Genomic DNA, 57,513 nt, shown 5'->3' with positions numbered 1-57,513 from the left:
GCCCGGTGACACGGCGGTGGTCGTGCTCGGCGAGCACGCGACCGACGAGCAGATCGCGGTGCTACGCGAGCAGTTGCAGCTGGACCGACCGGTGTGGGAGCGGTTCCTGGACTGGCTGGGTGGCGCGGTGCGCGGCGACCTGGGGACCTCGCTGCTGACCGGCGTCCCGGTCACCGACGAGATCGCCCGCGGGTTCGCCACCACCGCGGTGCTGGCGCTGCTCGCGCTGGCGGTGGTGGTCCCGCTGGCCGTGGCGGTCGGCGTCACGACCGGGATGCGCCGGGGGTCCCGCCTGGACCGGGCGCTCAACAGCGCGATCGTCCTGCTCAACTCGGTGCCCGAGTTCGCCCTCGCGCTGCTGCTCGTCGCCCTGTTCTCGGTCCACCTCGGCTGGCTGCCCGCCACCGCGGCCGGTACCTCCGGGTGGGCGCTCCTCGAACAGCCCGCGGTGCTCGTCCTGCCGGTCGGGGTGCTGGTGTGCAAGCAGCTCTGCGCCCTGGCGCGCCAGATCCGCATCGGGGTGGCCGAAGCGGACGGCGCCGAGTACGCGTTGCACGTCCGCCTGCACGGCCTGCCCGAACGCACCGTGCTGTTCCGGCACGTGCTGCCCAACGGGCTGGCCCCGGCGGTGCAGCAGCTGGCCCGGGCGGTCGACGGGCTGCTCGGCGGCGTCGTGGTCGTGGAAGCCGTCTTCGCCCTGCCCGGCATGGGCTCCGGCTTCATCAACGCGGTCATGGCCCGCGACCTGCCCGCGGTGCAGGGCTACGCGCTGGTGTTCGCCGCCACCACGATCACCCTGAACCTGGCCGCCGACCTCGCATCCCACCGGCTCGTCCCGCAACGCGAGGTGGTCACGTGAAACGCCCTTCGGTCGTCCTCGGGTCGGTGCTGCTCGGTGTTCCCGTGCTGATCGCGCTGGCCGGGCCGCTGCTGGCCGGTTCCGTGCAGTCCGCGGCCGCACCGCTGCAGCCGCCCGGCGCGGACTTCCCGCTGGGCACCGACGTTCTCGGCCGCGACGTCCTGGCGCTCGCGCTCAGCGGTGGTGCCTCGATCGTGGCGCTGACCGGGGCCTCGCTGCTGCTGTCCTACCTGGTCGGAGTGCCGTTGGCGCTGCTCGTCGCGAACCGCTGGGCCGACGGGGTCCTGGTGCGGGTGCTCGACTTCCTGCTCGCGCTCCCCGGGCTCCTGGTGCTGATGGTGCTGGCCGCTGCCGGGTGGCGCGGCGCGGTGACGCTGGCGCTGGCCATCGCCCTGCTCCAGCTGCCCGCCGTGGTGCGGCTCGTCCGCAGCGCCGCCCTGGCGCCCGGCTGCCGCGCGGCGGTGGAGGCGATGACGATGCAGGGCGAGCCGTGGTGGCGGATCCACCTCGGCTACGTCGGGCGGTGCGCGCTGGGCCCGGTCCTGGTCGACGCCGGGACCCGGTTGAGCCTGGTGCTCTACCTGCTGGCGTCGGCGAACTTCCTGGGCCTCGGGCTCGCGCCCTCGGCCAGCGACTGGGCCGTTCTGGTCGAGCGCAACAAGGAGGCCCTCTTCCTGCAACCGCTGGCGGTCCTGGTCCCGGCCGGGCTGCTCGTCTCGCTGTGCACGGGCATCAACCTGCTGCTGGACCACGCGCTCGCGCGCAGGGACGAGGTCTGAATGCAGGCCGCTGGCACCCCGGCGCGCGGCAACGGTGCCGGGCGGGACCCCGATGAGCTCCGTTTCCGCTGCTCAGGTCCCGTGAGTACTTCGTGGGGCTATGGCCCCGGAAAGCGCTCACGGGCCACCACCGGCGAAAACGGCGTGCTGGAAGGCTGTTTCGCGCGGAAGGGCCACGTCTCTGGAGGCGGGAGCCGATGAACGCACCTCTCCTCAGCGCACGAGGTCTGCGCGCCTTCGTCGGCACGCGCAGCCTGCTGGCCGAGGTCGACGTGGAGCTTCGGCCGGGCGAGGTCACCGCGGTGCTCGGCGAGTCCGGCAGCGGCAAGACGACGTTGGGCCTGGCTCTGCAGGGCGAGAGCCGTCGCGGCGTCGCGCTGGCCGGGACCGTCGAGCTGCGCGGCACCGATCTGATCGGGGTTCCCGCAGCTCAGCGCAGAGCCGCCCGCGCAGGCGTCATCGGCTATCTCCCGCAGCACCCCGCCGCAGCGCTCAACCCGCTCCGCAAGGTCGGTCGCGTGATGGCCGAGCTGGCGCGCGCCCCCGAGGCGATACCCGAGGCGTTGGAAGCCGCCAGGTTCGACGCAGCGCTCCTCGACCGCTACCCGCACCAGCTCTCCGGCGGGCAGCAGCAGCGGGCGGTGCTGGCGCAGGCCGTGCTCAACCGCCCGGACGTGCTCGTGCTCGACGAACCGGCGACCGGGCTCGACGCCATCACCAAGTCCGAAGCCGTCGAGGCGCTGTCCAGGATGTCCGGCCGGGGCACCGCGATCCTGCTGCTCACCCACGACCTCGGCCTGGTGCGCCGGACCGCCGACACCGTCCTGGTGCTGCACGACGGCCGGATCGTCGAGCGCGGCCAGCACGTGCTGACGGCTCCCACCCACGAACACACCCGAGCCCTGCTCGCCGCCGAACCCCGCCCACCCGCAGCCGCGGACACCGAACCCGCGGAGGGCGGGCTGCGGGCGAGCGGGCTCAGCAAGGTCGCGAAGAACGGCGACCGCCTGCTGGACGGGATCGACCTCGCGGTCCCGCCCGGCCGGTGCGTCGCGGTCGTCGGGCGGTCCGGTTCGGGCAAGACGACGCTCGCCCGCTGCCTCGCCGGGCTGACCCGGCCGAGCGCCGGTCGGGTGCTGCTCGACGGCGTCGCCCTGGCCGCCGACGTCCGGCACCGGGGCAGGCGGACGCAGGTGCAGTACATCCACCAGGACGCCAGGGCGTCCTTCGACGAGTTCCGCCCGGTCCTCGCCCAGATCGCCCGGACGGCGCGGCTGACGCGCGGCGTCTCCACCGCGCAGGCCCGCACCGAGGCCGAACAGGTACTCGCATCGGTCGGCCTGGAACGGGCGCAGGCGGACCGCCGCCCGGCCGCCCTCTCCGGCGGTCAGCTGCAACGCGCGGCGGTGGCCCGCGCGCTGCTCGCGGAACCCGCGGTGATCATCTGCGACGAGATCACCACCGGCCAGGACCTGATCCACCGCGCCGAGCTGCTCGACCTGCTCGCCGCGACGCTGCGCACCACGTCCGCGGGAATGGTGCTGATCAGCCACGACCTGGGCGCGGTCGCCGCGCTCGCCGACGAGGTCCACGTGCTCGACGCGGGCCGCTGCGTCGAACACGCCCCCACCGCAGCGCTTCTCGCCCGACCGCGGACTGCGGTAGCACGCTCCCTGGTGGACAGTGCTGACCTGGCACGCGGAAGAACGGAGGAACCCGGATGACCGACCCCCGCGCCCTGGCCGCCGTCCGCGACAACTGGCAGCAGCGAGCACCCGCCTACGACCGCTTCTACCAGAACTACCCCGAGCACAAGCGCGACGAGTGGCGGGCGGCCTACCGGCGGATCATCGACGACCTGTGCGGCGACCGGCCGCTGCGGGTGCTCGACGTCGGCACCGGGACCGGGTTCCTGTCCACCCTGCTGGCCGAGCTCGGCCACCACGTCACCGGGGTCGACCCCGCCACCGCGATGCTCGACCGCGCCCGCGCGGCCACCCGCGGGATGGACGTGCGTCTGGTGGCCTGCGGCGCGCACGACGTCGGCACCCTCGGCGAGGAGTTCGACCTGGTGACCGCGCGATACGTGCTGTGGACGCTGCCCGCCCCCGTCGCCGCCCTGCGCGCGTGGCGGGAGGTCCTGGCACCGGACGGCGCGGTGCTGCTCGCCGACGGCCGCTGGCACTCCTGGCAGCACGACCTGCGCCGCGCGGTCGACTCGCTGCGCCCGGGCGCCGACCACGGCTTCCTGTGGCGGCTGGCGCGCGACTACGCCCGCATCGGCCATGCCACGCCGCACTGGGCGGGCCTCACCGCTCAGCGCACCCGCGCCCTGCTGGCCACGAGCGGCTTCCGCAGCGGCACCCGGTACGACCACCTCCTGCCCGCGCACGCGCACCCGGTGAGCACGGACTTCTTCATCCTGGGGAGCAAGCCGGAACGGCGGACCCGGGGCTCCGCTGGGTAGGCTTTCCCACGATCGTGGACGGCGAGGTCTTCGGCCAAAGCCTGCTCCGACATCCAGGAGGTTCTCGTGCCCGAATGGCGTCCCCGGTCGCTGCGCAAGCCCCGGCGAACCGAGCCCGAAGCGCCCGAGCACTCGATGGACCCGCGTTCGGAGGACGAGCGACCGCTGGCCGACCGGCCGCTGATCGACACCGCGATCTACCGCGACGGCGTCCGGATCGCCACCCCGGCGAGCCTGGCCGAGACCTACCGGCAGCTGCGCCGCGAGCCCGGCACGATGGCGTGGATCGGGCTGTACCGACCGGCCGAGGAGGAGCTGCAGGCCGCGGCCGAGGAGTTCGACCTGCACAAGCTGGCCGTCGAGGACGCGATCGTCGCGCACCAGCGGCCGAAGATCGAGCGCTACGGCGACACGCTGTTCGTGGTGCTGCGCGCCGCGACCTACGTGGACGAGGCCGAGGAGGTCAGCTTCGGCGAGCTGCACCTGTTCATCGGCACCAACTTCGTGCTCACCGTCCGCCACGGCCAGTCCCCCGACATGTCGGCGGTCCGCCGGCGCATGGAGGAGGACCCCGACCTGCTGCGCCGCGGCCCCGAGGCGGTGCTGTACGCGGTCCTGGACAACGTCGTGGACGGCTACGCCCCGGTGATCGCCGGGCTGCAGAACGACATCGACGAGATCGAGACCGAGGTCTTCCAGACCGAGCCGCACGTGTCGCGGCGCATCTACGAGCTGACCCGCGAGGTCATCGAGTTCCAGCGCGCCACGCAGCCGCTGCTGGGCATCCTGCGCAACCTGGAAGCGGGGTTCAACAAGTACGGCATCGACGAGGAGCTGCAGCGCTACCTGCGCGACGTGGCCGACCACGCCACCACGGTCGGCGAGCGCGCGGAGGGCTTCCGGCAGCTGCTGGACAAGATCCTGACCGTCAACGCCACGCTGGTCACCCAGGCGCAGAACGAGGAGATGCAGAAGATGACCGAGGCCAGCCTCGCCCAGAACGAGGAGGTGAAGAAGATCTCGGCCTGGGCGGCGATCCTGTTCGCCCCCACCCTGATCGGCACGGTCTACGGCATGAACTTCGACCTGATGCCGGAACTGCACTGGAACCTCGGCTACCCGTTCGCGGTAGTCCTGATGCTGGCGGTCTGCCTGAGCCTCTACACGATCTTCAAACGCCGAAACTGGCTCTGATAGCGCCGCAGTACCGCCTCTCCGCGATTCACAGTGGTGGTCGCGTTCTGCATTGATCTCGCGTTGCGTGGTTTCCGTGGCTGGGTTGCGTCACGTTCCCCTTAGGTGCGGTTGGGCACCGGGTTGGCACAGGTCGTGGCGAGCGCGTCCATCCCCAGGGCCACCACGGTCGCCCGCGCCACCCGGGCCACTACCACGGCCGTGCGCGAAGCGGCGAACCTCACGCGATTTCGATTGAAATTGCCTGCTGCGCCACCGCAGGCTCCGTCGACAACGACGCAATTTCGATTGAAATCGCTGCACCGCGCAAAGCAGCCACCCACCGCTTTGAACCCAAACCCAACCCCCTCCCCAACCGGACCTCTCCGCCCCGACCTCACCCGCTATCACCACCGATCCCCAGGTCACCGCACCATCACCGCCGTCCTTCCGGTGGATTGCGCGGGGTCCACCGGTGCAGCACCCTTGCCGAGGAATCGCCCCTGTTGCCCGGCAGCAGGCGGGATGCCGCGGCGACCGGGAGGCCGGATGCAGAGCACACGCCCGACGCTGATCGGCGCACGCGTGCCCCGGATCGAGGACGACCGCCTCCTGACCGGCCGCGGCCGGTACATCGCCGACGTGGTGCGACCTGGCATGGTCGAGGCCGCGTTCGTCCGCAGCGAGCTGCCGCACGCCGAAGTGCGCGCCGTCGACACCTCCGCAGCGCTGGGATCACCAGGTGTGCACGCCGCGTTCAGCGGCGCGGACCTGCCCATCGGCCCCCTCCCCGACCTGGTCGAGTGGGTGCGCCCGGTCCGGCAGTCCCTGCTGGCGCACGAGCGGGTCCGCTACGTCGGATGTCCGCTGGCGGTGGTGGTCGCCGACGACCGCTACCTCGCCGAGGACGCCGCCGAGCTCGTTGACGTCGAGCTCGAACCACTGCCCACCGTTGCCACCGCTGATGCGGCGCTGGCCGCCGACGCGCCGCTGCTCTACCCGGAGTGGGGCGACAACCTGCTGCTCTCGATGGCACCGGAGAACCCGGCCGTGGACGCGGCGTTCGAGCGCTTCCGCACGATCAGCGGCACCTACACCACGCAGCGCCACGCGGCCGCTCCGCTGGAAACGCGCGGGGTGGTGGCCGAGCACGACGGCGACCGGCTCACCGTGTGGATCTCCACCCAGGCCGCGCACCTGGTGCGCACGATGCTGGCCGGCGTGCTCGGCCTGGCCGAGCGGGACGTCCGGGTGATCACGCCCGACGTCGGGGGCGGCTTCGGCCAGAAGAACCAGCTGTACCCCGAGGACTACCTGGTGCCGTGGCTGGCGATGCGGCTGCGCCGCCCGGTCCGCTGGATCGAGGACCGCCACGAGCACCTGCTGACCTCCTGCCACGCCCGGGACACGCGCATCGAGCTGTCCGCGGCGGTCCGCGAGGACGGCACCATCGCGGCGCTGCGCGGACGGGTGCGCACCGACCTCGGCTCCGGGGAGGCGTTCCCGGGCGGCTTCGGCCCGAGCCTGGTGGCGGTCGGGTCGCTGTGCGGGCCGTACCGGATCCCGCACCAGTGCGTGGCGGTCGAGGGCGTGGTCACCAACAAGACCCCGCTCGGCGGCTACCGCGGTTACGGCATGCCGGAGGGCACCTTCGCGATCGAGCGGTTGGTGGACAAGATCGGCCGCGAGCTGGGCATCGATCCGCTCGACCTGCGCCGCCGGATGATCCTCGACCCGGACGACCTGCCGTACGAGACCGCCGCGGGCGCGCGGCTGGATTCCGGCAGCCACCGCGCGGCTTTCGAACGGGCGGTGGAGATCGGCGAGCGGATGCTGGCGGAGGAGCGCGAGCGCGCCGAGCCGGGCGCGCACCTGGGCGTCGGGTACGCCACCTACATCGAGGGGGTGGCCGCCAGCGCCTTCTCCGTCACCGGAATCCGCAGCGGCCAGGACTCGGCGGACCTGCGCTTCGACCCCGACGGCGGGGTCACCGTCGCGGTGGGCATCTCGGCGATGGGCCAGGGCGCGCACACCTCGGTGGCGACCCTCGTCGCCGAGGCGCTGGCCCTGCCGATCGACCAGGTTCGGGTGGTGATGGGCGACACCGACACCGCCCCGTTCGGCCTGGGCAGCTACGCCAGCCGCAGCGCGGTGGTGGCCGGTGGCGCCATCGCGCAGGCCGCGGAAGTGCTGCGGCGCAAGGGAACCGAGATCGCCGCGCACCTGCTGGAGGCCGCGCCGGAGGACCTGGAGCTGGCCGACGGCGGGTTCCAGGTGCGCGGCAGCCCCGGCAGCGCGGTGCCCTGGGCGCAGATCGCCCGGGTGGCGCTGACCCGCACCTTCGAGCTGCCGCCGGGAACCGCCCCGGGCCTGGACGCGCGGGCCAGCTACGAGCCGCCCGGCATCGACCACGGGCCGCGCCCGGACGGCAAGATGAACGCGGCGGCGAACTACACCAACTCCACGCACGCCGCGGTCGTCGAGGTCGATCCCGGCACCGGCGTGGTGCGGGTGCGGCGGTACGCGGCGGTGCACGACTGCGGGCGCGTCATCAACCCGCTCACCGTGGCCGGGCAGATCCACGGCGGGGTCGCGCAGGGCATCGGCGGGGCGCTGCACGAGCAGCTGCCCTACGAGGACGGGCAACCGCTGGCCACCACGTTCGCCGACTACGCGCTGCCCACGGCCGGCGAGATCCCCGACATCACCACCGAGGAGCTGTGCAGCCCGGCGCCCGAGATCCCGTTCGGCATCAAGGGGGCCGGTGAGGCGGGCATCATCGGCCCACCGGCCGCGATCGCGAGCGCCGTCGAGCACGCGCTGGGCGTGACCGGCGTCGACACCACCCCGCTGACCCCGTCGGCGGTGCGTCGGCTGATCGAGGAGGCCCGGTCGTGAAGCCACCGCCGTTCCACTACGCCCGCCCGGACGACCTCGGCGAAGCGGTCCGGCTGCTCGCAGCCGACGAGGACGCGAAAGCGCTGGCGGGCGGCCAGAGCCTGCTGCCGATGATGAACTTCCGCCTGGCCCGGCCGAGCGTCCTGGTCGACATCGCCCGCCTGCCGGAGCTGTCCGGGCTGCGCCGCGAGGACGACGTCCTGGTCATCGGCGCGGGCGTGCCCCAGCGCACCGCCGAGACCGCCCAGCTGGTCCGGGAGACCTGTCCCCTGCTCGGGCTGGCGCTGCGCCACGTCGGGCACCACCAGATCCGCTCCCGGGGCACCGTCGGCGGTTCCCTCGCCCACGCCGACCCGGCGGCCGAGCTGGGCGCGGCGGCCGTCGCGCTGGACGCCGAAGTGGTGGTGACCGGCACCAGCGGCCGCCGCACCGTCCCGGCGGCCGACCTGTTCGTGGCCCCGTTCCAGACCTCGCTGTCCGCCGAGGAGGTCCTCACCGAAGTGCGCCTGCCGATCCGCGACGTGCGCTGCGGATTCGCCGAAATCGGCACGCGTTCGGGCGATTTCGCCATCGCGGGCGTCGCCGCCGTGCTGCACCTCGCCGACGGTGAGGTGACCGAAGCGCGCCTGGTCGGCCTCGGCATCGGCGGCACGGTCCAGCGCCTCCCCAAAGCAGAAGCGGAGCTGCGCGGACATGCGCTCGAAGACGGGGTGATCGACGCCGCGGCCCGAGCCGCCGCCGACGCCACCTCCCCGCCCGACGACCTCCGCGCCGACCCGCGAACCCGACGCGCCGCACTGCGCTCAGCCGTGCAGCGAGCCTTGAAGCAGGTGTCGAATGCCTGAAACCCCGTCCACGAGCAGGGAAATCACGTTGACCGTGAACGGCCGCGAGGTCCGCTGCGCGGTCCCGGTGCGCCGCCTGCTGGTGGACTTCCTCCGCGACGACCTCGGCCACACCGGCACCCACGCGGGCTGCGAGCACGGCGTCTGCGGGGCCTGCACGGTCCTGATCGACGGCGAACCGGCGCGCTCCTGCATCACCCTCGCGGTGCAAGCGGACGGAACCGAGGTGACCACGGTCGAAGGCCTCACCCCGCAGGAGGGCCTGAGCCCCCTGCAGCAGGCCTTCAAGGACTGCCACGGCCTCCAGTGCGGATTCTGCACCCCGGGTTTCCTCACCACCCTCGCCGCGGCCGACCCCGAGGACCACCCCGACGACGAAGCGATCCGAGAACTCCTGTCCGGGAACCTCTGCCGCTGCACGGGCTACCACCACATCGTCGACGCGGTCAACGAGGCCTGGGGCCGGACCCCGGGGTAGGTCAGGCGATCTCCTGGCGGCGGATCCGGGCTTGCTTGGCCATGTTCCAGCCGAGGACTCCGACGGTCCTGCCATCGCGCCGGTACTGGGCCACGAAGCGGCCTTCGGCGAGCGAGCCGTCCACCACCGCGGCTTCCGCGTCCGGCGGGACGGTGCCGTGGACGTGGAGCTTGGCGTCGTACTGGTCGGTCCAGAAGTACGGGACCGGCGTGTACGGGAGGTTCTCGCCCAGGACGTTCGCCGCGACCGCGGTGGCTTGTTCCGTCGCGTTCGTCCGGTTCTCCAGGCGCAGCAACGAGTTCAGCCGTTCGTGCCACCAGCGGGCGACGTCGCCCACCGCGTACACACCCGGCGCTGCGCGGCAGTGCGCGTCGCAGACCACACCGTCGTCGATCTTCAGGCCGCTGTCGGCGAGCCAGGCGGTCTGCGGGGCGGCGCCGATCGCGACCACCACCACGTCGGCGGGCAGCACCTCGCCGCCGCTGAGGTGCACGCCGGTGACCCGGCCGCCTTCGGAGGTGAATCCGTCCACGCCGGTTCCCAGGCGGAGCTCGACGCCGCGCTCCGCGTGCAGGTCGGCGAGGCGCTGCGCGACCAGCGGGCCGAGCTGGGCGGCCATCGGCAGCGGCTGCGGGCCGACCATCGTGACGTCCAGGCCCATCGTGCGGGCCGTGGCGGCGATCTCCGCGCCCAGCACGCCTTCGCCGACGACGACCAGACGGGACGCGGCGAGCAGGCTTTCGCGCAGCGCCGAGGAGTCTTCGAGGGTGCGGAGGACGTGGACGCCGTCCAGGCCGTCCTGCCCGGGCAGCGTCCGGGGCTTCGCTCCGGTGGCGATGACGACGGCGTCGGCGGTCAGGGCCCGGCCGGAGGCGGTCCGCACCGTCCGCGTCGCCGGGTCCAGGCCGACCGCGGCGTCGGCGAGGACGAACTCGGCGTCCAGCGCCGTCAGCGCCGCCTCCGGCCGGAGGTTGGCGCGGTCGGGCTGCCACTCCCCGGAGAGCACCTTCTTCGACAGCGGCGGCCGGTCGTAGGGCAGGTGCCGCTCGGCGCCGAGCACGGTCACCGCACCGTCGTAGCCCCTCCGCCGAAGCGCTTCCACTGTGGACAGACCGGCGGCGGATGCGCCGACCACCAGGACTTCACGCAGCTCGCTCAAGACACCTCGCTCAGCTCGACGGGTCCACCGTGCAGGACCACAATGCCACCCCCGGCTCCCGCAGCGCTGCTCAACGATTCGCGGCGTGATCGGTCACGGGCGCCGTCCACAGCCCCACGATTCCGTCGATCAGACCGTTCGCCGCGTCCTCCCACGACGCTCGCGGGGTCGACTCCCCCTCGGCCAGCGCGCGCTCCCGCTCGGCGATCATGTGCACCATCAGCTGGCGCACCATGTCCCGGCGCTCCAACCGCACCTCCAGCGGCAGGTCCGGCAGGCAGCTGTTGAGCCCGTCGGTCGCCCGCAGCAGCGAGGGCGAGCTGAGCGACTCCGCCACCATGATCTCGCGGTAGGCCGGGTCGGTCATGACCTGCGCGCCGAAGCGGCCGAACCAGGTCGGGGCGCCGAGCTCGGCGAGGTAGCGGGTGGACGGGCGGACCATGCAGGCCACCCAGTCGCGCACGTCCGCGGAGTCGCCGACCTCGGCGACCATCTCGGCGCGCAGCTGCTCGATCGGCCTGCTGTGCTTGCGCATGATCGCGCGGATCAGGTCGACCTTCGACCCGAAGTGGTAGCCGACCGCGGTGTTGTTGCCCTGCCCGGCCGCCTCGCTGACCTGGCGGTTGGACACCGCGACCACGCCGTGCTCGGCGAAGAGCCGCTCCGCGGCCGAGAGGATCAGCTCCCGCGTCGCCGCCGCCCGCGTCGACCCCGTCGTTCGCCCCATCTTGATCACCACCGCACTGGAACCCCGCGCGGCCCCGGCGGGCCGCTCCGACCGGCGCCGCTGGGCGGCCGGTTCCGAGCTCGCGCAGCAGCTCCTCCAGTGTGACCTGCAGATCGCCGCGCCCCGGCGGCCGCCCCGCCTCGGCCGGTGGCCCCAGTCAACCGGCGACTGCTATCGTCAGTCAAGCAGCTGACTTAAAAGTGTGCTCGTCCGGGCGCCCCGACCACCCGGACGTGCGCGCAGTCCGCAGCGGGCGCGCTGATCTGCACGCACGATGCTTCGTTGGGACCAGCGGACTTCGAGCCGCCCGACCGCGCAGACGATGGGAGCCCTTCCACCCATGACCCGTGCCCCCAGCACGCCGCCCGTCGCGGCCGCACCCGCGCAGGCGCGCTCCAGCACCGTCGTCCCGGTGCTGGCGTTCAGCGGCATCGTCGTCTCCCTCACGCAGACCTTGATGATCCCGCTGGTGCCCAAGCTCCCCGAGCTGCTGAGCGCGAGCGCGGCGGACGCCGCGTGGGCGATCACCGCCACCCTGCTGGCCGCAGCCGTGGCCACGCCCACCGTCGGTCGGCTCGGCGACATGTACGGCAAGCGGCGAATGCTGCTGTTCAGCCTCGGGATGCTGGTGCTGGGCTCGACCGTGTGCGCGCTGTCGAGCGGGCTCGCGCCGATGGTGGTCGGGCGGGTCCTGCAGGGCCTGTCCTCCGGCGTCATCCCGCTGGGCATCAGCATCATGCGCGACGAGCTGCCGCCGGAACGGCTCGGCAGCGCGACGGCGCTGATGAGCGCTTCTCTCGGCGTCGGCGGGGCGCTGGGGTTGCCCGCGGCCGCGTTCATCGCCGAGAACGCCGACTGGCACACCCTGTTCTGGGTCGCCGCGGCCCTCGGCGCCGCCGGGGCGGCGCTGGTGACCGCGCTCGTGCCGGAGTCGCGGGTCCGCACCGGTGGGCGGTTCGACCTGCCGGGCGCGGTGGGCCTGTCGATCGCGCTGCTGTGCCTGCTGCTGGTGATCTCCAAGGGCGCCGACTGGGGCTGGAGCGGTGGGCTGACCCCGGGGCTGCTCGTCGCCGGGCTGGTGGTGCTGGCGGTGTGGGGCTGGTGGGAGCTGCGCGCACCGCACCCGCTGGTCGACCTGCGCACCACCGCGCGCCGCCAGGTGCTGCTGACCAACATCGCCTCCGTGGTGTTCGGGTTCGCGATGTTCGCCACGTCCCTGGTCATCCCGCAGCTGCTGCAGCTGCCCGAGGCCACCGGCTACGGGCTCGGGCAGTCGATCCTGGCCGCGGGCCTGGTGATGGCGCCGAACGGGCTGATCATGATGGCGATGTCGCCGGTGTCGGCGCGGATCTCGCGGTCCAGGGGCCCGAAGGTCACGCTGATGGTCGGCGCGCTCGTGGTCGCCGCCGGGTACGGGCTGAGCCTGGTGATGATGTCGACCATCTGGCAGCTCATGATCGCCTCCAGCATCATCGGCGCCGGCGTCGGGCTCGCCTACGGCGCGATGCCCGCTCTCATCATGGCCGCCGTGCCGGTGTCGGAGACCGCCGCGGCCAACAGCCTCAACACGCTGATGCGCTCCATCGGCACCTCGCTGTCCAGCTCCATCGCGGGGGCCGTGCTGGCGCACCTGACGATCGACCTGGCCGGTGCGGCGGTCCCCTCGCTCGACGGGTTCCGCGTCGTGCTGGCCATCGGCGCCGTCACCGCGCTGTTCGCGCTGGTGATCGCCGCCTTCCTGCCGGGCCGCGCGCGCCGGTAGCCCACCCGTCCACCGAACCCGGGAGCCCGCATGGACCAGTCCCCCGCCGCCGAGCGGCACGGCAACCTCCGCACCGGATTCAGCCCGGCGCCCGACGTGGCGGCGCTGCGCGACCAGCCCGGGATCATCCGGGTGCCCACCCCGTTCGGCCCGTCGGCGTGGCTGCTCACCCGCCACGCCGACGTGCGGCGGATGCTCGGCGACGCGGAGACCTTCCGCAACGGCTGGGGCCCCGAGGACCTCGACGGGCTGGCGCTGGACCCGCGCCAGCTGTCCGGCGACCGCAGCGGGAACCTGCTCTCGCTGGACCCGCCGGACCACACCAGGCTGCGCCGGATGCTCACCCCGGAGTTCACCGTGCGGCGGATGCGCCGCCTCGAACCGCGCATCGTGGAGATCGTCGACCAGCACCTCGACGCGATGGAGCGCAGCGGTGCCCCCGCCGACCTGGTGGCCGAGTTCGCGCTGCCGATCCCGTCGCTGGTCATCTGCGAGCTGCTCGGGGTGCCCACCGGCGACCAGGCCGAGTTCCAGGAGCGCACCAGCCGCCAGCTCGACACCACGCTGCCCGAGGCCGAGAAGGTCGAGCTCGCCGCGCAATCGCTGGCCTACATGAACGAACTCGTCGCACGGGCCCGCCGCGACCCCGGCGAGGACCTGATCGGCATGCTGATCCGCGACCACGACGACCAGCTCAGCAACGCCGAACTGGTCGGCATCGCCAACCTGCTGCTGGTGGCGGGCCACGAGACGACCTCGAACATGCTCGGCCTGGGCACCCTCGCGCTGCTGCGCCACCCCGACCAGCTGGCGCTCGTCCGCGACGACCCGGAGAGCGTGCCCAAGGCCGTCGAGGAGCTGCTGCGCTGGCTCAGCGTGGTCAACGGCGGATCGCCGCGCATGGCCACCCGCGACGTCGAGCTGGCGGGCACCACGATCCGCCGCGGTGATCTCGTGATGTTCAACCTCCCGGCGGCGAACCGGGATCCGGAGCTGACCGATGATCCGGACCGCCTCGACATCACCCGCCCGACGCCCCCGCACGTCGGCTTCGGCCACGGCATCCACCACTGCCTCGGCGCGCCGCTGGCGCGCATGGAGATGCGCATCGCCTTCCCCGCCCTGCTGCGGAGGTTCCCGGAGCTGCGCCTGGCGATCCCGGACGAGGAGGTCGCCTTCGCCACCCACCAGGCGATCTACGGGCTGAAGGAGCTCCCCGTCGCCTGGTGAGGTGTCGTGAGTGCGAACCGCTGCTCGGACCCGGGTTCGCACTCACGACCGGCTCACTGCACCGACCAGGCGCCGTCCGACGGCAGGATCGCGCCGGAGACGTTCACGCCGTCGTCGCTGAGCAGGAAGGTGATGGACGCCGCGAGGTGCTCGGCGGCGGCGATCGGCGGGATCAGCGCGAGGAAGTCGCGGATCCGGCCGCCGCCGAACTCCGAGGTGGTCCCGGCGCTGGCGATCCCGGTGGCCACCCCGCCGGGGGCGACCGCGTTGACCCGGATGCCCTGCGGGCCGTACATGAACGCCGTGCTGCGCGTGATGCCGACGACGGCGTGCTTGGACGCGGTGTAGGCGACGCCCGCGGCGGATCCGCGCAGCGCCGCCTCGGACGCGACGTTGACGATCGATCCCCGCCCGGCCGCCAGCATCACCGGGACGACCGCGCGGGTGAGCCGGAACAGGCCGTCGACGTTGATCGCGAAGACCCGCTGCCAGACCTCGTCGGTCACCTCGTGGATCGGGGAGAAGTCGTCGCTGATACCGGCCACGTTGGCCAGCCCGTCGATGCGCGGCCCGGCCGCGTCGAGGATCCGCTGCAGGTGGTCGGCGTCGGTGAGGTCGGCGACGACGGTGACGACCTCGGTCTCCGGCAGGTCCGCGGCCAGCGACCCCAGCCGCTCGGCGGAGAGGTCCACCGCCACCACCCGACCGCCTTCCCGCGCGATGCGGGAGGCGGTGGCCCGGCCGATCCCGGAGGCGGCGCCGGTGACGATCACGGTCTTGCCGTCGAAGCGGCCCGGCGTGATGCGCTCCCGCCACGCGGTGTCCTCGGTGGGCTCGTCCGGGATCACGCCGCCGTTGGCGCGCCGGACCAGGTCGTCGACGACGTCCTGCGACAGCGATCCCCCGCTCAGGTCGACCAGCTGCTGCAGCGGGAGCTGGCGCACAGGTGCGAGGGCCTCCGCGTCGGAGCCGGTCCGCGCCAGCAGTTCGCGCAGCAGCGGCGCGCCCTCGGGGTGCGCGAGCCACTCGCCCACCGGGCTGTTCGCGGTCAACGGCTTGGATTCGGCTGCCATGTCACTCTCCTCGACTTCCACCGGTCCGGACGCGGACCGGCACTCCTCGTCCCGCCCCCCATCAGTCCCGGGCGCGGTCCGAGCGCGCGTGGCCGAGCGCGTCGAGGCAGGTCTCGACGATGCGCGGACGCCACGACGTCTTGTCGCCCCGGTAGTTGGCGGCCAGGCTCAGCACCGCCAGCGCGCTCAGCGCTCCGGTCACGCGGATCAGCCGCTCCACGTCCGACGGGTCGATCGCGAACAGGTCGGACAGCAGTTCGTCGTGGTCGGCGTTGTGCGCCTCCGGCGTGGTCACCGGGCGGAACAGCAGCGCCACCAGCCCCGGCCGGTCCAGCGCGGTGTCGGTCAGCAGCTCCAGCACGCGGCGGTCCCGGTCCGGGCCGGGCGGCAGCGACGCGACCTGGTCGCGCACCTGCCCGCTCCGCACCGCGGAGAACTCCAGCGCGGCCGCGTGCAGCGCCTCCTTGCTCGGGTAGTGGTGCAGCAGTCCCGCCTTGGACAACCCGACCGCGTCCGCCAGCGCCTTCAGCGAGGTCTGCTCGAAGCCGTGCTGGGCGAACAGCGCAGCCGCGCGGTCGAGGATCTCCTCGTCCACCTGCTCCCGCAGCGCTCGTGCCATGCCCCGACCCTACCCGACCGATTCGGTCGGTCCACCGACCACATCGGTCGGTAGCCCCGCCGGGGCTGGGTGCGCGACACTGGGGGCGGCGGCTCCACCCGACGAGGGGAGAGCACCGTGGAACTCGAAATGGTCGTCGAGGTCCCGCGGGGATCGCGCAACAAGTACGAGATGGACCACGAGCGCGGACGCATCCGGCTGGACCGCACCCTGTTCACCGCGGCCCGCTACCCGGCCGACTACGGGTACTTCCCCGGCACCCTCGCCGAGGACGGCGACCCGCTCGACGCGCTGGTGCAGGTGGTCCACCCGACCTTCCCGGGCTGCGCCATCCGCGTCCGACCTGTCGCGGTGTTCTGGATGCACGACGAGCAGGGCCCGGACGCCAAGGTCCTGTGCGTGCAGGCCGACGACCCGCGCGCGGACCACATCCGCGACCTGCCCGACATCCCGCGGCACGACCGCGACGAGATCGGCCACTTCTTCGCCACCTACAAGGACCTGGAACCGCGCAAGAACGGCGAGATCCGCGGCTGGCAGGCCCGGGCCGAGGCGGAGGCGGTCATCGAAGGCGCGTTCGCCCGCGCCCGCACCGCACACCTGGCCGGAGCCCCGGCACCCCGGATCTGCCAGCTGCGCTGGCCGAGCCGCCGCTCCCGCAGGCCCCGGTCGAGGGCCCCAGCCAGCTAGGAAGCGGCACCGCGGAAGAACCCGAGGTCTCCGGCTGGAATCGCCTCAATCTTGTGCCCACGCGGCGACCGGGAGCGAGAGGTAGACGCCGAAATCGCTCTGCCCGATCGCCTTCGCGATGCTCTCGTGCAGCAGATCCACCCGCTCCTGCCGGTTGGCGGCCCGGCTCTCGAACCACTTCGACCTCACCTCGACCACGAAGTCCAACCCGCCGCTGCGGTCGAAGGGCCCCAGCTGCCGGAAGCGAACCTCCACATCGCCCGGCTGGAGATCCCCGTCGTAGGGCTCCTCAGGGCACTCCACCGCCACGGAAACCAGGTGCGGCAGGACGTCCCCGAGCTTGCGAAGGGTCTCCTCGGTCACGTGGGGCGCGTAGGTGATCTCGATGATCGGCACCACGCCAGCCTAGTGGCCGCCCGAGAGCCTTCGCCGCAGAACGGCCAGGATGCGGCGTTGATCGCGTGAGCCACCACGCCCCGAACAGTCCACTTCGGACGTCGAGTCGGGCAGTCGCATTGACCGGGCGCGGCGGAATCGAATCCCGCGCGTCAAGCGGTGCAGGTGATCTCCAGGTGGCGGGGGCCGCGGAGGACCGGGCTGGGGCGGTACGGCGGCGGGTCCTCGGGCAACCGGGGGTCGGGCAGCCTGCGGGCGAGTTCGGTCAGCGCCACCTGGGTTTCCAGGCGGGCCAGCGGCGCCCCGAAGCAGGCGTGCACGCCGAAGCCGAAGCCGAGGTGCTGGTTGTCCTCGCGGGACGGGTCGAAGCGGTCCGGCTCGGCGAAGCGCTGCGGATCGCGGTTGCCCGAGGCGAGCAGCAGCCACACCGGCGCACCCTTCGGGATCACCGTGCCCGCGACCTCCAGGTCAGTCAGCGTGGTTCGCTGCGGGAGCAGCTGCACCGGCGGCTCGTAGCGCAGCAGCTCCTCCACCAGCACCGGCGCCAGCGACGGGTCTTCGCGCAGGCGCTGCAGCTGGTCCGGGTTGCGCAGCAGGGTGAGGACTCCGTTGGTGATCAGGTTGACCGTCGTCTCGTGGCCCGCGATCAGCAGCAGGACCGCGGTGGTGATCAGCTCCGCCAGGGACATCCGGCCCTCCGGGCCCTCGTCGGTGACCCACGCGGAGAGCATGTCGTCACCGGGGTGGCTGCGGTGCTCCTCGACCAGCCCGGCCAGGTACTGCCCGAGCTCGAAGCGGCTGCGCTGGGCGGCGCGCCGCTCGGCCACCGGCTGGGCCGGGTTCAGGCCCGCGACCACGCCGTCGACCAGCACCCGGAAGCGCGGCTCGTCCTCCTGCGGCACGCCCAGGAGCTGGCAGATCACCGCCACCGGCAGCGGGTAGGCGAAGTCGTCGACCACGTCGAACCGCTCGTCGCCCGCGAGCCCGTCGAGCAGGTCGGTGACGATCGCGGTGAGCTCGCCGTGCATGTCGTGGATGCGGCGCGGGCTGTGCGGCGGCCCGAACGGGCGCATCGCCAGGCGGCGCAGCCGGTCGTGCTCGGGCGGGTCCAGGCGGATGAAGCTGGGCGGCAGCGCCGTCTCGTCCTCCTCGGCCAGCAGCGGGTTGGCGCCCGGCGCCAGGTTCCGCGCGTCGGAGCTGATCCGCGGGTCCTGCAGCAGGTCGCGGATCTCCCAGTAGGTGGTGACCAGGTGGACGCCGCTCTCGTCGCGGACCACCGGGTTCCGGCGGAGCTCGGCGTAGACCGGGTAGGGGTCGGGGCGCGCGGCCGGGTCGGCGATCCGCTGCACCGGGCTGGTCGAGGACATGCGGCGGCTCCTGTCGATCAGGCGCGGGACGGGGTGAACACGACCCGCTTCTCGTTCGGCGAGTGGCCGGTCAGGGTGACGGTGGGCCCGTGGCTGGGCAGCGCCGGGTCCGGGAACCGGGCAGGCCCGGGGCGCTGCCCGTTCCCGCCGGGCAGGTCCGGCGGGAACGGTGCTGCCTGCTCGATCAGCCGCCGGTAGCCGCCCATCCACTTCCCGTGGTCGAAGCCGACCGCGGCGATCACCCGTCCCCGATACCCGTAGGCGGCGGCGAAGCGGTGGTCGGCGAGCGAGCCCTGGGTCACCACGATCTCCTCGCCCATCGACGGCGCGCCGACGGACTTGATGTTCACGCCGAACTGCGCGGACCAGAACGACGGCGTCCACAGGTGCGGCCGCCGCCGGGCGTCGGCGCTGATCATGTTGTGCGCGGCGATCTCGGCCTGCGCCACGGCGTTCCCCCAGTGCTCCAGCGAGAGGAACTGGTAGCCGAACAGCGGGTGCGGGGTCCGGGCGACGTCCCCCGCGGCGAACACGTCGTCGGTGACGATGCCGTGGACGTCGAAGGCCCGGCACCCGGCGTCGCAGGCGACACCGCGAGGCCCCGCCGCCAGCCCCGAGCCCTCCAACCACCCGGTGTTGCGCACCGCGCCGAGCGCCACCACGGCGACCTCCGCGTCCAGCGCGGAGCCGTCGGACAGGTGGGCGCGCCTGAGCCGCCCGGCGGAGTCGCCCTCCAGCGAGGTCACCATGACACCGCAGCGCAGGTCGACCCCGTGCTCCCGCTGCAGCCGAGCCGCCACCTCGCCGACCATCCCGCCCAGCGCGCCCACCAGCGGTGCTTCGCCGCGCTCGGCGACGGTGACGGCGCACCCGCGCTCCCGGCACGCCGAGGCGATCTCGGAACCGGTGAACCCCGCACCGATGATCAGCACCCGGTTCGGGCGCCGGGCCAGCAACCGACCGAGGTGTGCGGCATCGTCCCTGGTCCGCAGCACGCACACCCCGTCCAGAGCAGCTTCGGACTCGTTGGGCCACGGACGCGAGCGGACCCCGGTCGCGATCAGCAGCCGGTCGTACTCGACCTCCGAACCGTCCGCCAGCTGCACCCGCCTGCGCTCCCGGTCCAACCCGGCGGCGGCAACACCGAGCCGCCACTCCGCGTCGATCTCGCGCGTGCGGGGCAACGCGGTGCCCTCGGGCCGCACCATCCCCAGCAGAACCTGCTTGGACAGCGGAGGCCGGTCGTAGGGCCCGTGCGGCTCGTCCCCGACCAGCGTGAGCGCCCCGCCGAAACCGCCCGCCCGCAGGTGCTCGGCGGCCCGCAACCCGGCCAGGGAAGCACCGACGATCACGATCCGCCCTGGACCGCTGGTCATCGCGCTTCGCCCCTCGGTGCCTCGACCAGGATCGCTTGAACCGGGCAAGCGGCTGCCGCCCGAAGCACATCGCCGCGGCGCGACTCCTCGACGTCCGGCTGGTAGAGCAGCGCCTCCTCCCCGTGCAACCGGAAGACGTCCGGAGCCAGGAAAGCGCACTGCGCGTACGCCTGGCAGCGGTTGAGATCAACGTTGACCCGCATCCGACCTCGCCCCCTCGAAGTCAACCCCCGTCCATCGTGACCGACCCGCACGAACACCGCAGCGCCGACGTTCTCGGTGGGAGGCAAGGGAATTTCCCACTATCTCGACCGTTGGTCGGTGCATCGATCCACAGCGGACGAGGGGTGGCCCGGGGCGGCTCCGGCCGGATGCCCGGGACCGGTGGTGATATCGGGGTGGGTTCGGGTTCAAAGCGGTGGGTGGTTGCTTCGCGAGCGTTGCAACTTCAATCGAAATTGCCTCGTTCTCGACGGACCCTGCGGTGGCGACGTGGGCAATTTCAATGAGCCTTGTTCATCCTGCCCGTGGACCGCAGCTGCGAAGGGAGACCGGCACCGGTCGGCAGGTGCCGCATGCGCCGCAGGCGCATAACCCACCCTCGCAACTCGCACCGCCGCGGGTTCTCAGCGTTCGCCTGGCGAGGACGGCCCTGACGCCGTGTATTGGCATACATAAGTCAGGGCACCCGGAGTCCAGGCGGGCGCTGAGGTTCCGCACCGGCACCGCCACGCAGAACGAGGTTGGAAAAACCTCAATCGAAATCGCAATCGTCACCACCCCTCGGACGGCCGTGGTAGCGGTTCGGTCGTGTGCCCGCCGTCCTGGCCGAGCTCGTGGTGGCGGCGTCAGGTTTCCGCCGAAACTGCTGCGGTGCCGTCGGCCGGTCACCACCGCTGTTGTGGGCGGTTGTCCCTAGCATGTGCACATGTTCAAGGTTCTCGGCGCAGTGCGCAGGCGGGTCTCCGGCGTTGATCGTCTTCTCGTGCACCGCAGCGCCGGAATTCCGCGCAGCGTCGTCGACCCCGCGATGCGCGGGCTCAGCTGGTCGGCGAACCACAGCAAGTTGTGGTTCGCGCTGGCCGGTGGGCTGGTCCTGCGCAAGGGGCCTTCCCGGCGGGCCGCGCTGCGCGGCGTCGCGGCCATCGGGGCCACCAGCGCCGTGACGAACCTGCTGGCCAAGCGGCTGCTGCCGCGGCGACGTCCGGCCACCGACCTGCTGCCGAGGCACCGGCGGCTCATCTCGCCGCCGGTGTCCTCGTCGTTCCCGTCCGGGCACGCCGCCTCCGCCGCGGCGTTCACCACCGCGGTGGCCCTGGAGTCGCCGCTGCTGGGCGCGGCGGTGCTGCCGGTCGCGGCGGCGGTGGCGTACTCCCGCGTCCACACCGGGGTGCACTGGCCCACCGACGTCGCCTTCGGGGCCGCGATCGGCTGCGGGCTCGGGCTGGCGACCCGCTGGTGGTGGCCGGTGCGCCCGGCCGCGCCCGGGTTGGCCCGGCCGAGCGAGCACGTCGCCGCGCTGACCGACGGCCACGGGCTCGCGCTGCTGGTCAACCCGTCGTCCGGGGACGCCGACCACGACCCGTCCGCCGCGCTGACCGACCTGTGGCCCGCCGCCAAGGTCCTGCACCCGGACCCCGAAGCCGATCTCGTCGAACAGCTGCACCGCGAGCTGGACGCGGCCGGTGAGCCCATCCGCGCGCTGGCCGTCGCGGGCGGTGACGGCACGGTGGCAGCCGCGGCGTCCGCCGCCGCGGTCCGCGGGCTGCCGCTGGCCGTGGTCCCCGCGGGCACGTTGAACCACTTCGCCCGCGACCTGGGCGTGACGAGCGCCCAGGACTCGGCGCGGGCGCTGGCCGCCGGGTCGGCGGTGCACGTCGACCTGGGTTCGGTCACCGTCGACGACCGGCCGGAGCGGTGGTTCGTCAACACCGCCAGCCTGGGCGGTTACCCCGACCTGGTCCGGCTGCGGGAGAAGTGGGAGCCGCGCTGGGGCAGGTGGCCCGCGGCCGCTGCGGCGCTGGTGCGCGTGCTCGCCGAGGCCGAGCCGATCGAGGTCCGCATCGACGGCACGCACCGCAAGATCTGGCTGCTGTTCGTCGGCGCCAGCGGCTACCAGCCGAAGGGCTTCGCCCCCACCTGGCGCCCGCGGCTGGACGACGGGGTGCTCGACATCCGCTACATCCGCGCCGACCTCCCGCTGTCCCGCGTCCGGTGCACGTTCGCGGCGCTGACCGGTGCGCTGTTCAACAGCCGCACCTACGTCCAGCAGGAGCAGGAGTCCGCGCACGTCGAGGTGCTCAGCGAACCGCTGGCGCTGGCCTGCGACGGCGAGGTCGTCGAGCCGGGGCGGAACTTCAGGTTCACCTCGCGCGACGAGGCGCTTCGCGTCTACCGCCCGGAGAACTCCGTCACGAGCTGATCGCTGGCGCGTCGCACCGGTGCAGACCCGAAGCGCTCAAGGAGGGATGCCGTGACCTCCCACCCCGACGCGGATCACGTCCTGCGCGCTCTGCGCGCGCAACTCCGGAGCACCATTCCCGCGCTCATCGTCAGACCGGACAGCATCGAGGTGCAGGCCCTGCTCGTCGACCTCGCCAAGGCCACCGACCACGCCGCCGACCTGCTCGCCGAGGCGGCGCCGGAGGCGCTGTCCGCCCTGCGCCGCGCACTCGACCACGCCGCCGCGGAACAACCCGAGGAGTGCGCCGCCGAACTGGTCGCCGCGCACTACCACCTGAGCACGTGACCGGCGCTCACGGGTCCTGGCAGTTCAGCCCGGCGTCGAGCAGCCGCCGAACAGAACCTCGACGCATGCGCCAGGGCCAACCGCCACCGCCGGGGGCAGTGGCCGTACTCCTGTTGCGCGATGGCGGAACGGCCTGGGAGCTGGTGCACTCCGATACCGGGGGCCCGAGATCTCGGCCGGTGGCAGCAGATCCCACCGGGACCACCAGGAGGACGACGCGATGAGCTCAGCCGGAACGTCGTGGGGACGCCCGGAGCTGACCACCAACGCCCGGTTCCGCGAGCACCGCGCGCACCTGGCCGAGCAGGACACCGGCGGGGTGTTCCGCTACATCTACGAGCAGAACCTGTGGGGCAGCCCGGAATCGGTGTCCGGGCAGGGCTCGGAGAGCGCCGCCACCGAGCACATCCGCGCCGAGATCCCCGCACTGCTGCGCCGGTGGCGCGTGCGGTCGATCGCGGACGTGCCCTGCGGCGACTTCGGCTGGCTGTCGACCACCGACCTGGGCGTGACGAGCTACTTCGGCGCCGACATCGTGCCGGAGCTGGTCGAGCGCAACCGGCAGCGCTACGCGGCGGACGACCGGCGCTTCGAGGTCCTGGACCTGACCCGCGACCGGCTCCCCGCCGCGGACCTGCTCCTGTGCCGGGACTGCCTGGTGCACCTCAGCTTCGAGCAGATCCGCGCGGCGCTGCGCAACATCCGGGACAGCGGCGTCGGCCACCTGCTGACCACCACGTTCCCTGAGCTGGAGGTGAACGTCGACGTCGAAACCGGCGACTGGCGCCCGCTGAACCTCCAACTCGCCCCGTTCACCTTCCCCGAACCCCTCGAACTGATCACCGAGGGCTGCGAAGAGGGCGACGGCCACTACGCGGACAAAGCACTAGGCCTCTGGCGAGTCGCCGACCTGCCCGACGTTGACTGAGTGCTCGGTGTACTCGCCGCAGGCGCGGAAGCCGAGGCGGCGGTAGACCGGTTCGCCTTCGGTCGATGCTTGGAGGACCGCTGTGCGGTGGTTCTGGGCTCGGGCCGCGTGGAGGACCTCCAGGGTCATGGCTCCGCCGTAGCCGCGGCGGCGGTGGGTGGTCCGGGTGCAGATGTTGTAGATCCCGGCGACTCCCGCGTGCAGGAAGACCTCGGCCGAGCAGACCGGTTCGCCGTCCGCGTAGCCGACCAGGTAGCGGGACGGGCTGTCGGCGGCCAGCGCGCGCTCCGCGGTCCGGGCGAAGAAGCTGCGGACCGTCTCGGCGGGCGGGTCCCAGTTCGCCACGAGGACCCGGGCGTAGTCGGCGAGTTCCTCGGGCGTGGTCGCCGTGCGGATCTCGAGCCCGGACACCGCGGGGCGCGGCAGGTCGTCGTCGAGCTCCGCCCACATCGCCGTTTCGCGTTCCGCTTCGGGCAGTCCGGCCGCCGACAGGCGGGCCCGCAGGTCCGCCGGGGCCGACGCCGGGCCCACCCACCAGGAGAACCGGCGCCCGGTGGCGGTCAGCGTCCGGGCCGTCTCGTCGATGCGGGCCGCGGCCGCCTGCGGGGTGAAGCGGGCCATCGCGACGATGTTGAACGTGTCGTCGTCGAGCCCGCTGTCCGCCACCAGCAGATCATCGGTCTCCACGACCGTCGCGCCCGCCAGCCCGCGGTGCAGGTGGCAGGCGTGCTCGGCCAGGTTCCGCTCCATGCGCTCCAGGAGATCCTCAGGGGGCGATGCGCTCACGAGCCGATCCCACCACAGCTCCCCCATGCACCGCACGCGAATTTCGCCGCGTCCACTGTGGTCTGTCATCCGGAAGCGGTCTCCGCAGTCGTGCTCACCCAGCGGCCGCGGATCTCCCAGGTGCCACCATCGGCCGTTGCGCCGCGCAATCCGTCGAGGACTTCGCCACCGGTGAGCGCGGGGAGCCTGGAGTCCTGCAGGGCCGCGAAGGCGATCGTGCGGGACGGCTCCCACTCCGTGCTGTGCCGCAGCCGCCGCGCCAGCTGGGCGAAGCCGAGCGGGGCGGCGGCCACCACCCACGCGTCCGGGAGCTCGGCGGTCATCCGCTTCGCCGGGCGCAGCCACGACGCGGCCACCTCCGGCCAGTCCACTGTGGCCAGAACAGTGCCGCCGACAGCCCGCCACGCGGCCGCGAACGCCTCCGCCGCAGCTCGGGACGCGTCGTCACGGCTGTGCCCGACGGTGATCGCCTCAAACCGCGACGACGTCAGCAGACCGAGCACCGCGGAGAGCTCGGCGGCGGTGTGCGGCACCGGATCGGGGAGCTCGCCGATCCACGCCAGCTCCGCCGCGTCGATCAGCGGTGATCCGTTACTCCGCCAAGCCAGGTTGCGCACGCTCCAACTCTGGCACCCGGCCGCCGCGACCGCTGGCGGCATTCCGCCCTGGAACACCCCTTGCCTTATTTTCCAAAATCGGCATACTTGCTGCATGTCGGTCTTCGGAGCACTCGCACAGCCGGTCCGGCGGCAGATCCTGGACCTGCTGCTGGAGCGCCCCCGGCTGGCCGGGGAGGTGGCCGAGCAGCTCGACCTGCCCCAGCCCGCCGCGTCCAAGCACCTCCGGGTGTTGCGCGAAACCGGGCTCGTCCGGGTGCGCGTGGACGCCCAGCGCCGCTGGTACGAGCTGCGCCCTGAAGCGCTCAGCGAGGTCGACGACTGGCTGGCGCCGTACCGGGCACTGTGGACGGAACGGCTCGACCTCCTCGAACGACACCTGGATTCAGCAACCACCCCGACCGAGAAGGACGCCGACCAGTGACGCACTCGCTCAACACCGAGAACGGCCGCCAGGTGCTGCGCTTGGAGCGCAAGCTCGCGCACCCGCCGGAGAAGGTCTGGCGCGCGATCACCGAGCCCGCCCAGCTGAGCCAGTGGTACCCGCTGACGTGCACCGGGGTCGACCTCCGGGTCGGCGGCGGGATCAGCTTCGACGACGGCGAGGGCACCACCTACTCGGGCACCGTCACCGAGCTCGTCCCGAATCGCGTGTTCGCGTTCAGCGAGGAGAGCGACCTCCTGCGCATCGAGCTGCACCCCGAGGGGACGGCACCCTGCTGGTCTTCACGCACACCTTCGACGACCGCTTCATGGGACCGGCCACCGCGATGGGCTGGCACGGCTGCCTGGCCGCGCTGGCCGACGTGGTCGCGGAGCACCCGGTCGAGCACCCCGGCGGGTCGCAGGAGCTGCACGAGCGGCTCGTCCGGGACTTCGGGCTCGACCGCGGAACCTCGGAGTCCACATCGGACGGATGGCGGGTGCGGTTCGACCGACCGCTGTTCCGGCAGCCGGTGGACGCGGTGTGGCGCACCCTCACCGAGTCCGGCGAACCCGGAGCGGGCGGGGCGGTCCCGACGGCGTTCGACGCGAAGCACGTGCCAGCGGGCCAGGTCATCTCCGCGGAACCGCCCCGGCGGCTGGAGTACGACTGGACCGCCGACGGGATCAGCGTCGGCCGGGTCCGCTGGGAGCTCGCGGACGGAGCCGGTGGGGCCCGGATCGTGCTCACCCAGACCGGCCCCGCCGAGCTGTCCGACCAGCGCGAGGCCGCGCTCGACGCCTGGCAGCAGCACCTCGAAGCGCTGGTCGTCCGGCTCCACGGCTGAACGCCGCGCTACCTCGTCAGGGCGGCGGCCAGGTCGGCCAGGCCGTCGAAGTGCCGGTCGAAGGTGTCGGCGCTCGTCGGCGGGTCGCCGACCGGGCGGTGGACGTAGGCGGTGCGCATGCCCTGCTCCTGAGCTCCGCGGAGGTCCCAGGCGTGGGCCGCCACCATGAGGACTCGCTCCGGTGGGCAGTTGGCGCTGTCGATGGCCAGCCGGTAGACCTCCGGTGCCGGTTTGTAGGCGGAGGCGGCTTCAGCGGACACGGCCTGGTGCCAGCGCAGTCCGGCGTGCGCGTTCAGCCGCAGCAGAGCGGCGCGGCTGGCGTTGGAGAGCCCCAGGACCGGGAAGTGCCGCGCGAGCCGCTCGAGACCGGCCGCGGAGTCCGGCCAGGCGGGCAGGCGTTGGCTCGCGGTGGACAGCCGGGCGATCGCCGCCGGGTCGGCGAGCCCGGTGCGGTCGGCCACCCGCCGGGCCGCTTCCGCGTCGATGACGTCGGAGTTGACGTACGCGCGATGCCCTCGCGCAATGCTCTGCTGCTCACCCTCGACGTGCTGCTGCCACAACGCGACCAGCTCGTCGACGTCGGATTCCGGGGCTGCTCCGCGGATTTCCGCTCGCAGCCCGCTGGTCTCGTCCACCAGCGTGCCCAGGACGTCGAACATGACGACCTCGATCTCGTCCACACCCGCTCCTCCGCGTCACCGGTTCAACTGGTGACGAGATTGCCATCCGGGTGCGTCACCGGTCAAGATGGTGACGTGGATTTCGCGTTCGTGAGCGGCAACCCGGCCCTGGACCTGGCCGGGACCGTGGGATCCCGCCGGGACCGGCCCAGCGATGCCCTGACCTGCCCCGCCGACCTGGAGCGCTGGGTGGCCGAGTGCGCCGAGCTCCCCGACCGCGTCACCGCCGACGCCACGACGTTCGAAGCCGCGCTGTCCCTGCGGGAAGCGGTGTACCGGCTCGCGCTCGACCGCGTGCTCGGCAGGCCCTTCGACCCGGACAGCCTCGAAATCGTCAACCGCGCGGCCGCCGGGCCGATGCCCGCGATCCGGCTCAGCGACTCGGGGGTGAGCACGTCGGGAGACCTGCCCGCCGTGCTCACCCAGCTCGCCCGCAGCGCCATCGCACTGCTCGCCGACCCCGACGCCTGCCTCAAGGAGTGCGGGCGCACCGACTGCACCCGGATCTACCTCGACCGCTCCCGCGGCGCCCGCCGCAACTGGTGCGGCATGGAGGAGTGCGGCAACCGCGTCAAAGCCGCCGCCTACCGAGCCCGCAAGCGCGCCCGCTCTTCGTGAGCGGCGATGGCCGCAAGAACGACCACCGCCGCGCACGACCCGTCAGGACCCGCCGCGCAGGTTGCGCCGAACCCAGGTGACCGCGCCCGCTGCCAGCACGAACGCTATGGCAGCTTCCACCAGCAACCACGTCCACATCGTCGTCTCCTCATCACGTCGTCGTTCTCACCTGACGATCGTGCTGCCGCGACGACCCGGCGAACAGTGGCCCGATGGACAACAATCGCAAGGATCGGGCCAGTCCTTCAGTGGTCGTCGCCGATGGTTCCGATGTGCCGCAGCACGGTGGCCGACACCAGGGCCAGGACCAGGACGCCGATGCCGGTGACCAGGGTCGTCACGTTCAGGCCCGCGGTGAACGCGTCCTGCGCCCGGCGGAGCAGGTCGGCCGGGGCGAGCGCGGTCGCGGCGGCCAGGCCGTCCTCGACGGCGGCGGGCAGGTCGTCGCCGAGCCGGGCGCGGTAGACGACCGAGGTCAGGCTGCCGAGCAGCGCGATGCCGACGGCGATGCCCAGCTCCTGCACGGTTTCCGACATCGCCGCGGCCGAACCGGACCTCTCCGGCGGCGCCGCGCCCACCACCAGGTCGGTCCCCAGCGCAGCGATCGCGCCCAATCCCAGGTACACCAGGCCGAAACCGGTCACCACCAGCCAGATGTCCCCTCGGTCCACAACGGACAGCAGCAGGTAGCCCGCTGTGGAAAGGACGAGGGTCACCGCGACGATCACCCCGGGCCGCACCCGGCGCGCGAGCAGCGGGGACGCCAGCGAGGCCAGGAGCATCATCAGCGCGGGCGGCCCCATCCACAGGCCCGCGGCGAACGGGGAGAGCCCTTCGACCAGCTGGAGGTACTGGGTGACCAGGAACATCACCCCGCCGACGCCGACCAGCCCGAACAGCAGGACACCCAGCGCAGCGCTGAACGTGCGGCTGCTGAACAGGGACATGTCCAGCAGCGGATCGGCCAGCTCGCGCTGCCGCCGCACGAACACCACCGCGAAGGCGATCCCGGCCAGCGACGACACCACGACGGTCAGGTCGAAGCCCGCCTTGGCGGCGTGCTTCACCGCGTAGATCAGGGGCAGGATGGCGGCCAGCGACAGCGCCACGCTCCGCAGGTCCAAGCGGCCGCCGCGCGGGGCGCGGTACTCCGGCAGCAGCAGCGGGGCGGTCACCAGCAGGACCCCGACCGGCGGGAGCGCGACCAGGAACGCCGAACCCCACCAGAAGTGGTCGATCAGCACCCCGCCCACCAGCGGGCCGCCCGCCATGCCCAGCGCGAACGTCATGGCCCAGATGCCGATCGCCACCGCCCGCTGCCGGGCGTCGGTGAACATGGTGCTGATCAGCGACAGCGTGGAGGGCATCAGGGTGGCCCCGGCGATGCCGAGCGCCGCCCGCGCGGCGATGAGCACCTCGGCGCTGGGGGCGAACGCGGCCACCACCGAGACGGCCCCGAAACCGGCGGCGCCGATCATCAGCAGCTTGCGGCGGCCGATCCGGTCCCCCAGCGTGCCCATGGTGATCAGCAGACCGGCGATCAGGAAGCCGTAGGCATCCATGATCCACAACAGCTGGGTGGCGCTCGGTTGCAGGTCCGCCGACAGGGCGGGCAGCGCCAGGTACAGCACGCTGACGTCCAGGCCGAGCAGAGCGGTGGGCAGCGCGAGGATCGCGAGCCCGGCCCATTCCCTCGGCCCGGCGCGGTGCGCTACGGGGGTGCGCATGGGTCTCCCATTCACTTCGACGAGCGGAACGGTCACCACGCTGTCGCGCCTCGCGTGCGGTCGGCTGATGGTTCGCTGGCGATATCCTTTCGGGCATGCGATACGGGGTTCTCGGCCCGCTGACCGCCTGGAACACCGACGGCCGAGCGGTGCGGGTGCCCGAGGCGAAGGTGCGCGCGCTGCTCGCGATCCTGCTGGCCCACGGCGGTGGGCCGGTTTCGGCGGATCGGCTCGTCGAGGACCTGTGGGCCGACGCTCCCCCGGCCACGCCGCTGAACACCCTGCAGAGCAAGGTCTCCCAGCTGCGTCGCGCGCTGGGGCGCGACCAGGTGCTCCACCAGCCCGCGGGCTACCGGCTGGTGCTGGACCAGATCGACGCCCACCAGTTCCAGGAGCTCGTCGAGCGCGCACGGGCGGCGGATTCACCGCAGGTCAGGGCCGAACTGCTCGGCGAAGCGCTGGCGCTGTGGCGCGGCCCGGCCTACGCGGACTTCGCCGACGCGCCGTTCGCCCGCGCCGAGATCGCCCGGCTGGAGGAGCTGCGGCTGGCCGCGGTCGAGGATCGCGCCGAGGCCCGGTTGGAGCTGGGCGAGCACACCGCGGTCGCCGCCGAGCTGGGCGACCTGGTGGGCCGCCACCCGCTGCGGGAACGGCTGCGGATGGCGCAGATGCGCGCGCTGTACCGGTCCGGGCGGCAGACCGAGGCGCTGTGCAGCTTCCACGACCTGCGCTGCAAGCTCGGCGACGAGCTCGGGGTGGCGCCGGGCCCGGAGGTGACCGCGCTGCACGAGGCGATGCTCCGCCAGGAACCGCAGCTGGCCGCGCCCGTCGCGCCGCGCACCCGCAGCAACCTGCCCACGCCGCTGACGCCGATCATCGGGCGGGACGCGGAGATCGCCGAGGTCCGCGCCCCGTTCGCGGAACAGGGCGCGCGGCTGGTGACGCTGACCGGGCCAGGCGGGGTCGGCAAGACCCGGCTGGCGCTGGCCGCCGCCGACGGGCTGCGGTTCCCGGACGGGGTGTGGCTGGTCGAGCTGGCCGGGCTGGACCGCACCGCCTCCGCCGACGACATCGCCGACCGGATCGTGGTGGCGCTGGGGCTGTGCGAGTCCGCGGTCGGGCCGGACCTGCACCTCGCCGACATCGCGGCGGGCAAGGACCTGCTGCTGGTGCTGGACAACTGCGAGCACGTGCTGGAGCAGGTCGCGGTGCTGGCCGAGCGGCTGCTGGCCGGCGCGCCCGGTGCGCGGCTGCTGCTGACCAGCCGGGAACCGCTCGACGTGCCCGGCGAGATCGTCCGGCCGGTGCCACCGCTGGAGCTGCCGGACGACGCGGCCGACCTCCCGGCGGCTGCCCGCTGCAGCGCGGTCGAGCTGTTCGTGCAGCGCGCGGCGGCCGCGGTCCCCGGTTTCGCGCTCGACGCGGGGAACGTGCAGGCCGTGTCGGCGATCTGCCGTCGGCTGGACGGCATTCCGCTGGCGCTGGAGCTGGTCGCGCCGCGGCTTCGGATGTTCGGGCCGGAGCGCCTGGCCGAGAGCCTGGACGACCGGTTCGCCCTGCCGTCCGGGCCCGGTCGCGGTCGCCCGTCCCGGCAGCAGACGCTGCGCGCGATGATCGACTGGAGCTGGGAGCTGCTCAGCGCGGACGAGCGGATCGTGCTGCGGCGGCTGGCGGTGCACGCCGACGGCTGCACCTTGGAAGCCGCGCAGGCGGTCAGCTCCGATCAGGACACCCCGGAGCCCCGGGTGCTGGACCTGCTGTCCCGCTTGGTGGACCGCTCGCTGGTGGTCCGCGACGGCGACCGGTTCCGGCTGCTGGAGTCGGTTTTGGCCTACAGCGCCGAACGCCTCGCCGAGGCCGGTGAGCGCGACGCCGTGCGCGACCGGTTCGTGCGCTACTACGTCGAGCTCGCCGAGCGGGCTGCGCTGGGGCTGCGCGGCCGCGAGCAGCAGCACCACCTCGCCCGGCTGGACGCCGAGACCGTCAACCTCCGCCGCGCGCTGGACCTGGCGATCCGGCACGAGGACGCCGATGCGGCAATGCGCTTGGTGAACGCGATGACCTGGTACTGGTACCTGCGCGGACGCCACGGCGAAGCCCGCCGCTCGTTGCAGGCCGCGATCACCGCGGACGGCGGGTCATCGGCTTTGCGCGCTGCGGCGCGCGGCTGGCTGGCCGGGGTCGAACTGCGGACCTCGCCGAGCGCGGCTCCGCTGCCGGACCTGGCGGAGGTCACCGACCCCGTGCTGCGGGCGCGGTTGCGGTGGTTCATCGGCACCGGGCTGCTGGACGACGTCGAGCACGACCGGGGCGTGCGGTTGCTGGAGCAGAGCCTGGCCGACGCCCGCGCGCACCGGGACCGCTGGACCGAGGCCGCAGCGCTGGTCGAGCGGGCGGCCGAGGACCGCCGCGCCGACGTGGAGCGCGCCGCGGCGCTGTTCGAGGAGCTGGGCGACCGGTGGGGCCAGCTGCGCGCGTCGCGGTCGCTGGCCCTGCTGGCCGAGCTGGACGGCGACCGGGCCCGGGCGGCGCGGATGCACCGCGAAGGGCTGCGCATCGCCGAGGAGCTGGCACTGTGGACGGAGGTCGTGGAAGTCCTGTGCCAGCTGGGGCAGAACGCGATGGCCGACGGCCGCACCGCGCAGGCCCGGCAGTGCTTCGGGCGAGCTCTCCAGATCTCCGCCGAGCGCTCCTACCACTGCGGCGAGATCCAGGCCCGGAAGCACCTCGACCTGGACGCGCCGACGCTGGCCCCGCTCTAGTGTCTGAAGTGGACGTCCGGCACGCGCGGCAGGCTCACTGCGTGGCGACGGCGAGGACTAGCAGGCCGACAGCAACCACTCCGACGACGACGATGAGCACCAGGTTCGAGGTCTTGTTCATGCCTCCAAGCCTCTCCACCGGGTTCGTCGGGCAACCAGCGCGCACACCCCGCCGAAACCCCTTGACCTGCGACGATTCCACTGCGTGCGCAGCCCCGGGCGGGCGGGTGAGACGCAGCTCGCACAGCCAGACCCCACAGATGAGGGGGCAGCGCCCGGCGGTTCACCCGCGCCGCCCCGGCTCGTCGAGGGTGAAGGGCAGCAGATCCGCGCACCGGTGGAACTTGTCCACCAACTCGCCCTCGTCCCGGGCGCCCAGGTAGCAGGTCGCCAGCTCGTAGCTGTAGCTGTCCTGCACGGTCAGCTCGGAGAGCCGCGTTCCCTCGTGCGCCACCACGTCGACGATCGCCTCGGGCATCTCCCGGTGCAGCTGCGCGATGTGCTGCGCGGTCGGGGCGCTCCGCACCACGCCGTCGGTGAAGGAGCGCAGGAAGCACTTGGCCGCGACGGCGTACCTGCCCCGCCCGCACGGCATCTCGGGTTCCTCGCCCAAGGCGATCCGCACCATGCAGTGGTGGTTCGAGACGCCGTCGACCAGCTCGAACAGCGGTGCGTGGGACTGGGAGAGCCGCGGGTTGATCTCCAGGATCTTCAGCTCGTCGTCGGCCTGGTCCCAGAAGAACTCGATGTTGAAGGTCGTCGAGTCCAGCCCGATCTGGCGGATCACCCTCGTGCTGATGTCCACGATCCGCTGCTGGATCGGGGCGGGCAGCCGGGAGGGGTACTGGTACCGGAGGAAGCTCGCCGAACCCGGGTAGCGCACCGAGTCGACCACGCCGTACACGTGCGGTTCGCCGCGGAAGCAGTAGCCCTCGGCGGTGGCCTGGACGCCGCCGATCTCCTCCTCGGCCAAGCACGCCCGGCCACCGGCAGCGGCGATCTCGGGCGGGAGCTCGAGACCGCCCAGCACCGCGTCGAAGGACTTCCCCACCTGGTCGATGCCCTGCCAGATCTCCGACATCGTCCGGCCCAGCCCGGCGAGGTCGGCGACGCGGAACGACAGCACCGAGCTGTAGGACTTGACCGGCTTGAGCCACACCGGGAACCGCAGCCCGGTCGGCAGGCCGGTGTCGTCGGCCGGGTCGACCAGCTCGAACTTCGGGTGCGCATCGGTGACCTTGCACTGCTCCAGACGGCTCCAGTACTTGTGCTCGCACTTGATCACCGGCTCCAGCCGCGGTCCGGGCAGGCCGTAGTCGGCGCACAGGACCGGCACCAGGGAGGTGGCCGGGAAGTCCCAGTAGCCGACGATCGCGTCGATCGGTCCGCGGAACGAATCGAGCCTGCGGTGCGCCTCGTCCAGCAGCGCGGGGAAGTCCGCCGAGGCGGGCATCACCTCCGACTTGCCGAACAGGGCTCGGAACCGGCAGCGCTGCGGGGACGAACCGCGCAACAGCGCGAGATTGCGCTCATCAAGTCCCACGACGAACACGTTGGTCATGCGCAACGCCCTCGACTCCCCCCGCGGACTCCGGCTCCGCTCCGCCAACCGGTTTCCCGCGATTTCCTGATCAACAAACACTCACACCTGGTCGCGGGGGATGGACCGCTGCCAGTTGCGGGAGAACACGCGCTCGTCGCCCTCGTAGGCGTCCAGCTCGGCGTGCAGGCGGAAATCGGTCCCGGTGGAGGTCAGCACGGTCCGCGTCACGGTGCGCACCGACCAGTCGCCGCGCTCGAACGCCATGGTCCACTCGATGTCCCCGCGCACCGAGTCGAACTCGTCCGCGGTCCAGCTGTAGCGCTCGCACGCGCGGCGGGTCACCGCCAGGTCGATGTCGTCGAAGCGGACCACCCCGAGGTCCTTGATCACCTCCAGCGCCGACTCGTAGCCGACGAGGTCGCGGGACACCGTCCACCGCTGCTCCCCGTGCCGCAGCTGGGTGGTGGTCAGCGGGGCCGTGCCCTCGGGTTCGGCGAACACCGGGGCCGCCACCTCGTCCGGCTCGGCCACCGGTCGGATCGGCAGCTCCAGCGCGCTGTTCTCCGGGTGCACGGTCAGCTGGACGGGCTCGGGCGGCGGCCAGGCCAGCGGCCAGTAGGAGGTGGACAGCGACATCCGGATCTGGTGGCCCGGCGGGAAGGCCTGGGCGACACCGTTGAGCTGCACCCGGACCAGGTAGCGGACGCCCGGCTGCAGCGGGGCCGGTTCGGCGTGGCCATCGCGGTGGGTGAGGTTGAGCAAGCCGTAGGTGACGCGGGTGGCCCTGCCGTCCGGCGCGACGTCGGAGAGCCGCACCGCCAGCATCGCCGACGGCCGGTCCACCTCGAGGTCGATCTCGGCCACCGGCCCGCCGAGGATCTCGCAGCGCTCGGCCAGCGGAGCGGTGTCGAACACCAGCGACCCGCCGTCCTCCTCGCGCTGGTCGTACGGCAGGTCCGGCGGCGCGTTGTAGGAGCACCACTTCCCGGCGAACTGGCCCACCGACAGCGGCGACTCGACCGACAGCGGCCGCGACGGCGGTGCTTCGCCGGGGCGGGCGATGAGGTGCTGGCCCAGCGGGCAGCGCATCCGCTGCACGTGCGGCGACGGCCACGCGGGCTCGCCCACCCAGCGCCCCGGGCGTTCGTCGTAGGCGGTGGAGGGCGGCACGCTGTCCTGCATCCAGACCCGCAACATCGGGCCGTCCATCACCCCGTTGTCGACGTCCCGGAGCCAGTGGTCCCACCAGCGGACCAGTTCCTGCAGGAAACCGATGGCCGGGCCCGGCTGGCCGAGGTGCGGGTACTTGTGCGACCAGGGGCCGATGAGGCCGCGCCGCGGCACGTCGAGGTGCTGCATCAGCCGGAAGACGGCGTTGGAGTAGCCGTCGGCCCAACCGCTCACCGCCAGGACGGGACAAGCGACGCTGCGGTAGTCCTCGCAGACCGAACCGTGCTCCCAGAAGGCGTCCCGGCGCTGGTGGCGCAGCCACTCCACCAACCACGGCTCGCACGCCGCCAGCCGCTCGTACCACTGGTGCCGCCAGCCCGGCCCGAAGGTCGCGGGATCCGGCGGGCACGAGTTGTAGGCGAACATCGTCGACGCCCAGGACAGGTTGTCGCCCAGCAGGCACCCGCCCATGTAGTGCACGTCGTCGGCATACCGGTCGTCGCTGCAGCTCAGCACGGCGATGGCGGCCAGGCTCGGCGGACGGCGGGAAGCGACCTGCAGGGCGTTGAACCCGCCCCAGGAGATGCCCATCATGCCGGTGCGCCCGCTGCACCACGGCTGGTCGGCCAGCCAGGCGAGGACCTCCGCACCGTCCTGGAGCTCCTGCTCGAGGTACTCGTCGACGAGCAGCCCCTCGGAATCACCGCTGCCGCGCAGATCCACCCGCGCGCACGCGTAACCGTGCCCGGCCAGGTACGGGTGGTTGACGTGGTCCCGGCGCGCGGTGAGATCGCGCTGCCGGTACGGGATGAACTCCAGCACGGCCGGAACCGGTTCGGCGTCCGAGCTCACCGGCCGCCAGATGCGCGCGGCCAGCCGGGTGCCGTCGGACATCGGAATCCAGCCCAGCTCCTCCTTCACCGGATGCGGCAAGACCGACACCGTGCGCATCGAACCGCCCCCAACACTCCTCCGGCACCTCTCCGTCGACTACCCAGCGACGACGGCGACCATGCGTCGGGATTGAGAACGGGCGGTGGGACGGCGGCAGTGGCGGAGGAGGCCGCCAGGAGCGTGGTTCTTCGCTGCCGCAGCTCTTTCCCACGGGCCGAGACCAGGTGTCTGCCCGCGCAATCGGGGCCGACAGCTGGGGCGGCTGATCACCATCGACGAGAGCGACAGCTGTTCGCGATTCAAGAGGGGACGGGCTCGGGGAGCCGGGGACAGCGACGACGCTGCCCAGCCATCCGGTACGACGACCGCCTCAATGGGGACCGGCTCTGGGAGCCGGTGACAGGGCTTGGTGTTCTTGGTGGCTTTGAACTGGGATTTCAAAGATCGGTTGCGAGCGGTTCTGGTTGGAGATCGCTCGCGCGGCTCGGTTTGATCTCACATGCCTGTCATTGTGTCCGTGACCTGCAGTTTTGGGATGCAGTGGTTCGTGCCTGGGGGCGTTGGCGTTGGGCTGCTCGTGTCCGCGTTGTCCGGGCGTGCGGGGGTGGCCGCCCCAGGTGGTGGGGCGGTTCAGGTGCGGGCGTGTGTGTTTGCTGGTTGGCGTGGTCGTGGGATCACCTCGCGCAGGAGTGTGTTGTGGTCGGTCCCGGTGGGGCGGCCGCCCGGTCGGGGCCGCTGTAGCGGGTCCACTGTGGTGGGTGGGGTGAAGATCGGGCGGCCGTTTTCGATGGTGATCCTCCAGTGCCGCTGATCGATGGCCCTGTGGTGGTGGCCGCAGAGCATGACGAGGTTGGACAGGTCAGTGGGACCGCCGTCGATCCAGGATTGGATGTGGTGGGCGTCGGGGGTGCCGGGCGGGCGGTCGCAGGACGGGAACGCGCACGTGCCGTCCCGCAGCAGCAGAGCCGCCCGCAGATGCGGGGGTGCGGTGCGTTCCGCACGGCCGATGTTGAGGGGCAGGTTGTCGCTGCCGAGGACGACCGGCAGGATCTCCGCGTCGCAGGCCAGGCGGCGGACGTTCTCGGCCGTGATGGGCTGGCCAGTCGCGGTCAACGTGCCCGGCAGACCGTTCTGCTCGGAGCGGAGCGCTTGGGTGAGGTCGTCGAAGTCGATCGTGACCGTGATGTGCGGGCGCTGCCCACCCGAACGCGGAAGCCGGTCGGAGCCCAAGGCGATGTCCAGCAGCGTGTCGAGGGCGTCGGCGTTGCGCTGCCCCGGTGTGCGCGGATCGGGCTCACCGTTGTCGGCGGGGCGGGGTGCTGCGAGGGGCTGGAGGGCGGCGCGGAACTTCGCGCCGGTCTCTCGGTCGAGGCGGGCGTTGATCACGGTCATGCCGTCGGCGGCCGTGCCGTAGTGCAGCTCCCGCAGCGCGTGCTGGGTTTCCTCAGCACGGTAGGCACCGTCCTGGTCGAAGTAGTAGCGGACCCGCTCAGCCAGCTTGCCCAACTCGTGCGGCGAGCACTCGCGGGCATACCCGGCCAGCATCGCCTCGGCCTGCCCCAGCTCCGCCGGTGTGCTGACCGGGGCCATCCTGCGGATGCCGTCGATGATCACGCGTGCATGCGCGACCGTGATCGCGCCAGCCTTGATAGCTGCGGCGGTGGCCGGGAGCTCCGCCGGGACCGGGACGCCGTGCAGGGTGGTGTGCTCGGTGGCCATCCGCGCCACCAGCACCCGCGACTTCGCCTCACCACCAGCAAGGTTCAGCTTGTTCTGCACCCACGCTTCCGTCTTCCGCGCGCCCTGCGCGGCCGGGAGGCCCCGGTTCTCAGCCTCGGCGATCGCCTGCACCTGAAGCGCCATCGCGGCACGCATCACCGCCTCAGTCTCGGTGATCACGGCCTCCAGTTCGGCATCGGAGCACGCCGCCATCGCCTCGTGTGGACCCACACCGTCCACATGAGACCGAGACACCAGCGCCATGACATCCATATCCCCACACTGCCAGTGTCGAACACTTGTTTCAATCACTCGATCAGGTGGAGGCACAAGGCCCTGGGGCGGTGACACACCCACCAGCTGTGCTCAAAACCCCGAAAGACCACCGGGGGGGGGCGGTCTTGCCGCCGGGTTGACCATCGGGAGGCCGGGTTCGGCGGTCGGTGACACAAGACCTGGGCCAGGGGATCGGTGGTGATAGCCGGGTGGGGTCACGACAAGAAGGGGCCGGTCGGGCACGGGGTTGAGTTGGGTTCAAAGCGGTAGGTGGTCACCTCGGGCGTGCAGCGATTTCAATCGAAATTGCCGTCGTTGGCGACGGAACCTGCGGTGGCGAGGTGAGGCAATTTCAATCGAAATCGCGTGAGGTTCGGCACCTCACCGAAGGTGGTGATACAGAGCTCGGGGACTGCGGGCAAGGCCCGGGCCGCACGAGCTGACGTCCTGGTGGGTCGGTTCAGCGAGTTCGCGGACGTTTGCTTTTCGCGCCACCGCAGGATCGGACTTCCCGGTGACTGCGAGCACGGTCGTCGGCGGGGCCGTGATCGAGCCGCTGAAGTCTCGGTGGTGGCGTCAGGGATTCCTCTCGAAAACGGCTGCGCCGCCAACCGAAGCCTTCGTTGTCAACGATGCCGATTTCGGACTCGTGTGCTGTGTTCGTGGGCGCGCCGGGGCTTGTGTCATGGCGGTAGGAATCGGTCGTCTGGACGTGCCGAAGGATGCGGTTGGGGGTTGAGCCAGGCTTGCCCTTGGGAGCCTCGGTTCCCTGCGGAGGCGGATCCACCTTGTGGTCACCTTGCCGGTCGGGCGCGATTTCGCTTGAAATCGGGCCACCTCACCACCGCAGGTTCCGTCGACAACGCCGATTTCATGCGAAATCGCTACCCCCACAAGCCGACCACCTACCGCTTTGCCCCCAACCTCCGCCGCACCCCTCCTCCCCCAACCTCGCCCGACTATCACCACCGCTCCCCCGGTACTGCCGCCCCCGGACACCCACAGATGCGACAGGAGAGCCCGATTTCGGGAGAAATCCGCCCCCGCCAAAACGACCACCGGCCCCCGGCCAGGGAAACGAGGCGCCTAAGGACAAGCCGGGCTCACCAGCCGACCGCATCCTTCGGCACGCCAAGGCGGCCGGTTCCTACCGCCATGGCATAAGCCCCACGACAACCACACCAGAGCCCGAATCCGTCAATACTCGACACCGATGCGACGGCCGTGATCGCAGGGTGTTCCCATTGCGCTGGTGTCAGAGCAGGCCGGACTTCGCTGCTTTGGTGATCAGTTCGATTCTGTTGCGGGCGTTGAGCTTTCGCATCGCGTTGCGCAGGTAGCCCGTTACCGTGTGGCGGGTCAGGCCCAGTTGTTCCGCTATCTCCGGGTTCGTTCGGCCTGCCGCTGCGTGGCGGAGGACGTCGTACTCTCGTTGGGTGAGGCCCGTTTCGTGGAGGCGGGAGCGCATTCTCGGGGCCGCTCGGTCGTCCACGCGGGGGTCGAAGATCTGGATTCCGCTCGCCGCTTGGTGGACCGCTGCGACCAGGTCCGTTGCGCCCGCGTCCTTGAGGATGCAGCCGTCGACACCCGCTTCGAGGGTGGCTCGGAGGGCTGCGTGGTCGCGGTAGGCCGTGAAGACCACGATGCGGGCTTCCGGGGCCGCTTTGCGCAGCGGGGCGACCAGTTCGCTGGCCACCGCGTCCGGGAGGCGCAGGTCCAGCAGGACCACGTGGGGGCGGGTCCGGGTGGCCAGGCGGACCGCCGATGCGGCGTCGGTCGCGCCGCCGACCACCCGGATCGCCGGGTCGTCGCGGAGCAGGAGGCGCACCCCGTCGACGACCACCGGGTGGTCGTCGACGACCACGAGGCGGATCTCCGTCACGGCAGCGGGATCCAGATCCGCACCGTCAGGCCGCCGTCCTCGTTGGCCACCACCGACAGCGTGCCGCCGAGCTCCGCCAGCCGGTCCGCGGTGGTGCGCAGGCCGATCCCGTTGCCCGCGGGCTCGGACCAGCCCTTCCCGTCGTCGGCCACCGAGATCGCGATCCCGCCGTCCAGCGCGATCGCGCTGATCAGCACCGATCGGGCACCGGCGTGCTTCTCGACGTTGAGCAGCGCTTCGCGGGCCGCTGCGAGCAGGACCCGCGTGCGGTGCCCGCCGCAGTCCGGGACCTGGCCGATCTGCACCGCTTGCGCGGACGTGCCGGTGCGGCGCTGGAAGGCCGCGCAGTCGCGGGTCAGGGCCGCGGCCAGGTCACCGGTCGGTTCGTCGTGGTCGAGGGCGTGCACCGAGTCGCGGAACGCCGACGCCGTTTCCGCCAGCTGGTCCTCCAGCGATGCCAGCCGGTCCAGCAGCTCGCTGCTCTCCCGGGCGTGCGTGCGCAGATCGCGAAGTTCGGCGCCGATGTGGAACAGGCGCGCTCCGACCGAATCGTGCAGTTCCGCGGCGATCCGACGGCGCTCGGCCGCTGCCGCTTGCTCCCGCTGGCGGCGGGCGGCCGAAGCCGTCTGCAGCGCCAGACCACCGGTGTCGGCGAGGTTCACCGCGGCGTCGAGCTGCCTGCCGCCGAAGTAGGACACCTCGCGCATCGCCGCGTAGACCACGCCCTGCACCCGGCCCGCGCGGACCATCGGCACCGCGAGCATGGTCTTGATCCCGTCCGCCGAGATCGGGACGTCGAAGTCGTGCGTGATCAGCTCGGAAGCGCAGTAGTCGGCCACCCACACCGGGCGGCGCTCGGCCGCGGCCAACCCGCCCAGCCCCAGCCCCATCGGGACGTGCAGGTCGTGCAGGCCGGTCGCCCAGGTTCCGTTCCACTGCCGCAGCACCAGCACCTGCTCGGCTTCGACCGGACCGGCCAGGCCGATGTGCGCGCCGGTCTCCTCGCGGACCCGCCGCGCCAGGCCGCGCAGCGCGGCCGCGTCGTCGAGCAGGTAGAGGACCTGGGAGTGCTCGTCGAGCAGCTGCTCGAACCGCTGCCCGTGCTCGGCTGCGCGTTCCGCGTGAAACCGCTGCGCCACCTGGACCCCCGACGACCGTGTTCTCCCAGCTCGCCGGATGTTACCCGCCGCGCTTGGCCTTTCACGATCCACTGTGCACTGTGAGCGTCCGCACAGCGGAATCAGGCCTGGTCAGAGCTGCATGGGCGGGGCACCGCAGCTGATCGATCCCGGCGATCCTCCGGCGCCGATCTGCCGACCGGGGGAAGCTGGCGAAACGGGCAGGTCAACGGCGACTAAGCACGAAAGGTGATCACGTGATCACCCGCACATCACTCGTTCAGCCCACCACCTCGATCTCAGAGGCTTCGGGCCAGGGCTCGCCCGGCCGCTCGGCCGGAGAAGATGCAGCCGCCGAGGAAGGTGCCTTCCAGGGCGTTGTAGCCGTGCACGCCACCGCCGCCGAAACCGGCCACCTCGCCCGCCGCGTACAGGCCGGGCAGCGGGATTCCGTCCGCGCCGATCACCTGCGAGTCGAGGTTGGTCTGCACCCCGCCCAGGGTCTTGCGGGTCAGGACGTTGAGCCGGACCGCGATCAGCGGACCGTGCGCCGGGTCGAGGATGCGGTGCGGTTTGGCCACCCGGGACACCTTGTCCGCGAAGTAGCGGCGCGCGTTGTTCACCGCCATCAGCTGGAAGTCCTTGGTGTGCTTGTGCTCGACCTCCCGGTCGCGCGCGACGATCTGCCGCTCGAGGGCGTCGTGGTCGAGCTGCGGGCCGCGGGCGAGCGCGTTCATGCCCGCCACCAGCTCGCGCAGGTTGTCCGCGACGACGAAGTCCACGCCCTTGTTCTTGAACGCGTCCACCGGGCCCGGCGCGCCCTTCGCCAGGCGGGTGGACAGGGTGAGCTTGAGGTCCTTGCCGGTGATCTCCGGGTTCTGCTCGGAGCCGGACAGGCTGAACTCCTTGGCCAGGATCGACTGGGTGAGCACCAGCCACGAGTAGTCGTACCCGGTGGACAGGATCTGCTTCATGGTCCGGTTGGTGTCGAACCCGGGGAAGCACGGGGCGGGCATCCGCTCCCCGTTGGCGTCGAACCACAGCGAGGACGGCCCGGCCAGGATCCGGATCGCGTGGTCCGGCCAGATCGGGTCCCAGTTGTGGATCCCCTCGGTGTAGTGCCACATCCGGTCCCGGTTCACGATGCGCCCGCCGGCGGCCTCGGTGATCCCGATCATCCGCCCGTCCACGTGCGCGGGAACCCCGGAGATCATCGTCTCCGGGCACGGTCCCAGCCGGTCCACCGGCCAGTTCGCCCGGATCAGCTCGTGGTTGTGCCCGATCCCGCCGGAGGCGACCACCACCGCCTCGGCCCGCAGCTCGAAGTCGCCCACCGCGACGCGCGACGAGGCCACCCCGCGGTCGGCATCGCAGGGTTCCAGCACGGTGCCGCGCACCCCCACCACGGCGCCGTCCTGCACGATCAGCTCGTCGACCTGGTGGCGGAAGGCGAACCGGACCAGGCCGCGCCGCTCGGCGGCCAGCACGGGTTCGGCGAACACCCGGACGACCTCGGGGCCGGTGCCCCAGGTGAGGTGGAAGCGGGGCACCGAGTTGCCGTGCCCGCCGGCGACCCCGCCACCGCGCTCGGCCCAGCCGACCAGCGGGGTCAGCCGCAGCCCGAGGTCGTGCAGGTACTGCCGCTTCTCGGTGGCCGCGAAGTGCACGTAGGCGCGGGCCCACTGGCGCCCCCAGCGGTCCTCGTCGTCGCGGTCGAAACCGGCCGAGCCCAGCCAGTCCTGCAGCGCCAGCTCGTAGGAGTCCCGCACACCCAGCCGCCGCTGCTCCGGGCTGTCCACCAGGAACAGCCCGCCGAGCGACCAGAACGCCTGCCCGCCCAGGTTGGCGCGGTTCTCCTGGTCGACGACGACCACCCGGCGCCCGGCCCGGACCAGCTCGTAGGTCGCCACCAGCCCGGCCAGCCCGGCGCCGACCACGATGACGTCAGGTTCGGTGTCCACGTTCATCCCTCCACGCTGTAGGCCAGCACGACCTGCTCGAACAGATCGACCCGGCGCCGCTGCACGACCGGGTCGCCGGGTTCCATCAGGCACTGCACGGCGGTCCCGTCGTGCACCGCGACCAGCGCCTGCCCGAGCGCCACCGGATCCGGCACCCGCCGCCCGATCCGGTTGAGCAGCGCCTCGATCCCGGGCACGATCGCCGCCGCGATCGCCTCCTCGCGGGCCACCACGACCCGCCGCAGCGCCGGGTTCCGCAGCGCGTGCGCGCTGAACTCGGCGGTCACCCGGTACCAGTCGTCGTCCACCGGCACGGCGTCGAGCAGCCGCTCGACCGCCGTCCGGACGTCATCCACACCGGCCGTGCGCGCCGCGTCGAGCGCCGCTTCGACCTCGGCGAGCATCCGGCGCGAGTGCCGCTCCCACATCGCGAGGAACAGCTCCTCCAGCGAGGCGAAGTTGGAGTAGAACGCGCCGCGCGTGTACCCGGCGCGGTCGCAGACCTGCTCGATGGTCGACCGCCCGAACCCCTCGGCGGCGAACACGACCAGCGCGGCGTCGAGCAGCCGCTGCCGGGTCTGCCCCCGCCGCTTGGTCACCCGCCGTTGCGCATCCACCGGAGCCCTCCCGAAGTGCGGATGCACGAGCGTATCGGATGCACCGGCGTATCGGAAGATCTCGGACCAGCGGAAACGCCCCGCGCTGTCGGTTCCAGTTCTGCCGCCCGGGGCGATTTCGCGCGAAACCGTCGTTCCGCACGTGGACGAGGTGTCGATTTCTCGCGAAATCGCCGGACGGCTCAGGGCAGGTGGGCGAGCACGTTGACCACCGTGCCGGTGGGGTCTTCGACGAAGAAGCGGCGCACACCCCAGGGCTCGTTCGTCAGCGGGTAGACGACGCGCAGCCCGCGACGCACCGCCTCGGCGTGCGCCGCGTCGACGGCGGCCGGTTCGCCGAGGTCGATCCCGAACCGCGGCTCGGGATCCTCCATGCCCGGTGGCGAGACGATGAGCTGCGCCGAGGGGTTCCCCGGCGACCGCAGGCACAGGACCGGGTCCTCCATCGCGACCTCAAGCCCGAGAACTTCGCCGTAGAACCCCTTGGCCGCGGCGGTGTCACCGGCGATGTAGGGGATGATTCGGTTGACCATCACCACATCCTCGCGGGTGCGCTCCCCCACCGCCTTGTAGGAATGGAATCCCCTCGTCCTGACCGGCGACCGCACCCCGGCCGCCGCCGATGGGTTCCCCGACCGCAATTTCCATTGAAATCAGATGTCCGACTTCAATGAGCCTTTTTCATCCTGCCCGTGGACCGCAGCCGCGAAGGGCGACCGGCACCGGTCGGCAGGTGTCGCATGCGCCGCCAGGCGCATAGCCCACCCTCGCAGCTTGCACCGCCGCGGGTTCTCAGCGTTCGCCTGGCGAGGACGGCCCTGACGCCGTGTATTGGCATACATCAGTCAGGGCACCCACAGCCAGGCGGGCGCTGAGGTTCCGCCACCGGCACCGCCACGCAGAACGAGGTTGGAAAAACCTCAATGGAAGTTGCGGCAGGACGATCAGCCCAGCAGCTCGCAGGCCTCGGCCACCACCCGGCCGTCGTGCAGGACGGTCCGGTCGCGGCTGCGGTCCATCACCGCCGCCGTCGGGGTTTCGCCGTCCACCAGCAGGAGGTCCGCCTGGTCGCCGACCGCCAGACCGGGGCGGTCCGCCACCGAGGACAGGCGGGGCAGGTTCCGGTCGAGGATCGACGCGCCGCCCCGGGATGCCACCGCGAGGCAGTGCTCGATCAGCTCGTCCGCGCGGAAGCGGTTGGTGAAGGCCAGCTGCCAGGTCCGGTCCAGCATGTCCGCGTTGCCGTAGGGCGACCAGTAGTCGCGCTGGCCGTCCTCGCCCAGGCCGACGCGGACCCCGGCCGCGGTGAGGTCGGCGAGCGGCAGCGAGCGGTGCTGCGCGGGCGCGACCGTGGCCATCGAGACGTCCAGCTCGGCGAACTCCTCCACCAGCCGCCGGGTCGTGCTCTCCGAGACGCCGCCGAGGTCGTAGGCGTGCGAGATGGTGACCTGGCCGGTCATGCCCAGCGCGCGCGTGCGCTCCAGGATCAGGTCGACGGAGAACACCCCGAGCTCGCCCGGCTCGTGCAGGTGGATGTCGACGGGCGCCTGGTGCTTCTCGGCCAGCCCGAACAGGACGTCCAGATGGCGGACCGGGTCGCGGTCCAGCGTGCACGGGTCGATCCCGCCGACCACCGCCGCCCCGGACGCCAGCGCCTCGTCGACGAGCTCCGGGACACCGGGCTCGCGCAGCAGACCTGCTTGCGGGAACGCGATGATCTCCACCTCGCACCGGTCCCGGTGCGCTTCCTTCGCGGCGAGCACGCCCTCGAAGCGCTCCAGGCCGCAGTCGGCGTCGATCTGCGCGTAGCTGCGGACGCGCGTCGTGCCCTGCGCGATCATGCGACCGAGCGTGTACGTGGCGCGATCGGCCACCGACCACTCGGCGTCGCGCCAGTTCTCGCGGTCGTTCATCACCATCGGCCAGATGCCGGGGCTCCCGGTGTGCGGGCGGAACGGCAGGCCCAGCCGGGTCGAGTCGAGGTGGCAGTGCACGTCGGCGAACGACGGCAGCGCGAGCCTCCCGCGCCCGTCGACCGCACCGGGCCCCGGGGAGTCCACTTCGGACTCCAGCGGGGTGATCGAGCTGATCCGGCCGTTCTCGACGACGATCTCGGCGAGCGGTCCGCCCCACGGGCGGACGTTGGTGATCAGCATGGCGCCTCCGTTGTCCTCCGGCCGTTCCGATCGCAACCGTAGCATTTGGGATACCGGATGGGCGATGCCGTTGGGGAGTTGGACGGGTGGGGAAACTGCTTGTCAGTCGGCCTACGACGGACGTGGGTTGGTTCTGGTGGCACGCGGTCGTGATTGTGGCGGTATACCGAACTAGGCGACCGGGGTGCGACGATGAGGAGACGCGCTCAGACGCGGCGGTGGGGAGAGTCACCGGGGGGTCGGTGGTGATAGTCGGGTGGGGTTGACGAGGAAAGGTGCCGTTTGCGTGGGGGTTGGGTTTGGGTTCAAAGCGGTAGGGGGGTCGCCTTGGGGGATGCAATTTCAATCGAAATTGGCGCCGTCACCTTCTCGACGGAACCTCCAGTGGCGACATACGCCAATTTCAATCGAAATCGCAGCCCTCACCACCCCTCCGACGGCGGTGATACCGCGTGGACACCGCACAACCGTTCCGAACCACGGACCAAGACACAACGCCCCACCAAGAACACAGGAAACCCCCTCCGACGGCAGTCATACCGGGTAGGTACCGCGCTGGCGTTCCGAGCCACGGCCGCAGACACAACGCCCCACGAAGAACACAGGAAACCCGTCACCGCCCCTTCCGACAGCAGTCATACCGGGTGGGCACCGCGCTGGGTTTTGGGCGAGGCCGGGGACGGAACGTGTCTGAAGTTCCGCTTCAACGGCAAAAGCGCTGCGGGGGCTCTTGCCTCCGCAGCGCTCTGTCCGGGGATGTACTGGTTACTTCACGTGTACTGGTAGGGAGTCCAGGCCGTAGACGATCGAGGCCTTTCGGAACTGGAGTTCCGATGCCGGGACCGCCAGGCGGATGTCCGGGAAGCGGCGGACCAGGGCCGGGTAGGCCGCTCGCAGTTCCATGCGGGCCAGTTCCGCTCCGATGCAGCGGTGCAGGCCGTGGCCGAAGGCCAGGTGGGAGGTGGGCTTGCGGTCCGGGTCGAAGCTCTCCACGTCCGGGCCGAGCACCGCGTCCCGGTCCGCGCCGCTCAGCGAGCACAGCACCACGTCGCCCTGCGCGATCCGGGTTCCGGCGATCTCCACGTCCTCGCGGGCGAACCGGGGGAAGGCCACCTGCACGACGGTGAGGTAGCGCAGCAGCTCCTCGACCAGGCCCGGCACCACTTCGTCGTCGTCTCGGACGCGCTCCAGCAGCTCGCGGTCCTGGAGCAGGACCAGCGCGCCCAGCGCCAGCATGCTCGCGGTGGTCTCGAAGCCGCCGGTGAGCACACCGTCGGCGAGCTCGGCCAGCTCGCGGTCGCTGACCTCGTCGCCGTGGTCGCGGATCAGCGCGCCCAGCAGACCGTCGCCGGGTTCCTCGCGCTGCTTGCGCACCACGCCGTGCAGGTACTCCAGCGACTGCGACATCGCGCCCAGCGACGCGCCCACCCCGTCGAAGACGTCGAACCGCGCCACGCTGAGCTGCTGGAACTCCTCCCGGTCGCCGTAGGGCACGCCGAGCAGCTCGCTGATCACCAGCGACGGGATGGGCGCCGCGAACTCGGCGACCAGGTCGACCGGCTGGTCCGCGGCGGCCATCACGTCCAGCCGCTCCTGCACGATCGCCTCGATCTCCGGGGTCAGCCGGGCGAGCCGCCGCATGGTGAACTCCGGGGTCAGCAGGCGGCGCAGCCGGGTGTGCACCGGCGGGTCGGTGAACCCGAGGCCGCCGGGGTTGTCCTCGGCGGTGACGCCCGCGTACCCGACCAGGTTGGTGAAGTCGTTGCTGAACTTCCGGGCGTCGCCCAGCACCGCCTTCGCCTCGTCGTAGCCGGTGACCAGCCAGACGTTGGTCGCGAACGGCAGCGGGAGGCGGCTGATCGGCTCCCGCTCGCGGGTCTCGCCGAGCTCCGGGACGGGGTCGAGACCGGTGCGCTGCAGCGGCATGAGCGCCGCTGCCGGCAGGACGGAGCTCAGCCCCTTCCGGCGGGCGCGCGCGAGGTATAAGCGCGCGAAGAGCCCGGTGATCGCGGACCGAAGGCGTCCCACTGTCAAAACCCCCATCGAGCTTGGTGTTCCGAGTCGACCACCGCCGGTTCCCCGGCCGGATCGGCGGCCCCGCGCCGCGTCCTTGATCCGCAGGCGACCTGCAACTCTACCTTGCCCCGAGCAAGTGTTGCCAAGTGCAACAGTCGGTGCTCGGACGAGTCCACTTCGCACCGCCGGGGCGGATTCCCCGGCACCGGACCGGAAAGCCCCCGGCACCACCCGGAACCTACACCCGGACGCGGTCCTGGCGCGTCGTGCCCGGAGATCCCGATGAGGTAGAACAATCACATGGCCCGAGCGAAGACCAGCAGCAACCCGGCTATCGAGGACGTGGACGCGGTCACCGACGCGGTGCTGACCGCGTCCCGGCTGCTGGTGGCGGTCTCGGCGCGCTCGGTCGCCGCCGTCGAGGACTCGCTGACGCTGCCCCAGTTCCGGCTGCTGGTGGTGCTCTCCAGCGCGGGGCCGCTCAAGCTGGCCGCGCTCGCCGAAGCGCTGGGGGTCAACCCGTCCACGGCGACCCGCATGATCGACCGCCTCATCGGCACCGAACTGGTCGACCGGCGGCCGAATCCGGTGTCGCGGCGGGAGAACGTGGTGGCGCTGACGCCGAACGGGGCCGACGTGGTGGCCAAGGTCACGGCGCGGCGCCGGTCGGAGATCGCGCGGATCGTCAAGCGGATGCCCGCCGCCGCGCGGCGCGGCCTGGTGGGTGCGCTGGCGGCGTTCACCGAGGCGGGCGGGGAGCCGCCGATCGTCGGCCCGTCCTACCGGCCGATCGCCGCGCAGTGGGGCTAGCCCCGGCCGACCGGCGGCGCGGGGCGCCCGAATCGTCTCGGCCGATCGGCCGATCCGGACGGTCCGGACACCGGCCGATCGACCGATGTCGGCGAGCCGATGAGCCGTGTTGCGGACCCCCTCGGCGCCAGCAGACTTGGCGGCATGAATCCCCCGATCTCGAACTCCCCAGGGCGTCCAGCGCCTCCGGCCGAGGCACCGACGGTGCGCCTCTCCGCCGCTTCCGGCGGTCGGCACATCGGTGAGCTCGACGCGCTGCGCGGCCTGGCGCTGTGCGGAATCCTGTTCGTCAACATCTCGCAGATCCTGTACCTGCGGGGCATCGTCGACATGCAGAAGCTGCCGGTTCCGCACGCGCTGGACATGTTCGTCCACCAGCGGTTCTTCCCGATCTTCTCGCTGCTGTTCGGGGTCGGCTTCGGCATCTTCCTGGGCAACGCGAGCCAGCGCACCGCGCAGCCGAGGGTCGTGCTCCTGCGCCGCCTGCTCGTGCTCGCCGCCTTCGGCGCCCTGCACCACGTCCTGCAGCCCGGCGAAGCGCTGCTGCCCTACGCGATCTTCGGGTTGGTGGTGCTGCTGCCGATGAGCTTCCTGCCGTGGCAGGCCAACCTCCCGATCGGCGCGGCCATGGTCGCCGCGACGCTCGCCCTCACCAGCGGCGGGATGCTGCTGATCCCGGGCCTGCTGCTGACCGGTTTCGCGCTGGCCCAGTCCGGGCTGCCCGCGAGGTTGCACCGCCTCGGCTGGCAGCTGGCCGCGGTGTTCGCGGTCTCCGTGATCGCCTCCGCCGGATTCCTGGTGCTGCAGGAGCAGGATCCGCTGAGCGCGGGGTTCAGCAGCGCGTCCGCCACCGCCGGTCTGCTCATGGCGATCGCCTACTCCACCGGGTTGTTCCTGCTGCTGCGGACCCCGGTCCAGCGGGTGCTGTCGCCGATCCTCGAACCGCTCGGGAAGATGGCGCTGACCAACTACGTCACCGCGACGCTGCTGATCATCCCGTTCGGACAGCTGCTCGGGATGCACGAATCCACCAGGTGGGACCTGCTGCTGGCGCTGGCGGCCGGGATCATCCTGGTCCAGATCCTGTGGAGCCGCTGGTGGCTGGCCCGGTTCCAGTACGGTCCGCTGGAGTGGGTCTGGCGCTGCGCGACGTGGTGGCGCATCGTCGGCTTCCGCAAGGTCCCCCGGCCGTTCAGCCCGGCCGCTGACCGGCTCCGACCAGCGTCGTGATGTCGAGCTCCCGGATGCCGCGTTCGTCGAGCTGCGCCAGGAAGTCCTCGCGCAGCGCGCGAACCCGTTCGGGAGCCATCCCCTCGACCGCGCGGCGGAAGCCGCTGCCCAGGACGAACGCCCAGGCGAACTCCGGGGTCAGCGGCACCGCCCGCGCAACGGTGCGCACCGCGGGCTCGGCCAACCCGATCTCGCCCAGCCAGCTGAGCAAGGTCTCCGGCCGGTTGATCCGCGAGATCGGTTCCGGCGGGCCGTCACCGGGCGGCCGGGCCTGCGGCCGGTACTGCTCGGCGACGTCGAAGAGCGCCTTGCCGAAGTCCTCGAGCGCGCCCGCCCGCCACACGGTGGCACCGAACTTCCCGCCCGGCCGCAGCAATCCGACCAACCGGCGCACGGACTCGTCCATGTCGGGCAGGAAGAAAACCCCGAAGGAGCACTGCACGACGTCGTAGGCGTCGGTGCCGTCCGGGGGCTGCCACTCGGTCACGTCCGCTTCGGCGAAGCGGACGTTCGCCAGCCCCCGCTGCGCGGCGAACTTCTCGCCCAGCGCGAGCAGACCACCCGCCACGTCCACCGCGTCCACCGAACCGGTCGGGCCGGTCGCGACCGCCGCCGGGATCGCCGAAGCCCCCGCCCCGCAGCAGACGTCGAGCACCCGGTCCCCGCGCGCCGGAGCGACATCGGCGACCAGCTCATCGCCCAGCGGTCCCCACACCAGGGGCGTGCACTCGGCGAACTCCCGGAACGTCGCGCTGAACCTCGCGCCGAGCTCGTCCGCATCCACAGTCGTCCTCCAGAAGTGCCGTAGCGCTCGGACCACCACCGAAGCGCTCCACGTCCACCCGTCACCTGAACGCCGACATTACCTGAAAACGATTCCCGATATCGCTCTTTTCGCTCCTTGACCGGCACCGCACCGAGCCGACCAGCACGAAACCACCTGCCGCAGAAGCGGATCCGGAACGCGGGCCCGTCGTCCAGCAGGGCCGGGCGAGAGATCAGCCTGTTCCACCACCTCAGAATGCAGTACGGTGCACCAGACAGATATTCGCATGGTGGACAGACCAGATTGGTGACGTCGTGGACTTCTGGATCGAGCGCCTGCCCAAGGTCGAACTGCACGTGCACCTGGAGGGCTCGCTGCGTCCAGCGACGTTGCTGACGCTCGCCCAGCGCAACGGCGTCGACCTCGGGGCCGGTTCCCCCGACGAACTGGCCGAGCTCTACCAGTTCTCGAACTTCGCGGACTTCGCCAAGCTCTTCCGCAGCGGACTGGCCGCGTTGCGCACCGCCGCCGACTTCGCCGACGCCACCGCGGCGCTCGCCGCCGAACTGGCCGCGCAGAACGTGCGCTACGCCGAGGTCACCACCACGCCGTTCAACCACATCCGCCGCGGCGTCGCGCCGGAGGAGTACCGGGAAGGGCTGGACGAGGGCCGCCGCCGCGCCCGCGACGAGCACGGCGTGGAACTCGGCTGGATCTGCGACATCTCCCGGGAATCCGAGGACCCGGCCGCGCACTCCACCGTGGACTTCCTGCTCGGCCGGTCAGCGCCCGCGGGCGTGGTCGGGCTCGGTCTCGGCGGGGTCGAGGACGGGTACCCCGCGGATCTGTTCACGTCGTCGTTCGCCAAGGCCAGGGCGAACGGACTGGCATCGCTGCCGCACGCCGGGGAAACGGCCGGAGCCGAGAGCATCTGGGCGGCCCTGCGGTCCTTGCACGCCGAGCGGATCGGACACGGCATCCGCTGCCTCGACGACCCCGCGCTCGTCGACCACCTCGCCGATCGGGGAATCCCGCTGGAGGTCGCCCCGAGCTCCAACGTCGGCCTCAAGCTCTGCCCCAGCCTCGCGGAGCACCCGCTGGGCGAACTGGCTCGGTCGGGCCTGGCCGTCACGCTCAACACCGACGACCCGGCGTACTTCCGGACCACGTTGAACGCGGAACTGCGAGCGGCCCACGACCTGCACGGCTTCACCCGGCAAGACCTGCTGGACAGCCAGCGCACCGCGCTCTCCGCCAGCCGCGCACCGGCCGGGACGAAGGCCGCCATCAGCCGGGAGCTCGCCGAGGTGCAGCCGTGACGACACCGCACCGACCGGTTTCACCGCTGGCCCGGCAGACCCGAATGCGAGGGTGACCGGATGGCACGCCCGCCCGGGCCCGACCGCCCGCTGTACGTTCGGATCGCGATGTCGCTCAAGGGCCGGATCCTGGCCGGTCACTACCGAACCGGCGAACGGCTCCCCAGCGAGGACGAGCTCGCCACCAGCCTGTCGGCCAGCCGGAGCACCATCCGCCAAGCGCTGGCGGATCTGCGCCGGGCCGGTTACCTGACCAGCCGCCGCGGCTCCGGCAGCTACGTCGCCGAAGAGCTGCCGATCGAGCCGCTCTCCCCGAAGTCCGGCCCCGTCTACACCGGGTTCCTGGACGATCTGGACGCCGAGGCGAACCACGTCCAGGAGCTCGACCGAACGCAGGAGATCATCGCCGCCGACCCGGACACGGCGGCACGGCTGCACATCCCGGTCGGCGCGGAGGTGACCCGCTACCGGGCCGTCCGGCTCCGCCACGGCATCCCCTACGGGATCGCGACCGACATCGTCCCGGTGCACGTCGCCGAGCAGATCACCAGCGACGTGCTCCGCGAGAGCGCGACCGTCGTCGATGCGCTCGCTCTCGCCGGAAGCCGCGTCGCCGAAAGCCTGCAGCGCGTCGAACCCACCTCCCTGACCGCCGAGACGGCGGACCGCTTCGACCTGCCACCGGGAACGCCAGCGCTGGCGCTGACCGGCATCGCCTACGACGCCGACCGCGCACCGGTCGACGCCTACTCGCTGACGATCATCCCGGGCTACGGCATCGGACTGCACCTGACCCGAGCCACCGGAACCTGACGATCCTGGCCGGTCGACCGCGGACGTCGCGCGGCAAGGGGTGCCGTCGAGGCGGTCCTCGGAGTCCAGCAGCGCTCGCAGCGCGAGGACGGCTCAGCGCGGGTCGAACGGGAGGTCCGCCTGCCCCAGGCGGGTGCCGGTGCGGGTGATCCAGTAGCGGCGCAGCACGTCCAGCACGACCGAGACCTCCACCGAGCGGATTCCCGGCAGCGCGGCCAGATCCTCGGACAGGAAGTCGGCGAGGTGCTCCTCACCGCGGAACACGCCCTGGTGGATGACGGTCGCGTTGCCCGCGACCATCGAGACGTAGCGGGCCGACGGGTGCCGCCCGAGCGCCTGCCCGACCGCCTCGGTCGAGCCGGGCTCCGTCGACAGCGACAGCGCCACCTCCAGGTGGAACCCCAGCAGCGCGGGTTCCACCTCCACTCGCGGGCGGACGACCTGCCGCTCCAGCAGCCCGGCGATCAACCGGTGCGCGGTGGACTGGCTGACCCCCAGCGCCCGGGACAGATCGCTCGACGTGAGCCGCGCATCGGCGTGCAGCAGCCGGGTCGCCTCCCGCTCCTGCTCGGAAAGCGCTTGCGGCGCAACCACTTCCTGCGTCGCGATGCGGTGCGGGGCGAGGACGGCGAGCTGGTCGTCGTCGAGGCGGTCGATGCGCCAGGCCTCCGCCCGCCCGAACGGCTTCAGCACGAGGTCGGACTGCGTCGAGGCCACGCCGGGCACCGACGGGATGCGCTGCGTCAGCAGGTCCTTGACCGCTTCGCGGCGCAGCGGCCGGACGGTGCAGTACACGTCGGCGCGCCCGGTGGTCATCGCGACGTACTGCGCTTCGGGGAGTTCGGCGAGCTGGCGGGCGACGTCCTGCAGCCGCCCGGGTTCGGTGGTGATCCAGACGTGCCGCGGGTGGGTGTCGGAGATCAGCGTCCAGTCCAGCTGGCCGATCACCCGCAGCAGCCGCTCGGCGTGCAGGCGCTGCAACCTGCGCCCCACCGTGCTCGGCGAGCTGCCCACCGCGTCGGCCAGTGCGTTGATCGGCGCGCGCGGCGCCTCCTGCAACGCGGACACGAGGTCCAGGTCGAGGTCGTCCAGCACGTAGTCACCACCCACGGGCCGTGATACTACCCCCACTCTCGATATCTGAACCGAATAGATGCACCACGTCGACAGTCAGGATTGACAGATCGCGCCATGTCCGATTTGAATGGCCGCCATCGGCCCAGGGCGGCCGGACAGGATCTCTAGGAGCTCGGTTGACCAACACGGAGAACGCGCGGCCCACCCGGTCGATGTCGCTGCTGCTGGGCTTCCTGCGCGGCGTCGAACGCGTCGGGAACAAGCTGCCCCACCCGTTCTGGCTGTTCACGATGATGGCCGTCCTGGTCGTGGCGCTCAGCGCGGTGCTCAACGCCCTGGGCGCCTCCGCGGTGTCCCCGGTGAACGGCGAGACCATCCAGGTCAAGAGCCTGCTGACCGCCGAGGGGCTGTCCACCATCATCGGCGACGCGGTGGAGAACTTCGCCAAGTTCCCGCCGCTGGCGCTGATCATCGTGGTGATGCTGGGCGTCTCGGTCGCCGAGCAGAGCGGCCTGCTCAACGCGATGCTGCGCGGCAGCGTCACCCGCGTCCCGGCGAAGTACCTGACGTTCGTCGTCGCGCTGGTCGGCATCAGCGGCAGCGTCGCCTCCGACGCCGCCTACGTGGTGCTGATCCCGCTGGGCGCGCTGGTGTTCAAAGCGGTCGGCCGCAGCCCGATCCTGGGCCTGGTGGTCGCGTTCGGCTCGATCTCGGCCGGGTACAACGCCTCGCTGCTGCTCACCCCGACCGACGCGCTGCTGGCCGGGCTGACCACCTCGGCGGCGCACTTCATCGACCCGACCTACGTGGTCACCCCGCTGGCCAACTACTTCTTCTCGATCGGCTCGGCGATCTTCCTGGCCGTGGTGATCACGCTGGTCACCGAGTTCGTCCTCACCAAGCGCGCCGCCGGGATGACCGCGGACGGCGACGGGCTCGACGAGCAGCTGGGCGAGATGCGGCTGGGCGCGGTCGAGCGGCGCGGTCTGCGCAACGCCGGGCTCGCCCTGCTGGCCGTCGTGGCGCTGCTGGTGGCCGCGCTGGCCCCGCCCTCCTCGCCGTTCCGCGGGGAGGACGGCGGCATCCTCAACTCGCCGATCATCACCGGCGTCGCCTACCTGCTCGGGGTGACCTTCCTGCTGACCGGCGCGGTGTACGGCCGCACCACCGGCAGCCTGGCCACCGCCCGCGAGATCCCGGGCGCGATGGCCAAGGGCGTCGTCGACCTGGCGCCGGTGGTGGTGCTGTTCTTCGCCGCCTCGCAGTTCCTGGCCTTCTTCAAGTGGACCCACATGGGCGAGGTCCTCGCCATCCACGCCGCGGCGCTGCTGAAGTCGGCGAACGTGCACCCGCTGGTGCTGTTCCTCGGCCTGATCGTGCTGGTCACCTGCATCAACCTGGTGATCACCAGCGGCTCCGCGCAGTGGGCGCTGATGGCCCCGATCGTGGTGCCGATGCTGATGCTGCTGGACGTGTCGCCGGAGACGACGCAGGCGGTGTACCGGATCGCGGACTCGGCGACCAACCTGATCACCCCGATGAGCCCCTACTTCGCGATGGCGCTCGGCCTGCTGCAGCGCTACCGCAAGGAAGCCGGTATCGGCACCCTGATGTCGCTGACGATCCCGATCTCCTTCGCCGTGCTGGTCAGCTGGACGCTGCTCTTCATGGCCTGGTGGGCCCTCGGCATCCCGCTCGGCCCCGGCGCCCCGGTGCGCTGAGCCGGGGCCCGAGCCGAACGAATCCGACAGATCTGAGAGGTGAGTTGTGACGACGAAGCTGGTGGCCCGGGCCGAGCAGGAGCTCCCCGAGGTGCTCGCGGACCTGCGCAGGCTGGTGGAGCACGAAACCCCCAGCAACGACAAGCAGGCGCTGAACGCCGGGCTGGCCGACATCGAGCGGTGGCTCGCCGAACGCCTCGGTGAACCGGTCTCCCGCCAGCGCCACGACGGCGGCGAGCGCGGCGACGTCCTCGACGTCACCTACCCCGGCACGACCGGCGGAACGGTCCTGCTGCTGTGCCACTACGACACGGTGTGGCCGGTGGGCACGCTCGCCGAGTGGCCGTTCACCGTCGACGGCGACCGCATCACCGCGCCCGGCTGCCTGGACATGAAGCTCGGCATCGTGCACGGCGTGTGGGCGCTGCGCCTGCTGCGCGAGCTGGACGTCCCGCACCCGTCGGTCCGCTTCCTGCTCAACGGCGACGAGGAGATCGGCAGCCTCGCCTCGCGCCCGCACATCGAGCAGGCGTGCACCGAGGCGACCGCGACGCTCGTGCTGGAGCCCAGCCGCGAGGGCATGGCGAAGATCCGCCGCAAGGGCCTCGGCCTGTTCGACCTGGCGGTGCAGGGCGTCGAGTCGCACGCCGGGCTCGACCCGACGGCGGGTGCCAGCGCCATCCACGCCATCGCCGAGCTGATCCCGGCGATCACCGCGCTCGCCGCACCGGAGCGCGGCACCACGATCAACGTCGGACTGCTCAGCGGCGGCACCGGACGCAACGTGGTGGCGGGCCGCGCGACCTGCGAGATCGACATCCGCATCCAGGACCCGGCCGAGATGGCCCGGATCGACGCGGGCTTCCGCGAGCTGGCGGTGTCCGACGACCGCATCCGGGTGGAGCTCACCGGCGACTGGAACCGCCCGCCGATGAACCCGAACCCGCTCTCGGAGAAGCTGTTCGAGCAGGCCAAGGCGGCGGCGCAGGAGCACGGCCGAGCTCTGGAGGGCACCTCGGTGGGCGGCGTCAGCGACGCGAACTTCGTGTCCGCGCTGGACAAGCCGGTCCTCGACGGCCTCGGCGCGGTCGGCGCAGGCCCGCACTCCCGCGACGAGCACGTGATCCCGAGCGAATCCCCCGGCCAGATCGCCACCCTCGCCACCCTGATCAGCAACCTCCGCAACTTCTGAGGACACAGCAGCGCCCGCCCTGTACTGGCACTACCGAGCGGGCGCTGCTGCTGTCTGCTAGGCGTCGAAGCGACTGCCGCCGCGAAAGCCGACCGGTGGTCGAGCACCCCGCCGCACCATCACCGACACGGCCGACCTCGACGCAATCGCCCTGATCGCCGACTTCCGCCATCCGGAGGGGGCCATTGCTCCTGCTCCACCCCGTCTATGATCTCGGCGATGAATGCCGCGATCCCAGTCGCTGCAACGGTTTCCGCGTCAGCTCCCGGTGACCGGCTTGCGGGCGGAGAGGCGTTCGACGATGCCCAGCTTGAAGCGGTCGGACTCCTCCACCTGCAGGCCCGCGGCTTGGACCAGCGGGAGGGGGCGGCGGAGGAAGTGCTCGCCGCCGAGGGGGATCGTCACCAGCTCGGCCGCTCGCTGGACCAGCCGCAGCGGCCACGGCGAGGCCGACACGTGGTCGAGCAGCAGGAGCTTCCCGCCCGGGCGCAGGACGCGCGCCATCTCGGCGATCGCCCGCTTCTCGTCCGGGATCGCGCACAGGCCGAAGGTGCACACCGCGGTGTCGAAGGTGGCGTCCGGGAACGGCAGGTCCTGCGCGTCACCCACCCGCAGGTCGACCGGCACGTCCAGTTCGCGCGCCCGCTGCCGCGCGAGGTCCAGCATCCGCGGGCTCCACTCCACGCCGGTCAGCCGGACGTCGCCGCCGTACATCGGGAGGTTGAGGCCGGTGCCGATGGCGACCTCCAGGACCTCGCCCTCCGCCCGGGAGCACACCCACCGGCGACTGCCGCGCGCCATCAGCCGCTCGAAGCGGCCCATCTGCTGGTCGTAGCCGCTCGCGGACCGGTCCCAGTAAGTGCGCCACCGGTCAGTGCGGTCCCCATCGACGCTCATGCCCCGACACTACCCACCGCGATCGCGATTCCGCCCGCACGAAAGGATGATCCACATCCCGGCCACGAGCTCCTGTGTCCGCGATCTTCCGCTGGAACAACGATTTCTTCGACCGCAGCGACCTCCGATCATCAAAACCGCCGAAGCGTCGGAGCCGCGATCACCCGTCCAGCGAAGGGAGTCTCAATGATGTTGTCAAGCCGCTTGGGCGGCGATCGATGGCATCGTGGGCTGCCAGGTGCGGTGGTCGCGGATGAGTGCCCAGAGCACGTCGACGCGGCGGCGGGCGAGGGCGAGGAT

The 57,513-nt window shown here is 71.9% G+C and carries 49 protein-coding genes and 1 pseudogene (1 of these 50 only partly in view); 25 read left to right on the top strand and 25 right to left on the bottom strand.

Annotated features, from left to right (window positions below; all coding sequences use genetic code 11):
* From F1721_RS28090 to F1721_RS28055, 8 genes are all read left to right on the top strand, one after another.
* A protein-coding gene (locus F1721_RS28090; RefSeq protein ID WP_150069812.1) for an ABC transporter permease crosses the window boundary here: on the top strand, window positions 1–859 show its 3' portion. It extends 89 nt beyond the left edge of the window; 859 of the gene's 948 nt are visible here — the last part of the coding sequence; the start codon falls outside the window, past its left edge; it ends in the stop codon at window positions 857–859.
* On the top strand, window positions 856–1,638 hold the full coding sequence (locus tag F1721_RS28085; RefSeq protein WP_170301632.1) for an ABC transporter permease: 783 nt from the start codon (window positions 856–858) through the stop codon (window positions 1,636–1,638). The genes F1721_RS28090 and F1721_RS28085 overlap by 4 nt, the downstream gene beginning before the upstream one ends.
* A gap of 197 nt (window positions 1,639–1,835) precedes the next feature.
* A complete protein-coding gene (locus F1721_RS28080; RefSeq protein ID WP_150069811.1) occupies window positions 1,836–3,362 on the top strand; it encodes an ABC transporter ATP-binding protein in 1,527 nt (508 codons plus the stop codon).
* Entirely contained in the window at window positions 3,359–4,105 is a 747-nt protein-coding gene (locus tag F1721_RS28075) for a class I SAM-dependent methyltransferase (RefSeq protein WP_150069810.1), read from the top strand. The genes F1721_RS28080 and F1721_RS28075 overlap by 4 nt, the downstream gene beginning before the upstream one ends.
* A 66-nt stretch (window positions 4,106–4,171) precedes the next feature.
* Window positions 4,172–5,299 (top strand): magnesium and cobalt transport protein CorA, encoded by a 1,128-nt coding sequence (locus tag F1721_RS28070; RefSeq protein ID WP_246155362.1) that lies wholly within the window; start codon window positions 4,172–4,174, stop codon window positions 5,297–5,299.
* A gap of 528 nt (window positions 5,300–5,827) precedes the next feature.
* Window positions 5,828–8,176, top strand: coding sequence for a xanthine dehydrogenase family protein molybdopterin-binding subunit (locus F1721_RS28065; RefSeq protein WP_170301631.1), 2,349 nt, complete (start codon window positions 5,828–5,830; stop codon window positions 8,174–8,176).
* Window positions 8,173–9,021, top strand: a complete 849-nt coding sequence (locus F1721_RS28060; protein ID WP_150069808.1) for an FAD binding domain-containing protein — start codon at window positions 8,173–8,175, stop codon at window positions 9,019–9,021. The genes F1721_RS28065 and F1721_RS28060 overlap by 4 nt, the downstream gene beginning before the upstream one ends.
* On the top strand, window positions 9,014–9,499 hold the full coding sequence (locus F1721_RS28055; RefSeq protein ID WP_150069807.1) for a (2Fe-2S)-binding protein: 486 nt from the start codon (window positions 9,014–9,016) through the stop codon (window positions 9,497–9,499). Before F1721_RS28060 ends, F1721_RS28055 begins: the two co-directional genes overlap by 8 nt.
* 1 nt (window position 9,500) lies before the next feature.
* On the opposite strand, the gene F1721_RS28050 is transcribed toward F1721_RS28055, so the two are convergent.
* Both F1721_RS28050 and F1721_RS28045 read right to left on the bottom strand, forming a co-directional pair.
* Window positions 9,501–10,658 carry an NAD(P)/FAD-dependent oxidoreductase gene (locus F1721_RS28050; protein WP_211840657.1) on the bottom strand — a complete coding sequence of 386 codons (1,158 nt, stop codon included), beginning with the start codon at window positions 10,656–10,658 and terminating at the stop codon, window positions 9,501–9,503.
* 70 nt (window positions 10,659–10,728) lie between these two features.
* Window positions 10,729–11,385 carry a TetR/AcrR family transcriptional regulator gene (locus F1721_RS28045; protein WP_150069806.1) on the bottom strand — a complete coding sequence of 219 codons (657 nt, stop codon included), beginning with the start codon at window positions 11,383–11,385 and terminating at the stop codon, window positions 10,729–10,731.
* A gap of 340 nt (window positions 11,386–11,725) precedes the next feature.
* On the opposite strand from F1721_RS28045, the gene F1721_RS28040 reads away from it, so the two are divergent.
* A complete protein-coding gene (locus F1721_RS28040) occupies window positions 11,726–13,147 on the top strand; it encodes an MFS transporter (RefSeq protein WP_150069805.1) in 1,422 nt (473 codons plus the stop codon).
* A 30-nt stretch (window positions 13,148–13,177) separates the two neighbouring features.
* Window positions 13,178–14,377, top strand: a complete 1,200-nt coding sequence (locus F1721_RS28035) for a cytochrome P450 (protein ID WP_150069804.1) — start codon at window positions 13,178–13,180, stop codon at window positions 14,375–14,377.
* Window positions 14,378–14,430: 53 nt separating this feature from the next.
* On the opposite strand, the gene F1721_RS28030 is transcribed toward F1721_RS28035, so the two are convergent.
* Window positions 14,431–15,450, bottom strand: coding sequence for an SDR family NAD(P)-dependent oxidoreductase (locus F1721_RS28030; protein ID WP_150069803.1), 1,020 nt, complete (start codon window positions 15,448–15,450; stop codon window positions 14,431–14,433).
* Window positions 15,451–15,511: 61 nt separating this feature from the next.
* On the bottom strand, window positions 15,512–16,069 hold the full coding sequence (locus F1721_RS28025; RefSeq protein WP_150069802.1) for a TetR/AcrR family transcriptional regulator: 558 nt from the start codon (window positions 16,067–16,069) through the stop codon (window positions 15,512–15,514).
* Window positions 16,070–16,186: 117 nt separating this feature from the next.
* Between F1721_RS28025 and F1721_RS28020 the strand changes: the two genes are divergently transcribed.
* Window positions 16,187–16,759, top strand: coding sequence for an inorganic diphosphatase (locus F1721_RS28020; RefSeq protein WP_150069801.1), 573 nt, complete (start codon window positions 16,187–16,189; stop codon window positions 16,757–16,759).
* 45 nt (window positions 16,760–16,804) lie between these two features.
* Here F1721_RS28020 and F1721_RS28015 read toward each other — a convergent pair whose 3' ends face one another.
* The 4 genes from F1721_RS28015 to F1721_RS28000 all read right to left on the bottom strand — a co-directional run bounded on the left by F1721_RS28015 (window position 16,805) and on the right by F1721_RS28000 (window position 20,101).
* Complete coding sequence (locus F1721_RS28015; protein WP_150069800.1) at window positions 16,805–17,155, bottom strand: hypothetical protein; 351 nt, start codon at window positions 17,153–17,155, stop codon at window positions 16,805–16,807.
* Window positions 17,156–17,307: 152 nt separating this feature from the next.
* On the bottom strand, window positions 17,308–18,522 hold the full coding sequence (locus F1721_RS28010; protein ID WP_150069799.1) for a cytochrome P450: 1,215 nt from the start codon (window positions 18,520–18,522) through the stop codon (window positions 17,308–17,310).
* A gap of 17 nt (window positions 18,523–18,539) precedes the next feature.
* Window positions 18,540–19,898, bottom strand: coding sequence for an NAD(P)/FAD-dependent oxidoreductase (locus tag F1721_RS28005; protein WP_150069798.1), 1,359 nt, complete (start codon window positions 19,896–19,898; stop codon window positions 18,540–18,542).
* On the bottom strand, window positions 19,895–20,101 hold the full coding sequence (locus F1721_RS28000; RefSeq protein WP_150069797.1) for a ferredoxin: 207 nt from the start codon (window positions 20,099–20,101) through the stop codon (window positions 19,895–19,897). The genes F1721_RS28005 and F1721_RS28000 overlap by 4 nt, the downstream gene beginning before the upstream one ends.
* A gap of 725 nt (window positions 20,102–20,826) precedes the next feature.
* Between F1721_RS28000 and F1721_RS27995 the strand changes: the two genes are divergently transcribed.
* From F1721_RS27995 to F1721_RS27985, 3 genes are all read left to right on the top strand, one after another.
* Window positions 20,827–22,320 carry a bifunctional phosphatase PAP2/diacylglycerol kinase family protein gene (locus F1721_RS27995; protein ID WP_150069796.1) on the top strand — a complete coding sequence of 498 codons (1,494 nt, stop codon included), beginning with the start codon at window positions 20,827–20,829 and terminating at the stop codon, window positions 22,318–22,320.
* A 51-nt stretch (window positions 22,321–22,371) separates the two neighbouring features.
* Entirely contained in the window at window positions 22,372–22,647 is a 276-nt protein-coding gene (locus tag F1721_RS27990) for a hypothetical protein (RefSeq protein WP_150069795.1), read from the top strand.
* 220 nt (window positions 22,648–22,867) lie between these two features.
* Entirely contained in the window at window positions 22,868–23,575 is a 708-nt protein-coding gene (locus F1721_RS27985) for a class I SAM-dependent methyltransferase (RefSeq protein ID WP_150069794.1), read from the top strand.
* Here F1721_RS27985 and F1721_RS27980 read toward each other — a convergent pair.
* Both F1721_RS27980 and F1721_RS27975 read right to left on the bottom strand, forming a co-directional pair.
* Entirely contained in the window at window positions 23,534–24,325 is a 792-nt protein-coding gene (locus tag F1721_RS27980; RefSeq protein WP_150069793.1) for a GNAT family N-acetyltransferase, read from the bottom strand. The genes F1721_RS27985 and F1721_RS27980 overlap by 42 nt on opposite strands.
* A gap of 101 nt (window positions 24,326–24,426) precedes the next feature.
* A complete protein-coding gene (locus F1721_RS27975) occupies window positions 24,427–24,978 on the bottom strand; it encodes a hypothetical protein (RefSeq protein WP_150069792.1) in 552 nt (183 codons plus the stop codon).
* Between the two features lie 94 nt (window positions 24,979–25,072).
* On the opposite strand from F1721_RS27975, the gene F1721_RS27970 reads away from it, so the two are divergent.
* From F1721_RS27970 to F1721_RS34860, 3 genes and pseudogenes are all read left to right on the top strand, one after another.
* Window positions 25,073–25,402, top strand: coding sequence for an ArsR/SmtB family transcription factor (locus F1721_RS27970; RefSeq protein WP_150069791.1), 330 nt, complete (start codon window positions 25,073–25,075; stop codon window positions 25,400–25,402).
* Window positions 25,324–25,674, top strand: a pseudogene (locus F1721_RS35710) (SRPBCC domain-containing protein); the annotation flags it as partial. The gene F1721_RS27970 and the pseudogene F1721_RS35710, both read left to right, overlap by 79 nt.
* A gap of 56 nt (window positions 25,675–25,730) precedes the next feature.
* The gene (locus tag F1721_RS34860; RefSeq protein WP_211840655.1) at window positions 25,731–26,249 is read left to right on the top strand and encodes an SRPBCC domain-containing protein; all 519 of its coding nucleotides are present in this window, start codon (window positions 25,731–25,733) and stop codon (window positions 26,247–26,249) included.
* A gap of 8 nt (window positions 26,250–26,257) precedes the next feature.
* Here the strand turns inward: F1721_RS34860 and F1721_RS27960 are convergent, their stop codons facing one another.
* Entirely contained in the window at window positions 26,258–26,908 is a 651-nt protein-coding gene (locus F1721_RS27960) for a haloacid dehalogenase type II (RefSeq protein ID WP_150069790.1), read from the bottom strand.
* Between the two features lie 96 nt (window positions 26,909–27,004).
* Here F1721_RS27960 and F1721_RS27955 point away from each other — a divergent pair, with 96 nt between their 5' ends.
* On the top strand, window positions 27,005–27,547 hold the full coding sequence (locus tag F1721_RS27955; RefSeq protein WP_170301630.1) for a CGNR zinc finger domain-containing protein: 543 nt from the start codon (window positions 27,005–27,007) through the stop codon (window positions 27,545–27,547).
* A 245-nt stretch (window positions 27,548–27,792) separates the two neighbouring features.
* Here F1721_RS27955 and F1721_RS27950 read toward each other — a convergent pair whose 3' ends face one another.
* Complete coding sequence (locus F1721_RS27950) at window positions 27,793–29,274, bottom strand: MFS transporter (protein ID WP_150069789.1); 1,482 nt, start codon at window positions 29,272–29,274, stop codon at window positions 27,793–27,795.
* Window positions 29,275–29,369: 95 nt separating this feature from the next.
* On the opposite strand from F1721_RS27950, the gene F1721_RS27945 reads away from it, so the two are divergent.
* Window positions 29,370–32,036: an AfsR/SARP family transcriptional regulator gene (locus F1721_RS27945; RefSeq protein WP_150069788.1), complete on the top strand. Its 2,667-nt coding sequence runs from the start codon at window positions 29,370–29,372 to the stop codon at window positions 32,034–32,036.
* A gap of 283 nt (window positions 32,037–32,319) precedes the next feature.
* Here the strand turns inward: F1721_RS27945 and F1721_RS27940 are convergent, their stop codons facing one another.
* From F1721_RS27940 to F1721_RS27895, 10 genes are all read right to left on the bottom strand, one after another.
* Entirely contained in the window at window positions 32,320–33,597 is a 1,278-nt protein-coding gene (locus tag F1721_RS27940) for an ATP-grasp domain-containing protein (RefSeq protein WP_150069787.1), read from the bottom strand.
* A gap of 81 nt (window positions 33,598–33,678) precedes the next feature.
* On the bottom strand, window positions 33,679–35,700 hold the full coding sequence (locus F1721_RS27935; RefSeq protein WP_150069786.1) for a CocE/NonD family hydrolase: 2,022 nt from the start codon (window positions 35,698–35,700) through the stop codon (window positions 33,679–33,681).
* Window positions 35,701–36,273: 573 nt separating this feature from the next.
* A complete protein-coding gene (locus F1721_RS27930; protein WP_246155361.1) occupies window positions 36,274–37,674 on the bottom strand; it encodes an HNH endonuclease signature motif containing protein in 1,401 nt (466 codons plus the stop codon).
* Between the two features lie 1,219 nt (window positions 37,675–38,893).
* On the bottom strand, window positions 38,894–39,520 hold the full coding sequence (locus tag F1721_RS27925; protein ID WP_246155360.1) for a response regulator: 627 nt from the start codon (window positions 39,518–39,520) through the stop codon (window positions 38,894–38,896).
* Window positions 39,517–40,659, bottom strand: a complete 1,143-nt coding sequence (locus F1721_RS27920) for a GAF domain-containing sensor histidine kinase (protein WP_150069785.1) — start codon at window positions 40,657–40,659, stop codon at window positions 39,517–39,519. Before F1721_RS27920 ends, F1721_RS27925 begins: the two co-directional genes overlap by 4 nt.
* A 278-nt stretch (window positions 40,660–40,937) precedes the next feature.
* Complete coding sequence (locus F1721_RS27915; RefSeq protein WP_150069784.1) at window positions 40,938–42,599, bottom strand: FAD-binding dehydrogenase; 1,662 nt, start codon at window positions 42,597–42,599, stop codon at window positions 40,938–40,940.
* Between the two features lie 2 nt (window positions 42,600–42,601).
* Window positions 42,602–43,216 carry a TetR/AcrR family transcriptional regulator gene (locus F1721_RS27910; RefSeq protein ID WP_246155359.1) on the bottom strand — a complete coding sequence of 205 codons (615 nt, stop codon included), beginning with the start codon at window positions 43,214–43,216 and terminating at the stop codon, window positions 42,602–42,604.
* Window positions 43,217–43,398: 182 nt separating this feature from the next.
* Complete coding sequence (locus F1721_RS27905; RefSeq protein WP_150069783.1) at window positions 43,399–43,749, bottom strand: VOC family protein; 351 nt, start codon at window positions 43,747–43,749, stop codon at window positions 43,399–43,401.
* Between the two features lie 411 nt (window positions 43,750–44,160).
* A complete protein-coding gene (locus F1721_RS27900) occupies window positions 44,161–45,372 on the bottom strand; it encodes an amidohydrolase (RefSeq protein WP_150069782.1) in 1,212 nt (403 codons plus the stop codon).
* 765 nt (window positions 45,373–46,137) lie between these two features.
* Entirely contained in the window at window positions 46,138–47,415 is a 1,278-nt protein-coding gene (locus F1721_RS27895) for a cytochrome P450 (RefSeq protein ID WP_150069781.1), read from the bottom strand.
* Window positions 47,416–47,688: 273 nt separating this feature from the next.
* On the opposite strand from F1721_RS27895, the gene F1721_RS27890 reads away from it, so the two are divergent.
* Window positions 47,689–48,198: a MarR family winged helix-turn-helix transcriptional regulator gene (locus tag F1721_RS27890; RefSeq protein ID WP_150069780.1), complete on the top strand. Its 510-nt coding sequence runs from the start codon at window positions 47,689–47,691 to the stop codon at window positions 48,196–48,198.
* 144 nt (window positions 48,199–48,342) lie between these two features.
* Complete coding sequence (locus tag F1721_RS27885) at window positions 48,343–49,428, top strand: DUF418 domain-containing protein (RefSeq protein ID WP_150069779.1); 1,086 nt, start codon at window positions 48,343–48,345, stop codon at window positions 49,426–49,428.
* On the opposite strand, the gene F1721_RS27880 is transcribed toward F1721_RS27885, so the two are convergent.
* Window positions 49,391–50,212: a class I SAM-dependent methyltransferase gene (locus tag F1721_RS27880; protein WP_150069778.1), complete on the bottom strand. Its 822-nt coding sequence runs from the start codon at window positions 50,210–50,212 to the stop codon at window positions 49,391–49,393. The genes F1721_RS27885 and F1721_RS27880 overlap by 38 nt on opposite strands.
* Window positions 50,213–50,508: 296 nt before the next feature.
* Between F1721_RS27880 and add the strand changes: the two genes are divergently transcribed.
* Window positions 50,509–51,513 (top strand): adenosine deaminase, encoded by a 1,005-nt coding sequence (gene add / locus F1721_RS27875; protein WP_170301628.1) that lies wholly within the window; start codon window positions 50,509–50,511, stop codon window positions 51,511–51,513.
* Between the two features lie 60 nt (window positions 51,514–51,573).
* Window positions 51,574–52,326, top strand: a complete 753-nt coding sequence (locus F1721_RS27870) for a GntR family transcriptional regulator (protein WP_150069776.1) — start codon at window positions 51,574–51,576, stop codon at window positions 52,324–52,326.
* 93 nt (window positions 52,327–52,419) lie between these two features.
* Here the strand turns inward: F1721_RS27870 and F1721_RS27865 are convergent, their stop codons facing one another.
* Window positions 52,420–53,436 carry an Lrp/AsnC family transcriptional regulator gene (locus tag F1721_RS27865; RefSeq protein WP_246155357.1) on the bottom strand — a complete coding sequence of 339 codons (1,017 nt, stop codon included), beginning with the start codon at window positions 53,434–53,436 and terminating at the stop codon, window positions 52,420–52,422.
* A gap of 179 nt (window positions 53,437–53,615) precedes the next feature.
* Between F1721_RS27865 and F1721_RS27860 the strand changes: the two genes are divergently transcribed.
* Together F1721_RS27860 and F1721_RS27855 are read left to right on the top strand one after the other, a co-directional pair.
* Complete coding sequence (locus F1721_RS27860) at window positions 53,616–55,124, top strand: AbgT family transporter (protein ID WP_150069968.1); 1,509 nt, start codon at window positions 53,616–53,618, stop codon at window positions 55,122–55,124.
* 46 nt (window positions 55,125–55,170) lie between these two features.
* Window positions 55,171–56,316, top strand: coding sequence for a M20 family metallopeptidase (locus F1721_RS27855; protein ID WP_170301627.1), 1,146 nt, complete (start codon window positions 55,171–55,173; stop codon window positions 56,314–56,316).
* Between the two features lie 258 nt (window positions 56,317–56,574).
* Here the strand turns inward: F1721_RS27855 and F1721_RS27850 are convergent, their stop codons facing one another.
* A complete protein-coding gene (locus tag F1721_RS27850) occupies window positions 56,575–57,213 on the bottom strand; it encodes a class I SAM-dependent methyltransferase (RefSeq protein WP_150069775.1) in 639 nt (212 codons plus the stop codon).
* Window positions 57,214–57,513 lie beyond the last annotated feature (300 nt).

Origin of the sequence: Saccharopolyspora hirsuta, assembly GCF_008630535.1 — a bacterium.
GTDB lineage: Bacteria > Actinomycetota > Actinomycetes > Mycobacteriales > Pseudonocardiaceae > Saccharopolyspora > Saccharopolyspora hirsuta.
This window is presented reverse-complemented; position numbering and strand designations above follow the sequence as displayed.

Bases quoted from the DNA above. Each gene is read 5' to 3' on its own strand.
- F1721_RS28025 (WP_150069802.1), bottom strand. From the start codon at position 16,069: ATGGCACGAGCGCTGCGGGAGCAGGTGGACGAGGAGATCCTCGACCGC.
- F1721_RS27895 (WP_150069781.1), bottom strand. From the start codon at position 47,415: ATGGGGGTTTTGACAGTGGGACGCCTTCGGTCCGCGATCACCGGGCTC.
- F1721_RS27940 (WP_150069787.1), bottom strand. From the start codon at position 33,597: ATGACCAACGTGTTCGTCGTGGGACTTGATGAGCGCAATCTCGCGCTG.
- F1721_RS28040 (WP_150069805.1), top strand. From the start codon at position 11,726: ATGACCCGTGCCCCCAGCACGCCGCCCGTCGCGGCCGCACCCGCGCAG.
- F1721_RS28065 (WP_170301631.1), top strand. From the start codon at position 5,828: ATGCAGAGCACACGCCCGACGCTGATCGGCGCACGCGTGCCCCGGATC.
- F1721_RS27970 (WP_150069791.1), top strand. From the start codon at position 25,073: ATGTCGGTCTTCGGAGCACTCGCACAGCCGGTCCGGCGGCAGATCCTG.
- F1721_RS28030 (WP_150069803.1), bottom strand. From the start codon at position 15,450: ATGGCAGCCGAATCCAAGCCGTTGACCGCGAACAGCCCGGTGGGCGAG.
- F1721_RS27950 (WP_150069789.1), bottom strand. From the start codon at position 29,274: ATGCGCACCCCCGTAGCGCACCGCGCCGGGCCGAGGGAATGGGCCGGG.
- F1721_RS27980 (WP_150069793.1), bottom strand. From the start codon at position 24,325: ATGGAGCGGAACCTGGCCGAGCACGCCTGCCACCTGCACCGCGGGCTG.
- F1721_RS27890 (WP_150069780.1), top strand. From the start codon at position 47,689: ATGGCCCGAGCGAAGACCAGCAGCAACCCGGCTATCGAGGACGTGGAC.
- F1721_RS27870 (WP_150069776.1), top strand. From the start codon at position 51,574: ATGGCACGCCCGCCCGGGCCCGACCGCCCGCTGTACGTTCGGATCGCG.
- F1721_RS27885 (WP_150069779.1), top strand. From the start codon at position 48,343: ATGAATCCCCCGATCTCGAACTCCCCAGGGCGTCCAGCGCCTCCGGCC.
- F1721_RS28055 (WP_150069807.1), top strand. From the start codon at position 9,014: ATGCCTGAAACCCCGTCCACGAGCAGGGAAATCACGTTGACCGTGAAC.
- F1721_RS28075 (WP_150069810.1), top strand. From the start codon at position 3,359: ATGACCGACCCCCGCGCCCTGGCCGCCGTCCGCGACAACTGGCAGCAG.
- F1721_RS27985 (WP_150069794.1), top strand. From the start codon at position 22,868: ATGAGCTCAGCCGGAACGTCGTGGGGACGCCCGGAGCTGACCACCAAC.
- F1721_RS28045 (WP_150069806.1), bottom strand. From the start codon at position 11,385: ATGGGGCGAACGACGGGGTCGACGCGGGCGGCGGCGACGCGGGAGCTG.
- F1721_RS27935 (WP_150069786.1), bottom strand. From the start codon at position 35,700: ATGCGCACGGTGTCGGTCTTGCCGCATCCGGTGAAGGAGGAGCTGGGC.
- F1721_RS27860 (WP_150069968.1), top strand. From the start codon at position 53,616: ATGTCGCTGCTGCTGGGCTTCCTGCGCGGCGTCGAACGCGTCGGGAAC.
- F1721_RS27905 (WP_150069783.1), bottom strand. From the start codon at position 43,749: ATGGTCAACCGAATCATCCCCTACATCGCCGGTGACACCGCCGCGGCC.
- F1721_RS28035 (WP_150069804.1), top strand. From the start codon at position 13,178: ATGGACCAGTCCCCCGCCGCCGAGCGGCACGGCAACCTCCGCACCGGA.
- F1721_RS27850 (WP_150069775.1), bottom strand. From the start codon at position 57,213: ATGAGCGTCGATGGGGACCGCACTGACCGGTGGCGCACTTACTGGGAC.
- F1721_RS28010 (WP_150069799.1), bottom strand. From the start codon at position 18,522: ATGTCCTCGACCAGCCCGGTGCAGCGGATCGCCGACCCGGCCGCGCGC.
- F1721_RS34860 (WP_211840655.1), top strand. From the start codon at position 25,731: ATGGGACCGGCCACCGCGATGGGCTGGCACGGCTGCCTGGCCGCGCTG.
- F1721_RS28000 (WP_150069797.1), bottom strand. From the start codon at position 20,101: ATGCGGGTCAACGTTGATCTCAACCGCTGCCAGGCGTACGCGCAGTGC.
- F1721_RS27900 (WP_150069782.1), bottom strand. From the start codon at position 45,372: ATGCTGATCACCAACGTCCGCCCGTGGGGCGGACCGCTCGCCGAGATC.
- F1721_RS27995 (WP_150069796.1), top strand. From the start codon at position 20,827: ATGTTCAAGGTTCTCGGCGCAGTGCGCAGGCGGGTCTCCGGCGTTGAT.
- F1721_RS27960 (WP_150069790.1), bottom strand. From the start codon at position 26,908: ATGTTCGACGTCCTGGGCACGCTGGTGGACGAGACCAGCGGGCTGCGA.
- F1721_RS28005 (WP_150069798.1), bottom strand. From the start codon at position 19,898: ATGACCAGCGGTCCAGGGCGGATCGTGATCGTCGGTGCTTCCCTGGCC.
- F1721_RS28080 (WP_150069811.1), top strand. From the start codon at position 1,836: ATGAACGCACCTCTCCTCAGCGCACGAGGTCTGCGCGCCTTCGTCGGC.
- F1721_RS27945 (WP_150069788.1), top strand. From the start codon at position 29,370: ATGCGATACGGGGTTCTCGGCCCGCTGACCGCCTGGAACACCGACGGC.